The 57,671-nt window shown below is 50.1% G+C and carries 47 protein-coding genes and 1 other annotated feature (2 of these 48 only partly in view); of the genes, 35 read left to right on the top strand and 12 right to left on the bottom strand.

Going from position 1 to position 57,671, the window contains the following annotated elements; translation table 11 throughout:
* The 4 genes from GGC63_RS00910 to yidC all read left to right on the top strand — a co-directional run.
* Positions 1–299 carry the end of an SDR family NAD(P)-dependent oxidoreductase gene (locus GGC63_RS00910; RefSeq protein WP_192701377.1) on the top strand. It extends 469 nt beyond the left edge of the window, so 299 of the gene's 768 nt are visible here — the last part of the coding sequence; the start codon falls outside the window, past its left edge; its stop codon occupies positions 297–299.
* Positions 296–2,317, top strand: coding sequence for a heparinase II/III family protein (locus tag GGC63_RS00905; protein ID WP_192700734.1), 2,022 nt, complete (start codon positions 296–298; stop codon positions 2,315–2,317). The genes GGC63_RS00910 and GGC63_RS00905 overlap by 4 nt, the downstream gene beginning before the upstream one ends.
* 188 nt (positions 2,318–2,505) lie before the next feature.
* Positions 2,506–2,871: a hypothetical protein gene (locus GGC63_RS00900; protein WP_144027984.1), complete on the top strand. Its 366-nt coding sequence runs from the start codon at positions 2,506–2,508 to the stop codon at positions 2,869–2,871.
* Positions 2,808–3,623, top strand: a complete 816-nt coding sequence (gene yidC / locus GGC63_RS00895; protein ID WP_192700733.1) for a membrane protein insertase YidC — start codon at positions 2,808–2,810, stop codon at positions 3,621–3,623. The genes GGC63_RS00900 and yidC overlap by 64 nt, the downstream gene beginning before the upstream one ends.
* Before the next feature lie 132 nt (positions 3,624–3,755).
* On the opposite strand, the gene GGC63_RS00890 is transcribed toward yidC, so the two are convergent.
* The gene (locus tag GGC63_RS00890) at positions 3,756–4,661 is read right to left on the bottom strand and encodes an SDR family oxidoreductase (RefSeq protein ID WP_192700732.1); all 906 of its coding nucleotides are present in this window, start codon (positions 4,659–4,661) and stop codon (positions 3,756–3,758) included.
* 406 nt (positions 4,662–5,067) lie between these two features.
* Between GGC63_RS00890 and GGC63_RS00885 the strand changes: the two genes are divergently transcribed.
* Both GGC63_RS00885 and GGC63_RS00880 read left to right on the top strand, forming a co-directional pair.
* Positions 5,068–5,961 carry a DUF2167 domain-containing protein gene (locus GGC63_RS00885; protein WP_192700731.1) on the top strand — a complete coding sequence of 298 codons (894 nt, stop codon included), beginning with the start codon at positions 5,068–5,070 and terminating at the stop codon, positions 5,959–5,961.
* A 36-nt stretch (positions 5,962–5,997) separates the two neighbouring features.
* Positions 5,998–6,537 (top strand): hypothetical protein, encoded by a 540-nt coding sequence (locus GGC63_RS00880; protein WP_192700730.1) that lies wholly within the window; start codon positions 5,998–6,000, stop codon positions 6,535–6,537.
* Between the two features lie 163 nt (positions 6,538–6,700).
* On the opposite strand, the gene aroC is transcribed toward GGC63_RS00880, so the two are convergent.
* Positions 6,701–7,756, bottom strand: a complete 1,056-nt coding sequence (gene aroC, locus GGC63_RS00875; RefSeq protein WP_192700729.1) for a chorismate synthase — start codon at positions 7,754–7,756, stop codon at positions 6,701–6,703.
* A gap of 412 nt (positions 7,757–8,168) precedes the next feature.
* On the opposite strand from aroC, the gene nirB reads away from it, so the two are divergent.
* The 4 genes from nirB (at position 8,169) to cobA (ending at position 12,674) form a co-directional block, all read left to right on the top strand.
* The gene (nirB, locus tag GGC63_RS00870) at positions 8,169–10,604 is read left to right on the top strand and encodes a nitrite reductase large subunit NirB (RefSeq protein WP_318780958.1); all 2,436 of its coding nucleotides are present in this window, start codon (positions 8,169–8,171) and stop codon (positions 10,602–10,604) included.
* Positions 10,605–10,632: 28 nt separating this feature from the next.
* Positions 10,633–10,968 (top strand): nitrite reductase small subunit NirD, encoded by a 336-nt coding sequence (gene nirD / locus GGC63_RS00865; protein ID WP_192700728.1) that lies wholly within the window; start codon positions 10,633–10,635, stop codon positions 10,966–10,968.
* Between the two features lie 33 nt (positions 10,969–11,001).
* Positions 11,002–11,823, top strand: coding sequence for a formate/nitrite transporter family protein (locus tag GGC63_RS00860; protein WP_192700727.1), 822 nt, complete (start codon positions 11,002–11,004; stop codon positions 11,821–11,823).
* Between the two features lie 89 nt (positions 11,824–11,912).
* Positions 11,913–12,674: a uroporphyrinogen-III C-methyltransferase gene (gene cobA / locus GGC63_RS00855; protein ID WP_192701375.1), complete on the top strand. Its 762-nt coding sequence runs from the start codon at positions 11,913–11,915 to the stop codon at positions 12,672–12,674.
* A gap of 141 nt (positions 12,675–12,815) precedes the next feature.
* Here cobA and GGC63_RS00850 read toward each other — a convergent pair whose 3' ends face one another.
* Together GGC63_RS00850 and GGC63_RS00845 are read right to left on the bottom strand one after the other, a co-directional pair.
* Positions 12,816–14,540, bottom strand: a complete 1,725-nt coding sequence (locus GGC63_RS00850; RefSeq protein WP_192700726.1) for an ATP-binding cassette domain-containing protein — start codon at positions 14,538–14,540, stop codon at positions 12,816–12,818.
* Positions 14,537–15,358, bottom strand: coding sequence for an ATP-binding cassette domain-containing protein (locus GGC63_RS00845; protein ID WP_192700725.1), 822 nt, complete (start codon positions 15,356–15,358; stop codon positions 14,537–14,539). Before GGC63_RS00845 ends, GGC63_RS00850 begins: the two co-directional genes overlap by 4 nt.
* A 96-nt stretch (positions 15,359–15,454) precedes the next feature.
* Between GGC63_RS00845 and GGC63_RS00840 the strand changes: the two genes are divergently transcribed.
* Positions 15,455–16,045 (top strand): biotin transporter BioY, encoded by a 591-nt coding sequence (locus GGC63_RS00840; RefSeq protein ID WP_192700724.1) that lies wholly within the window; start codon positions 15,455–15,457, stop codon positions 16,043–16,045.
* A gap of 112 nt (positions 16,046–16,157) precedes the next feature.
* Here GGC63_RS00840 and GGC63_RS00835 read toward each other — a convergent pair whose 3' ends face one another.
* Positions 16,158–16,919, bottom strand: a complete 762-nt coding sequence (locus GGC63_RS00835) for a DeoR/GlpR family DNA-binding transcription regulator (RefSeq protein WP_192700723.1) — start codon at positions 16,917–16,919, stop codon at positions 16,158–16,160.
* A gap of 424 nt (positions 16,920–17,343) precedes the next feature.
* Between GGC63_RS00835 and GGC63_RS00830 the strand changes: the two genes are divergently transcribed.
* The 6 genes from GGC63_RS00830 to GGC63_RS00805 all read left to right on the top strand — a co-directional run bounded on the left by GGC63_RS00830 (position 17,344) and on the right by GGC63_RS00805 (position 23,892).
* Complete coding sequence (locus tag GGC63_RS00830) at positions 17,344–18,687, top strand: ABC transporter substrate-binding protein (RefSeq protein WP_192700722.1); 1,344 nt, start codon at positions 17,344–17,346, stop codon at positions 18,685–18,687.
* A gap of 329 nt (positions 18,688–19,016) precedes the next feature.
* Positions 19,017–19,652 (top strand): VC0807 family protein, encoded by a 636-nt coding sequence (locus GGC63_RS00825; protein WP_192700721.1) that lies wholly within the window; start codon positions 19,017–19,019, stop codon positions 19,650–19,652.
* A gap of 22 nt (positions 19,653–19,674) precedes the next feature.
* Positions 19,675–20,214, top strand: coding sequence for a GNAT family N-acetyltransferase (locus GGC63_RS00820; protein WP_192700720.1), 540 nt, complete (start codon positions 19,675–19,677; stop codon positions 20,212–20,214).
* A 179-nt stretch (positions 20,215–20,393) separates the two neighbouring features.
* Positions 20,394–21,110 (top strand): DUF2238 domain-containing protein, encoded by a 717-nt coding sequence (locus GGC63_RS00815; protein WP_192700719.1) that lies wholly within the window; start codon positions 20,394–20,396, stop codon positions 21,108–21,110.
* A gap of 173 nt (positions 21,111–21,283) precedes the next feature.
* Positions 21,284–23,491 carry an alpha-galactosidase gene (locus GGC63_RS00810; RefSeq protein WP_192700718.1) on the top strand — a complete coding sequence of 736 codons (2,208 nt, stop codon included), beginning with the start codon at positions 21,284–21,286 and terminating at the stop codon, positions 23,489–23,491.
* 26 nt (positions 23,492–23,517) lie between these two features.
* Complete coding sequence (locus tag GGC63_RS00805; RefSeq protein WP_192700717.1) at positions 23,518–23,892, top strand: cupin domain-containing protein; 375 nt, start codon at positions 23,518–23,520, stop codon at positions 23,890–23,892.
* A gap of 85 nt (positions 23,893–23,977) precedes the next feature.
* Here GGC63_RS00805 and GGC63_RS00800 read toward each other — a convergent pair whose 3' ends face one another.
* Together GGC63_RS00800 and GGC63_RS00795 are read right to left on the bottom strand one after the other, a co-directional pair.
* Positions 23,978–24,445, bottom strand: coding sequence for a DinB family protein (locus GGC63_RS00800; protein WP_192700716.1), 468 nt, complete (start codon positions 24,443–24,445; stop codon positions 23,978–23,980).
* 102 nt (positions 24,446–24,547) lie between these two features.
* Positions 24,548–25,435: an AraC family transcriptional regulator gene (locus GGC63_RS00795; RefSeq protein ID WP_192700715.1), complete on the bottom strand. Its 888-nt coding sequence runs from the start codon at positions 25,433–25,435 to the stop codon at positions 24,548–24,550.
* A gap of 254 nt (positions 25,436–25,689) precedes the next feature.
* On the opposite strand from GGC63_RS00795, the gene GGC63_RS00790 reads away from it, so the two are divergent.
* The 7 genes from GGC63_RS00790 to pckA all read left to right on the top strand — a co-directional run bounded on the left by GGC63_RS00790 (position 25,690) and on the right by pckA (position 33,252).
* On the top strand, positions 25,690–27,486 hold the full coding sequence (locus GGC63_RS00790) for a glycoside hydrolase family 36 protein (protein WP_192700714.1): 1,797 nt from the start codon (positions 25,690–25,692) through the stop codon (positions 27,484–27,486).
* A gap of 80 nt (positions 27,487–27,566) precedes the next feature.
* Positions 27,567–28,346, top strand: a complete 780-nt coding sequence (locus tag GGC63_RS00785) for a sugar phosphate isomerase/epimerase family protein (protein WP_192700713.1) — start codon at positions 27,567–27,569, stop codon at positions 28,344–28,346.
* Positions 28,347–28,496: 150 nt separating this feature from the next.
* Positions 28,497–28,955 (top strand): MarR family winged helix-turn-helix transcriptional regulator, encoded by a 459-nt coding sequence (locus GGC63_RS00780; protein WP_225947848.1) that lies wholly within the window; start codon positions 28,497–28,499, stop codon positions 28,953–28,955.
* Positions 28,956–29,002: 47 nt separating this feature from the next.
* Positions 29,003–30,220, top strand: coding sequence for an MFS transporter (locus GGC63_RS00775; protein WP_192700712.1), 1,218 nt, complete (start codon positions 29,003–29,005; stop codon positions 30,218–30,220).
* A gap of 216 nt (positions 30,221–30,436) precedes the next feature.
* On the top strand, positions 30,437–31,477 hold the full coding sequence (gene gap, locus GGC63_RS00770) for a type I glyceraldehyde-3-phosphate dehydrogenase (RefSeq protein ID WP_192700711.1): 1,041 nt from the start codon (positions 30,437–30,439) through the stop codon (positions 31,475–31,477).
* Complete coding sequence (locus tag GGC63_RS00765; RefSeq protein WP_192700710.1) at positions 31,450–31,635, top strand: GapA-binding peptide SR1P; 186 nt, start codon at positions 31,450–31,452, stop codon at positions 31,633–31,635. Before gap ends, GGC63_RS00765 begins: the two co-directional genes overlap by 28 nt.
* Positions 31,636–31,671: 36 nt before the next feature.
* Positions 31,672–33,252 (top strand): phosphoenolpyruvate carboxykinase (ATP), encoded by a 1,581-nt coding sequence (pckA, locus tag GGC63_RS00760; RefSeq protein ID WP_192700709.1) that lies wholly within the window; start codon positions 31,672–31,674, stop codon positions 33,250–33,252.
* A 119-nt stretch (positions 33,253–33,371) separates the two neighbouring features.
* On the opposite strand, the gene hrpB is transcribed toward pckA, so the two are convergent.
* A complete protein-coding gene (gene hrpB / locus GGC63_RS00755) occupies positions 33,372–35,897 on the bottom strand; it encodes an ATP-dependent helicase HrpB (RefSeq protein WP_192700708.1) in 2,526 nt (841 codons plus the stop codon).
* Positions 35,898–36,083: 186 nt separating this feature from the next.
* Complete coding sequence (locus GGC63_RS00750) at positions 36,084–36,311, bottom strand: 3-dehydroquinate dehydratase (protein ID WP_079912907.1); 228 nt, start codon at positions 36,309–36,311, stop codon at positions 36,084–36,086.
* A 390-nt stretch (positions 36,312–36,701) separates the two neighbouring features.
* On the opposite strand from GGC63_RS00750, the gene GGC63_RS00745 reads away from it, so the two are divergent.
* The 9 genes from GGC63_RS00745 (at position 36,702) to GGC63_RS00705 (ending at position 52,576) form a co-directional block, all read left to right on the top strand.
* Positions 36,702–40,037: a glycosyl hydrolase gene (locus GGC63_RS00745; RefSeq protein WP_192700707.1), complete on the top strand. Its 3,336-nt coding sequence runs from the start codon at positions 36,702–36,704 to the stop codon at positions 40,035–40,037.
* A 677-nt stretch (positions 40,038–40,714) separates the two neighbouring features.
* Positions 40,715–43,042, top strand: coding sequence for a helix-turn-helix domain-containing protein (locus tag GGC63_RS00740; protein ID WP_192700706.1), 2,328 nt, complete (start codon positions 40,715–40,717; stop codon positions 43,040–43,042).
* A gap of 301 nt (positions 43,043–43,343) precedes the next feature.
* Positions 43,344–44,249 carry an ABC transporter permease gene (locus GGC63_RS00735; protein ID WP_225947919.1) on the top strand — a complete coding sequence of 302 codons (906 nt, stop codon included), beginning with the start codon at positions 43,344–43,346 and terminating at the stop codon, positions 44,247–44,249.
* A gap of 18 nt (positions 44,250–44,267) precedes the next feature.
* Positions 44,268–45,152 (top strand): carbohydrate ABC transporter permease, encoded by an 885-nt coding sequence (locus tag GGC63_RS00730; RefSeq protein WP_079912910.1) that lies wholly within the window; start codon positions 44,268–44,270, stop codon positions 45,150–45,152.
* Between the two features lie 155 nt (positions 45,153–45,307).
* Positions 45,308–46,864 (top strand): extracellular solute-binding protein, encoded by a 1,557-nt coding sequence (locus GGC63_RS00725; protein WP_192700705.1) that lies wholly within the window; start codon positions 45,308–45,310, stop codon positions 46,862–46,864.
* 213 nt (positions 46,865–47,077) lie between these two features.
* A complete protein-coding gene (locus GGC63_RS00720) occupies positions 47,078–47,779 on the top strand; it encodes a DUF1961 family protein (RefSeq protein WP_192700704.1) in 702 nt (233 codons plus the stop codon).
* A gap of 3 nt (positions 47,780–47,782) precedes the next feature.
* A complete protein-coding gene (locus GGC63_RS00715) occupies positions 47,783–48,460 on the top strand; it encodes a rhamnogalacturonan acetylesterase (RefSeq protein WP_192700703.1) in 678 nt (225 codons plus the stop codon).
* A 60-nt stretch (positions 48,461–48,520) separates the two neighbouring features.
* Positions 48,521–51,130, top strand: coding sequence for a hypothetical protein (locus tag GGC63_RS00710; RefSeq protein WP_318780957.1), 2,610 nt, complete (start codon positions 48,521–48,523; stop codon positions 51,128–51,130).
* A 117-nt stretch (positions 51,131–51,247) separates the two neighbouring features.
* Entirely contained in the window at positions 51,248–52,576 is a 1,329-nt protein-coding gene (locus tag GGC63_RS00705; protein ID WP_192700702.1) for an ABC transporter substrate-binding protein, read from the top strand.
* Positions 52,577–52,716: 140 nt separating this feature from the next.
* Here the strand turns inward: GGC63_RS00705 and GGC63_RS00700 are convergent, their stop codons facing one another.
* Positions 52,717–53,889, bottom strand: a complete 1,173-nt coding sequence (locus GGC63_RS00700) for an aminotransferase class I/II-fold pyridoxal phosphate-dependent enzyme (RefSeq protein WP_225947847.1) — start codon at positions 53,887–53,889, stop codon at positions 52,717–52,719.
* Between the two features lie 268 nt (positions 53,890–54,157).
* Positions 54,158–54,372, bottom strand: a binding site (T-box leader).
* Positions 54,373–54,548: 176 nt separating this feature from the next.
* Here GGC63_RS00700 and GGC63_RS00695 point away from each other — a divergent pair.
* On the top strand, positions 54,549–55,379 hold the full coding sequence (locus GGC63_RS00695; RefSeq protein WP_192700701.1) for an amidohydrolase family protein: 831 nt from the start codon (positions 54,549–54,551) through the stop codon (positions 55,377–55,379).
* 213 nt (positions 55,380–55,592) lie between these two features.
* On the opposite strand, the gene GGC63_RS00690 is transcribed toward GGC63_RS00695, so the two are convergent.
* The gene (locus GGC63_RS00690) at positions 55,593–56,048 is read right to left on the bottom strand and encodes a MarR family winged helix-turn-helix transcriptional regulator (RefSeq protein ID WP_192700700.1); all 456 of its coding nucleotides are present in this window, start codon (positions 56,046–56,048) and stop codon (positions 55,593–55,595) included.
* A gap of 189 nt (positions 56,049–56,237) precedes the next feature.
* Between GGC63_RS00690 and GGC63_RS00685 the strand changes: the two genes are divergently transcribed.
* Complete coding sequence (locus tag GGC63_RS00685) at positions 56,238–57,011, top strand: type III pantothenate kinase (RefSeq protein WP_192700699.1); 774 nt, start codon at positions 56,238–56,240, stop codon at positions 57,009–57,011.
* 63 nt (positions 57,012–57,074) lie between these two features.
* On the opposite strand, the gene GGC63_RS00680 is transcribed toward GGC63_RS00685, so the two are convergent.
* A protein-coding gene (locus GGC63_RS00680; protein ID WP_192700698.1) for a DUF2642 domain-containing protein crosses the window boundary here: on the bottom strand, positions 57,075–57,671 show its 3' portion. The gene runs 75 nt beyond the window's last position; 597 of the gene's 672 nt are visible here — the last part of the coding sequence; the start codon falls outside the window, past its right edge; the stop codon is at positions 57,075–57,077.

Here is a 57,671-nt window from a genome sequence, read left to right as displayed (position 1 = left end):
CTTCGGTCTATGCGGCCAGCAAAGCGGCGGTCATGGCTTATTCCAAGGGCTTGGCCAAGGAGGTCGCCCCTCACGGCATTCAGGTCAACGTCCTTTCGCCGGGCTTTATCGGGCAGACGGCTTTTCATTCAACGTTTACTTCCGACGCCGCACGCAAGGCGACGGTAAGCGGAATCCCGCTTGGCCGGGAAGGCCTACCGGAGGATGTGGCCAACAGCGCGCTGTTCCTCTCTTCGCCGCTGTCCGATTACTTGACGGGGGAAACCATCGAGATTAACGGTGGCATGTTTATGCGATGAACATTAGCGAGAAGGTTACGAAATATGGCTGGGCGGCTAAAGTGCTGGAACAGCTGCAGAAGGAACTCGACCTGGCTATGGCCTTGCCGCTGGATATTCCGGTCGAGCCTGGAGGCTGGTGGCATCAATATGTCTGCCCGAAGCATCATACGGAGCTGCTGTTCGATCCCATAGAGGCGAATGCCAGGGAATTTCACTGCCCAGAAGGCTGCACGCTGCAAGGGGAGCCTTATCGCGGAGCCTGGCTGGTGATGAAGCATCAATCCTATGCCCGGTATGCGCTTCAGGCAGCCGCCGTTTATGCCGGAACCGGACAGGAGAGTTATGCCCAGTGGAGTAAGGATATTCTTTTGCGATACGCGGCGCAATTTCCAAGCTACCCCGTTCATCCTGAGGCGGAAGGCTGGATGCTCAAAGGCAGGGCATTTCATCAGGCCTTGACGGAGGCCATCTGGGCTACGACATTGCTGCGCGCGTATTTGCTTCTTGGTGACGCTGGAAGAGAATCCGCCGGGAAGAATGAGACTGATCAGCTGGAGCTGTTCTTCTCTATGCTGGAGGAAAGCATGACTCAATCCAGAAAGCTGCTGGTCGAAGTGCAGAAGAAGCCGGAGAGCAATTATACGGCCTGGCTCAACGCTGCGCTTGCCTGCTTATATGCTCGAAGGCAAGATTCGGAGCGGATGAAGGAGCTTCTCGAAGGAGAGGGGGGACTCAGGCATCACTTATCCATCGGGATTCGTCCTGACCAGATGGAATACGAGGGGAGTACCTACTACCATGTATTCGTCCTGCGAGCTTATTTTATTGCAGCGGAGATGGCCGGCCGGCTAGGTATGGATTGGTATTCAACGACAGGAGAGCAGGGGCAATCGTTTGAAGGGATGCTGGACGTCATGGCAGCTTTGGCTAATGATCAAGGCGAGCTTATCGCGCTTCATGACGGCCCATATCAGCGTATACCGTATGCCAGAGAAATCGCCGAAACGGTAGAAGTCGGATTAACTCGGTATAAGAAAGGAAGGTATGTGCCGCTTCTCCGTGAGGCATACCGCCAGATGTACGGGAGGCCGGTGAGAGCCGGACTAGAAGCGCTTGTCTACGGCCAAGGAAGTTTGGAGGACTATCATGAGCCGGATCCTGGTCGGAATACCTCGAAGCTGCTCGAATCATCCGGTTTTGTCATTGGGCGAAGGCCAAGCGGACTGCTCTCGTTCTTTGCCGATTACGGGGAGCATGGAGGATCACACGGCCATTACGATAAGCTGCATTTGACACTGGCATCCAGGGATGGATGGCTCGCGCCTGAGCTCGGAATGGTGCCTTACGGCTCGGTCATGAGAAAGGAATGGTACGCTTGTACCGAGAGTCATAACACGGTTGTAATAGGTCAGCGGTCACAAGCCGCTCATACAGGGAAGCTTGTCCGTTATGAAGATAATCCGGAATGGACCTACGCTTGGCTAAGTTCATCGGAAGCGTATGAAGGCTGCCGAATGGACCGGCATCTGCTGCTAACAGGCAGCTGGCTGTTGGATTGGTTTGAGGTTGAGCTTGAGGAAGAAGCCGCTATAGATTGGTGGATGCACAGCCCTAAGTTATCTCCATTAAATAGCGAGCTATGGAAGCCAAAATCCGGCTTGCTGGATGAGGCGGGATCGTACCGTTATGTCCAACCGGCTTCGGAATGCATCGGGCAATCGGCCGAAGCGGATTGGGTCCAGCTAACCATGAGCGGAAAAAGCGGGGAAGGGATCCGAATGTCGGCTTGGCTGTCCCCGAGCTCCCGTATGGTACTTACAGAAACCCCGGGAACTGCGGAGCGGCCTATCGATAGGATGCATGGCATTCTTCACCGGCAGTTTGGACGGAAGGCTGCTTTTATCACGGTATATGGCGCAACTGGAAGCGGCAGCCTTAGGATGTCCCTTTTACCTAAGGATAGGAAGGCTGTTGAGCTGGGAAAATGGCGCGCTGTCTTAGATCCGGTACGCGGACTTGAACCCGAACGGTTATAAGGTCCGATTCAGCTACAAAATGGTTCTGGACTTCATGAGGAGAACAAAGTAACATTACAAGTGAAATGAAACATCTTCATAAGAAGAACGTAGAAGAAGTATGCCCGAATGGGATAAGCATGTGCGGGTGCAGAGCAATGTACCCTAAAAATCAAATAATGTAAGTATACCAAAAGGAGGTGAATGCATTGTTTGAGGTTCAGGAAATGGTCATCCACGAATGGATTCCCTACTTGATTTCCATAAGCGTCATTTGTACGTTCACGTATGCTTATCTAGCCCATCTTCATGAAGGAACTACAGAAGGGCTGTTCCCGGTCCACCATGACTGGGTCCCTGTATTGCCCATGCCCATGCCTGATGGCCACCGGGTGGAGCAGCATCATTGGCTCACCAGAAAAGTAAAGCGAAAAGAAGCGCCTGATGGTGATTTGGAAGATTGTTATTCTTCGTTGGGAGTTAAGACTTTTATCCAACGAGGAGGACCTTTATGGCCAACAATGCATTCACCTTTTTCAAAAAATACAGCTTATTCGCAGCTCTTGCAGCATTAGTTTTATTAAGCGGGTGCGGCGTCAGCGGTCCTAACGCAACGATCGATGCCAACACTCCGGGATTTTTTAATCATTATATTGTGTTTCCTTTTTCTTATTTAATTCAGCATTTTGCTTCGTTCTTTGACGGAAGCTATGGTATGGCGTTAATCCTGTTAACCTTGCTGGTCAGACTGGTGCTGCTTCCGCTTATGATGAGACAGTACCGCAGTCAGCACATGATGAAGCAGAAAATGAACCTCCTGCAGCCTGAATTGAAGGAGCTTCAGGAGAAATATAAAGATAAGAGCGATGCGGAGTCCAAAGCCAAGCTGCAGCAGGAAACGATGCAGCTTTATCAGAAGCATCAGGTTAATCCGCTTGCCGTAGGCTGCTTGCCGATGTTAATCCAGATTCCTATCCTGTCCGGTTTATATTATGCAATCAAGCTTACACCGGAATTGGCCGACCATTCCTTCCTGTGGTTTCAGCTGGGACGTCCCGATCCGGTTCTGCCGTTCATCGCGGCGATCATTTATTTCTTTCAATTCAAGGTTTCCCAGATGGGAACGGACCCGGCGCAGCAGAAGCAGTTTGCCTTGGTCGGTTATATATCGCCGATTATGATGGCTGTATTCTCATTCAGCGCTCCGGCAGCCGTTCCACTGTATTGGGTAGTGGGCGGAGTCTTCGTTCTGCTGCAGACTTTATGGGCCAAAAAAATCTATCATTCGAAGCCCGGCGAAGCTTTGAGCCTTGAGAAAAATCATTAATGAAGAACCGGCAAGCCCTTAAGGAAAACAGCTCAGGCAGTCGGTATAAAAAAACTAAGCGGCCTTCGTTCCGAATTCATCGGACGGAGGCCGTTTTATTTTTCCTTATACGAGGCTTTTGCCTTGGCTTACTTAAGAAGTAATAAACTGCCCGCCGTTAACATGCAGCGTTTCTCCCGTCACGAATCGGGAATCGTCGCTTGCGAGATAGACATAGGCTGGGGCCAGCTCGAAGGGCTGCCCGGCACGCTTCATAGGGGTATCGGACCCGAAAGTCGATACCTCCTCGGCCGAATAGCTTGAAACGATCAATGGCGTCCAAATTGGGCCAGGAGCTACGGAGTTCACCCGGATATTTTGGTCGACCAGCGACATAGCGAGAGACCGTGTGAAGGTGACGATAGCCCCTTTGGTAGAGGAATAATCGATGAGCTCTTTATTGCCTCTGTAGGCCGTAATGGAAGCGGTGTTGATGATAGAGCTTCCGGGCTTCAAATGCGGCAGCGCAGCCTGAGTCATAAAGAAAAACGAGAAAATATTGGTGGTGAACGTGTTGAGCAGCTGCTCCTCGGTAATATCGAGAATGCTTTGCTGCGGGAATTGAACCCCGATATTATTGACCAGTATATCAAGCTTGCCGAACGCTTGCAGCGTTTGCTCCACGACGGAGGCGCTTTGGGCCTTGTGCCGAAGATCGGCCTGAATAGCCAGACATCTTCCGCCGAGCTGCTCGATCCGACGCTTGGTTTCCTCGGCGTCCGGTACTTCATATAAGTATACGATGACCACATTGGCCCCTTCCTTGGAAAAAGCTATAGCCGCTGCACGTCCGATACCGCTGTCGCCGCCGGTAATTATGGCAACCTTGTTTTTCAATTTGCCGCTTCCGGCATAGGATGGATTTTCGGTAATCGGGCGGGGATTCATTAAGTATTCAAGTCCAGGCTGCTGATCCTGATGCTGAGGGGGGAATGTGATAGGTTGTTCCTTGCACACCGTTTTTTTACTGTAATACGGGTAAACTGGATACGAATTCATGGGTACCTCCAAACAGACTGGGTATTTGTTCGGAGTTAGTGTATTCCTTAGCCTATCTGCAGGTTACTGGGCTTGCAAGATTTCTGCTCTCAGATAGCCTTTTTGGCATGTTCACAAAATGTTCACAATACAAAAGCTAAACAATCAGCCGATTCAAGTCGAAATAATAAAAGTGCCTGAAAGTAAATGAAACCCAAAATTGTTAAAAAATACACAAATCTATATTAAAAAACAAGGATTTCAACAGCATAACCCAGCTCATGCTCTCTATGAAATGGGAATTAGGGCACAAATTTACGAAAGAATGGAGTAGGTCATTGGACAGGGTCGTATGAACACGACAGCTAGAATGAAGCAAGTGAAGCTTAATATCAAACTAGAAAAACAAATGTGGAGGATCAACAACATGAAAAAACGGTTTATCGGAATGACGCTAGCGTTAACTTTGCTGTGGGGATCGGCAGTATCTGCGGCGGAGAACAAATACAATTGGATCGATGGCGGAAAAAAGGTGGATTTGAAGCAAGTGGCGACGATTGATTTGGATCCGTCCTTTGTCTTTCTGGATGCAGCCAATACGATGAAGATGAGCAAGGATAATCACGATTCGCCCTCCGGCAAGGAACTCGGCAGTATTTATCCGAAGGATGAGAATCAGAACTGGGCCGTCATCTTCGAATACGAGGAATCGGGTCACATCAAAGACGATGAGAAAAAGAAGATTGATGCCAAAGCGATTTTGAAAAGCTATCAAAAAGGGACGGAAGAAGCCAATAAGGAAAAGCAGCCTGGTCAAAGGCTATACGTAACTGGCTGGGACGTTGAGCCTTTCTATGACGAAAAAACACATAACCTCACTTGGTCCATGCTGGCGGAGGACGATAACAAGGAGCAGCTGCTGAATTACAATGTGCGTATCTTAACGAGACAAGGGTACGTATCGGCCATTCTGATCTCCGACCCTGAGCATCGTGAAGCGGATAAGAAAGTGCTGACTGAGAAAATTTTGACCAAGCTGGAGATGAAGCAGGGGCAACGGTATGAGGATTTTGACGCATCCAAGGATAAGGTATCGGAATATGGTCTGAGCGCATTGATCCTTGGCGGCGCCGGATTGGCTGTTGCCAAGAAGGTCGGCTTGCTTGCCACAATCGGCCTATTGGGTAAAAAATTCTTTATTGTCATTATCGCAGCGTTCGGCGTGATCATTGGCTTGATTAAGAAATTGTTCAGCAGGAAGAAGAAGGAGCCGGTGCAGGCCTCACCGCAGGATCAGCACGAAAACACGCCACCGGTGTAAGGAGTCCATATTCCAGAATGCAGGAGGGATACGGAAGTGAATCAGGTTTTTTCCAGATTTATTAACAAATACCTGCTGGGCTATGCATTTCAGCCTGCACGAAGAAATCGGCGAGGGGACATGGTGCTTGTCAAAGGGAAGCTGATCAACCGCGGCGTATACATAGGCTTTTTCATAGCGCTATGCGCGTTTGCTTTATTCTATTTGGACGAGGACGATTCCGAGGATTGGATTTATCATCTTATTTATTTGGGAGCGGCCGCGCTTTTTCTTGGTGTGTGCTCCATCATTCTCGCTTGCTCCAAGACAGTGGTTAGCGATCGGTATGTGACGAGATACCAGTGGTACGGGAGGAAAACGATCTATTTTGAGGATATTCACACCGTATCCTTTACCCGATTTTTCGGAGGCTGCTTTGTTCTTAAAGACGCCAGGAGGACGGTATGGGTGCCGATGGAAAATATGGGGAGTGCCGAATTCGTTGAGCTTCTCTGCGAAAAGCTCGGCAAGGAACGCTGCGCTGCCGCGGTACAAGCGATCCATAATAGAAAAAATGAGCTGGCCAAGCTGTTCTAGTGAGTGGCGTAGGAAAGATCGGTTCCTGTTACGGAACCGGTCTTTTTCGATTTACGGCGCCGGCCTCGAAAATTTATTAAGTCTGGCGTGTAAAAAAACAAAAGCACTTCGCTTTGCAAGGAAGTGCTTTCGGGGGCTCATGCAGGGAGATTGACCCGAACGGTCAATCATGCAAGGCGGCTTGCCGCTTGCAGTGGTCTTCTACAACGAGGCAGGCCATTGCCTCGATGACCGGTACGATTCTGGGGCAGATACACGGATCGTGTCTTCCCAAGGTTACGATGGTCTGTTCCTCCCCACGGACATTCACCGTTTGCTGCGGGACGGAGATGGAGGATGTCGGCTTGATGGCAACGCGGAATACGATCTCGTCTCCGGTGCTGATCCCGCCAATGATACCTCCGGAATGATTGCTCAAGAAGCCGGAGGCATCCATCGCGTCGTTATGCTCGCTGCCCAGCATGGCAGCCGCGGCGAAGCCTGCGCCGAATTCGATACCTTTGACCGCGCCGATCGAGAGCATGGCTTTGGCCAGATCCGCGTCCAGCTTGTCGAATACGGGTTCGCCAATCCCGGCCTTCACTCCCCGAATTCTGCATTCCACTATGCCGCCGCAGCTGTCCCCGGCCGCGGCCAGTGCTTCAACCTTCTCTATCATCCGCTTTGCGGCTTCCGGGTCGGCGGCCCGAACCGCATTGCGTTCGATTTCGCTTTCTATGAACTGTGTTCCTGAGATCCCGCCGATCTCTTTGGAATACGCGACCACAGAAATGCCGCGCTTCTCAAGCAATTTGCGAGCTACCGCGCCCGCTGCAACCCTTCCCGCCGTTTCCCTTCCCGAGGCTCTTCCGCTGCCTCGATGATCCCGAATCCCATATTTTTGCAAATAGGTATAGTCGGCATGTCCGGGGCGGAAGGCCAGCTTGATATCGTCGTAAGCAGACGGTCTCATGTCCTTGTTATATAAAATGATGAATAACGGCGTACCGGTTGTTTTTCCTTCGAACATTCCAGACAGTATATGGACCTGATCGTACTCCTTCCGGGGGGTTGTAACGGAAGATTGCCCCGGCTTCCTCCGGTCCATCTGCACTTGTATATAGGCCTCGTCTATCTCTACCCCTGGAGTCACCCCATCGATTATGACTCCCACCGCTTCTCCGTGAGACTCTCCGAATGTGGTGATTTTAAATGTATCCCCGAATGAATTTCCTGCCATCGTTTGCCGCTCCTTTGTAATCGTCTTTTAGTGTGATGTTAAGGGTTATTATAAGGCTTACTTTGAAATAGATGAAATAGCAATAAAGCGAGAAAGAAATAGAGCAGATCTATATCATGTTTAACATATGTAATATAACCTAACACAATAACTAAAGTTTGTTAGGGAAGAATCGCGGTAAACACGAACAATAAACTAAATAATACATAGAAACATACGTGTTATTGAAAAATTTTTTTTAAAAACATGGAATTATCATAAAAAAAGTATTGAAATATCCGGCTTCAGCCGTTAAATTAAATGTATGAGTAATGTTATCTAACATAACATTGACTTGATAATATGGTATTTCGCAGTGAGTAAATCAAACTTGATGTTAATTAACATTACATCAACCGAGGAGCGGATGGGTATGAGAAAGAAACTGGTATTAATCGGCAACGGGATGGCGGGTGTAAATGCCATCGAGCAGCTGCTAAAGCTTGCGCCTCATGATTATGATATCACGGTATTCGGAAGCGAGCCTCATCCGAATTACAATCGTATATTGCTGTCCTCCGTCCTTGCCGGCGATGCAGATATCCAGGATATCGTCATTAACGATTGGGATTGGTATAAGGATAATGGAATCACCCTTCATGCCGGTCAGACCGTAAATCATATCGACACTCAGCGTAAAATCGTAAAAACATCTAGCGGTATGACGGCGGAATATGATGATCTGATTCTGGCAACAGGTTCACTACCTTTTATGCTGCCGCTCCCCGGCGCAGATAAAGAGGGGGTTATCGCCTTCCGGGATATCAAGGATTGTCAAACGATGCTGGAAGCCTCCAAAACCTATAAGAAGGCGGTCGTCATAGGCGGCGGCTTGCTCGGATTGGAAGCGGCCCGGGGCCTGCGCAATTTGAACATGGATGTATCGGTCGTTCATATTTTTAAATATTTGATGGAGCGCCAATTGGATGAGACGGCATCGCGTATGCTGCAATCGGAATTGGAAGCCCAAGGGATGCGGTTTTTGCTTGAGAAAAATACGGACTCCATCCTGGGCAAGAAGCGAGTGACCGGCGTAAGGTTCAAGGACGGCAGCGAAGTGGAAGCCGACCTTGTCGTCATGGCTGTCGGTATTCGACCGAATGTTGACTTGGCCAAGGAAAGCGGGGTTGAAGTCCATCGGGGCATCGTGGTCAATGACTACATGGAAACGAATATACCGAATGTATATGCCGTTGGCGAATGTGCGGAGCATCGCGGGGTAGCTTACGGGCTGGTGGCTCCTCTGTATGAGCAAGGGGCCGAATTGGCCAAAAGGCTGGCGGGAGTCGCTTCCCAGGGATATCAAGGCTCCGTCGTATCGACCAAGCTGAAAGTGTCGGGGGTTAACGTATTCTCCGCAGGGCAATTCTCGGATGAACCGGGTACACGTTCGGTGCGGGTGCAGGATGATTTTGAAGGGATTTATAAGAAAGTCGTCATCAAAGACGGTAAGGTTATCGGCTCCGTTCTATTCGGAGATACCAGCGACGGCTCGAAGCTTTTTGCCATGATCCGTAACGGCGAGGATGTAACAGGAAGAGAGAAGCAGGTACTGCTGGGAGACAGCGCCGGAGGCAGCGGTAAATCAGGGACGGATTATGTCGCATCCCTGCCGGACAGTGAAATTATTTGCGGCTGTAACGGGGTGTCCAAGGGGACGATCATCAATGCCATTCAGGAGAAGGGCTGCAGCAGCGTCAATGAGATCAAGGCCTGCACCAAAGCTTCGGGCTCCTGCGGAGGCTGCAAGCCCCTGGTCGCCGACCTTCTGACTCTTACTTTAGGTGCAGACGGCGTCAAAACAGTCAAGGAAGGCATATGCGGCTGTACGGAGCATTCGCGGGATGAAATCGTGGCAGCTATTCGCAGCATGCATCTGACGACGACCAAAGAGGTTATGAATGTGCTGGAATGGAAAACGGAGGAAGGATGCTCCAAGTGCCGCCCGGCGTTGAACTACTATTTAGGTATGATTTGGCCTGAAGAGCATGAAGATGAAAGAGAATCACGCTTTGTCAATGAGCGGAATCATGCCAATATCCAGAAGGATGGAACCTATTCAGTCGTGCCGAGAATATACGGAGGCGTAACCTCACCGCAGGAACTGAAACGAATCGCCGAGGTGGCTGAGAAGTACGAGGTGCCGATGGTCAAATTTACCGGCGGACAAAGACTCGACCTGCTGGGTGTGAAAAAAGAAGATTTGCCGAAAGTATGGGCCGATCTTGATATGCCGTCCGGTTATGCGTATGGGAAAGCCTTAAGAACCGTGAAAACCTGCGTCGGATCTACCTTCTGCCGGTTTGGAACCCAGGATTCCATAGGAATGGGAATTAAGCTGGAAAAGAAATTCGAGCGCTTGAACACCCCTGCCAAGGTGAAGCTTGCCGTTTCCGGCTGCCCTCGCAACTGCGCCGAGTCTTCTATTAAAGATTTCGGGGTCATAGCGATCGATGGGGGCTGGGAGCTGCATGTCGGGGGCAACGGTGGAGTGAAGGTGAGAGCGACGGATCTGCTCTGCAAAGTGAAGACGGAAGAGGAAGTGCTCGAATGGGCAGGGGCTTTCCTGCAATATTACCGTGAGCAAGCCAAATGGAATGAACGGACCAGCGAATGGGTGGAGCGTGTTGGCGTTGCTTCGATTGCTGCGGCTCTCGAGAAGAAGGAGGATCGCGAAGCCTTGGTGGCACGCATTGAGAAGACACTCAGCTTAACGACGGATCCATGGAAAGAAATCATTGAGAAGGATAAGCTGCGGGCTACTTTCGAAGAGCTCCAAGCAAAAGATATGACCGCGGTTCAACATTAATCAGGATTATCGAATTAGGAGGGGTCTTATGAAAAGAATAGTTGTAGCTAACGAATCGGACATTATGGAACGAAGAGCAAGAGTGATTCATGTGGATGGTGTAGAAATTGCGATTTTCAAACTTTCGGACGGCGGCTTCAGGGCCATTGAGAACCGCTGTCCTCATAAGAACGGGAAGCTGTCCGAAGGGATTGTGTGTGATCACCATGTGTTTTGTCCGCTGCATGATTGGAAAATCGATCTGAATGACGGCATCGTACAGGCGCCTGACGAAGGCTGTGTCAAAGCATATCGCATAGAAATTGACGAGCAGACGAGAGATGTCGTTCTAGTCCTCGATAGCCCTGATAGTATTGCCTCATAATCATCTCGGAGGGTAGAAAAGGAGTTGGAAGGAATGGATTACGTCAAACCGGAGCAGGTTGTGGAACAGATGGTTCAAGCGGGCGTCAATAAGGCCCAGTTATCCATCAAAGATTTGCTGATTCGAGGATTTTTAGGCGGTGCCATATTGGCCTTTGCCACTACGCTCGCTTTTACCGCATCTGCACAAACGAAGCTGGGGCTCGTCGGAGCCCTGGTGTTCCCGGTAGGCTTCGTCATGATCGTTCTGCTTGGCTTGGAGCTTGTAACGGGGAGCTTCGCTTTGATCCCGCTGGCGGTTCTTAATAAACGAGTATCGGTTCGAAGCATGCTGAACAATTTCTTATGGGTAATTATCGGGCATTTGGCAGGCTCGGTCGCGTATGCGGCTCTCTTTTATGCGGCTGTAACGAACTTCGGACATGTTAGCGATAACGCCGTTATCCAAACGATCATCAAGACGGCTGAAACGAAGACGAACGGCTATTCGGGCATAGGGTTCGATGGGATGGTAGCGGTGTTTGCAAAAGCCGTGCTGTGCAACTGGATGGTGACATTAGGTGCGGTTATGGCCATGACAAGTCAATCTACATTAGGAAAAATCGCGGCCATGTGGCTTCCGATTCTCACGTTTTTCGCACAGGGCTTCGAGCATGCTGTCGTCAATATGTTCGTCATTCCGGCCGGCATGATGTATGGCGCCAACGTCACCTTCGGAGGCTGGTGGCTGTGGAATCAAATTCCTGTTCTGCTCGGCAATTTTGTCGGAGGGGTCTTGTTTACCGGGCTGCTGCTCTACTTTACCCATATGCGCAAAGATGCGGGCGTTCCTTCTAAAAATTCCAAGGCAGCTTAACCGCCTAATCATGAAGTGCTTCCGCTATAAAAACGGAGGGCTCTATCATACTTTTTCTATAACATAGCTTAGTTGAGGTGCTGCTTATGATGACGAAGAAGGGGAAAGTATTTTTTGTTGGAGCAGGACCTGGCGATCCGGATTTAATAACAGTTAAAGGATTGCGATGTATTCAAACCTCCGATGTGATCGTGTATGACCGGTTAGCCAATCCGGAGCTGTTGAAATACGCTCAGTCTAACGCGGAGCTTATTTTCTGCGGCAAGCATCCGACCCAGCATACGATGGAGCAGGGACAAATCAATGAGCTTATCGCCAGAAAAGCGCTGGAGGGATATACGGTCACCCGCTTGAAAGGCGGGGATCCCTGCATATTCGGCCGCGTTGCGGAAGAAGCTGAGGTGCTCGCAGATCTCGGGATTGCCTATGAGATTGTCCCTGGTATTACTTCAGGCATAGCAGCTCCGGCTTATGCGGGCATCTCCGTTACGCAGCGCAAAGTAGCGACGACCTTCACGATGGTTACCGGGCATTTATGTCAGGAGGACACCCTGTCCCCGGTGAAATGGCATGCGCTTGCTAACGGAACGGATACGATAGCCTTCTACATGGGGATGGGGAACATTGCCTATCTGTGTGAAGAGCTCATTCATTATGGCCGGAGCGCGGAGACTCCCGCTGCCGTCATCTCGTGGGGAACCCGCGCGGAGCAAAGAACGGTGACCGGGACTTTGGCCACCATTGCTGCAATCGTTCAGCAGCATCAGCTCCCCAACCCAGCTATTATTCTTATTGGCGAAGTCGTCAGGATGAGAGATAAGCTGGCCTGGTTTGAAGAGAAAACAGGATGAAACGGATAAGAATCGGCTGAAACGAATGCTTCGTGCCGGTTCTTTTTCTATTTGTCCGGGCATTTTTTTATGATAATTAAAAGATCGCGAACCCTTTGCGGGTAAGCGATCTTTTTTTCATTCTCACTATAACAGCACAAATCAACCTAACATCCTCTCCAATACAAACAACGCACCAAACAATACAAGCCCAATCCCTACAAGCAGCCAATCCTTCCGTGCAAACTGGATAGGAACCTTAGTGGAGTTATTCAGCCTCCGCAGCTTATACCCTCGGGCCTCCAAAGCCATGGACAGGTCCTCCGCATGCTTCATCATGGCAAGAAGAAGAGGGATCATAAATACCGGAACATCGCGCAGACGAAGCGACCCTTGCTTGGAGGTAGATTTCCCGCGTGCTTTGACGATGAAGGACATGCGTTCAATTTCCTTCCCGATAAGCGGGATGAACCGCAGCAGCAGGGAAGCGGAGAACGTAAATACAGAGACAGGAACCCGTAACCGCTCCAGGAACGATAGCCCCTGCTCCAGGCCGCGCTGCATCATGGTTATACTGGTGCTGGAGGCAAAAGCGACTCCGGTCAACAGCACCAGGAAAAATACCGCTAGCTGACGGATCGTACCGGATGCGGCTGTTATCGAAAAAGAAATGCTCTGGAAGTGCCACCAGGAATCTGAAGCGGAGATCTGTAAACCTGAAATGATACCGGAGATCATGATAAAGATTGCAAAGGCTTTTCCCGCTTTGTATAGAGTCTGCATGGATGCTCTGGCAACCGCAACAATACCCGCCGTTAATAAGCATGAAGCCAGCACGCCGGGCCAATGGCTCTGAATCAAAATTCCTGACGATACCGCAACATAGAACAGCCATTTGGCAATAGGATGAAGCAGATGGACACCGCTAGCGGTTTGTTTGTCCGGTGCCAAATGGGATCGCTGGTGATCCTCCCTTTCCAGAGCTTCGCCAGCCTTTACAGCCGGCTCACCTGCAGGAAGACCTCCCGCAGGCTTAATAGATTGCTCCCGCAAGCTTTCCCATAGGGCATCAGCGGTTTCCTCTGCACTAAATGGTCTTCGATCGCTGATTGAGATCCCCGCGGCCTCCAACTCTACGGCAAGCTGCATTGAGGTTGGCAGCCCGATATGAGCTTTAAGCAGGACGGACGGATCCGTATACAGATCCTTCGGCTCCAATACAGCTTCCAGCATCCCGCAGCGCATGATGACGACCTGATCGACAATGGGGAGGAACGTATCCAGATCATGGCTGACTACGACGGCTCCTCCGAGGCTTTGGTTCCGATGGTTGCGTATAGCTCTCAATAACGGTTCAATACTCGGTGGATCGATCCCTGCGGTCGGTTCATCCAGCAGCAGCCATCGGGGTCTCGCGGCTAAAGTGGCGGCCAAAGCCGCCTTTCGTTTCCAGCCGTCCGATAAGGAGAAGACGGACTCCTTCAGGATGGATTCAGGAAGAGTTAATTGATCTAACACTTCGCTTATTCTGCTATTCTCCTCCTCTTTGGAAAGACGGAGATGCTTCAAAGAGTACGAAAATTCCTTCCTGACACTGTCGGCGAACAGCTGACGCTCCGGATATTGGAATACAAGTCCCGTTTGAAGAAGGGACTCACGGTTCAATCGTTGCCCCCTCCAAAGCGGCTGGTCATCATACGATATGGAGCCGGATGTCAAAGGAATCAGCCCTGCCAGCGCATTCAGCAGGGTTGTTTTCCCCGAACCGGTTTGGCCAATGACAAGAGTGATAGTCCCCGGGAGAAATTGATGATTCATTCTTGAGAGTATCGGATGCCGATCCTCCTTCGGCGACACAACTGTGACATTTTCGAGTCTGATGGTCATAATGCTCTCACCGCATTACTCAGTTCATCTGGAGTTAACGGCTTGGACTTTAACCCACAGCCTCGATTTATCAATCGCTGGGCGACCTGAACGGTGAAAGGAGGAGCAAATCCCAATCGTTCGCAAGGACTCTGACCGCCGTCCGGCAAGCCATAAAAAAATTCGCGGCCAGGGCCGTCATATACGATACTTCCTTCCTCCAGGCCAATAACCCGATCTGAGCCCCTTAGCTCATCCAGCAGCTGCGTAATCCATATTATCGTGCTCCCCTCGGCGTGAAGCTGATGAGCCAGATCTAGAATGGTTTGCCTTGCTAACGGGTCAAGCATAGAAGTAGCCTCATCAAAAATATAGACGGAGGGGCTAACGGCCACGCATCCCGCTATGGCTAGCAGCTGCTTCTGTCCCCCGGACAAGGAGGAAGAGGCTGCATGGGCGAGGGGGGCGAGCCCGACCTTATCAAGAGCCTTCATGGCCAGCTCCTCCAACGAAGGGCCGCTGACTCCAAAATTCGTCAAGCCGAAGCAAACATCTTCAAATACCGTTTCTCCGATGATGGCGGTTTCCGGATTTTGAAAGACGAGCTGCGCCGCCGGGTTGCCAGAAATACATGCGGTGAAGGTGCCGTCGGCAACCGGATAAAGACCCGCCAGCACTTTGGCCAATGTACTTTTGCCGCTGCCGTTTGTGCCGACGATAGTTACCCATTCTTTGGCGCGTATTTGCATATGGATATCCCGAAGGATTGTTTTCTCTGAATCTTGTTGGGAAACCGTACATGAAACTTGCTCAAGAGATAGAATAATGGCTTCTTTCATTCATTTTACTCTTTTCTAACCGAAAGGTTTGTGCTAGAATGCAATTGTCAACTTAATCACTCGTACATAGGTTAACAAATAAAAGGAGCGTTTGCAATGAAAAATGGAATTACAACTAGAGGCATGGCTTTCAGCGCTTTGTTCGGAGCACTGCTGGTCGTATCCAGCTATCTGAACATTCATCTGGGCTTCACACCGATTCCCATTTCCCTGGAGAATCTGGTTGTCATGCTGACCGGGGCTATTCTCGGACCGCTATACGGATTTATAAGCGTTGCGATGGTCGTCGTTTTGACAGCGTTAGGAATCCCTTTGCTGCATGGGAGCGGAGGCTTTGCCCTGCTGCTAGGTCCAACCGGAGGCTTTATCTGGGCGTATCCGTTTGCCGCATTGTTGATCGGCTGGCTGGTGAAGCGGGTGAAAGGACGCGGACCTCTAACCTTTGTCATGACGTTTTTGATTCTGGAGTTGTGCGGTTCGCTGTTTCTATATGTCCTCGGGGTTCCGTGGCTCGCCCATAAAGCGGGAGTCTCCCTGCAAAAGGCAATGATTATGGGATGCTATCCTTATTTGCCCGGAGACGCCGTGAAGGCCGCATTAGCAGCGGTGATTCTCGTTCCGATACGTCAAGTTTTCCCGGCATCACGAATCGTTGGAGTAAGGCCAGGTGCTCATTCAGCGAAATAAAAAGGTTTTTACACCAATGGCAGCATTGTTCGAAGAAAAAAAACCAAGTCAAAAAACGGCCTTCGCAGCATTTGCGAAAGAGCCGTTTCTTTTTTTTGGCTCGCGGATGCTATTAAACGGTAATCAGGTGAACCCCGGAGTCTTTAAACAGCTTCATCTGGGATTCGGAAGCCTCCGACCCGGTTATGAAGGTGTGCACGCTGTTGATCGGGGCTACCGTATGAAGAGAGACCTTGCCGATCTTCGTATCGTCAGCGACAACGATGATTTCCTGAGCCGATTGAATCATGCTCTGCTTGGTAGGAACAAGCTGCGCCTCCGGATGGGTCAAGCCTTGAACCGGATGGATGGCTGGCGTGCCGATGAATGCCTTTTGCACGTGGAGGCTCTTCAACAGCGCGTCCGTGTACATGCCGTTCAGCATGAAGCTGGAATGATAGAGCGTGCCGCCTGTTACGATAACGGTGATCCCTTGGGAGTCCCGGAGCTCGGCAGCCACGTTGATATCGTTGGTCACAACGGTGATGTTGTTTCGGTTAACCAGATGGCGGGCAATATGAATCGTCGTCGTACCGGAATCGATAATCACATGATCCCCGTCTTCAATAAGGGATGCCGCCCTTTTCCCGATACGCGCTTTTTGATCCAATTGATCGCTAACCCGTTCTGAGAAGGAAGGCTCGATATTCGCTCCTTTGTCAACAATGACTCCTCCATGGGTTCTCTTCAGAAGCCCCTCCTGCTCAATCTCTGCCAAATCCCTGCGTATCGTGGCTTCATGCACCTGGAACTCTTTGGCCAGGTCGGATACGGTTGCGACGTGCTGGTGCTTTACAAGCTCAACAATACGCATTTTACGTTCAGCTGCTAACAAGAATGACGCCTCCTTTCGTTCCATTTTCGAAAATGTTCATTTATCGGTCCTATACATCGTTTTAGAATGTTTACATGTTTTTAGATTATGGAGAAAAAGGGGCTGTGTCAAGAAAAACTTAACATTTCCCGCATTGACAATAAAAGAAAAACGTATATAAAATGAATTAAAACGAACACGGTCAAACATATATTGTTTGTATTCGCTCGTTATACGGAAAGGAGGCAGGGTAACCAGTTTTTTTACATAACAGTAATGAAATATTTCGGGGCTCCCCGTAAGGTGCCAGAATCAGCTTCGAGGCCGTGGCATCACTTTGCAGGGGATTTTGGCAAGGCAGCCGGTCCAGACATACAGTTGCAGGATAGAACGAAATAAGTTGAAGCTTGCTTGATAACAACACTATTTTCGTGGAGGCGCTGATATGAGAAAACGAAAAGCTTTTTCACTACTAGCGATAACAGCGGTGGCAGGCGGCGTCCTGCTGACCGGCTGCAGTACCGGTAAAGAGGTCAAGCCGAATTCAGTTACGGCCAATCAGGCCGTAGAAGAGCTGTACAATAATGAACCGGTGACATTGCGATTTTATTCCCATAATGCCGGGATTCTTAGTGATGCCGACCTGGAGGAGCTTATCAGTAAGCCGGTTCGTGCCAAATACCCGAACATTACTCTGGAGCTTATTAAAGGAACCAACCTCGATAAAATGCTAGCCGCAGGCGAGGTACCTGATATTATTGCCACAAGCAATTATTATTTGCACGATGTGCTGCAAATGGGCCTCGGCACGGATTTGAACGATTTCGTAAAAAGCCAGCGCATCGACATGGGCCGTTTTGAACCGGAAGCGGTCAACGTCATGAAAAGCTTCGGCAAAAAAGGCGAGCTATACGGAGTCCCCTATGCCATGAATTACGGTGTGCTTGCATATAACAAGGATATTTTCGATAAATACGGCGTTCCTTATCCCAAGGACGGGATGACTTGGAACCAAATCCTGGAGCTGGCCCGCAAGGTTACTCGTGCCGATCAAGGCAACCAATATATCGGCCTGGATATGGGAGATCCCCAGACCTTAACCCGCGCTTACTCTCTTCCTGTGGTGGACGATAAGCAGGAGAAAGCGGTATTGACCTCTGACGGTTATAAAAAAGTATTCGGCCTATACCAGCAGCTGTACGAGATTCCAGGCATTGTCGATTCCAAGAAAAAGTATACATATGGCATCGATGCCTTCCTGAAGGAGCAGAAGGTGGCGATGTTCCCTTACTGGATTTCCGCATTGACCGCGCGATTGCCGCAGCTGAAGGAGCCGGGCAAGGATTTTAACTGGGATGTTGTGTCGTTCCCTTCCATGGATGACCGGCCTGGTCTAGGAAGAGAGATTGATTTCCACCTGGCGATGGTTCCTCCTAACACCCCGCATCCCAAAGCAGCCTATGCCGTAATCCAAAGCTTGATCAGCGATGCGGCCCAGACGGCCATGAACCGATCGGGCAGCCGATTATCCATATTGAAGGATCCGGCTATCCGTAATCAGTTTGCTGCAGATGCCAAGCTGTATGACGGCAAAAATCTGCTCGGTATTTTCGCTGTGAAGCCTGCGCCATTACCAGAAGCGACGGCTTATGACGTGAAGTCCTACAGCTTCTTAAAGGAAGGGATCAAGTCGATGGTTAACGACGGCAAGGATATCAATACTGCATTAAGAGAAGCCAATGACAAGGCGGACAAATACATACAAGAAATGAAAGCCGCTGCCAAATAGCCATTCGTAACAGAGGACATCTCCTAAGTTGATTTACAGGGGAGGTCCTTTTTTCATTGTGCGGTTTAGCGATAATCATTGACATAATATTTTGCTAAACTCAGGAAAAACCCATTGACATACCGACGGTAGGTATTTTATTATTAGTTTATAAACAAACCGACGGTCGGTAATATAAAAGCCGTTAGTACGATGAATACAATAGCGATGGTGTACAGCAGAAGTAGGAGGACAGATTTACAAGAAGGAATGAAAGCTAGCATAGAATGTGTTATGCCAAAGCGAATACGTTGAATGAATAGACGATTAGTATGGGAGGAAATGATCTTATGTCACGAGTTTTGAGAGGAATCTTAGTTACGCTGCTCATTAATGGTGCAGTTCCTTACGTATTGTATATTTGGCTGTCCAATACCATGTCGAGCTTCGCGGCATTATCCATTGCTACCGTAGTGCCGATGGCAGATAACCTGTTTCATTTGGCTAAGCATAAGAAGCTGGATGTGTTCGGCGGCATGATGCTGTTCACATTTTTGCTGGGGATCGGACTTATTGCGCTGGGCGGCGACGAGAAGCTGCTGCTCATTCGGGAATCCTTCATTACCGCTTCTGTAGGGCTGCTGTTCCTGGTATCCCTGTTGTTCAGAAAACCGTTAATCTATCACTTGGCAATGAAGTTCACCGTTCAAGACAGCACGCATGAGAAGTCGGCCTTTGCCGCGAATTGGGATTACTCGTACTTTCGCTTTGTCGTTCGGTTAATGACGGCTGTGTGGGGCGGCATGCTGCTTGTTGAGGCAGGAGTGCGGATCCTTCTTGTGTATGAACTGACAACGGCTCAATTTTTGGCGGTATCGAATCTCGTCTTCTACGGCTTTATCGGAATCACAATCTTATGGACCGCTCTGTACCGGAAGCATTCCAAGGTTCGATTGCATGCGATCAAAGCTGGCAAAGCAGTTTAATCCATTGAAGGGGGAGAGAGGAATGAGGAACGGGCAAGATATGCAAATTGAGCAAATCGGAGATAACGAGCTGGATTCCATAACGGAATTATATAATGATGTAACCCGCCATATGCGGAAGCAAGGCATCGATCAGTGGGACCAATATTACCCGACCAAGCCGGTGTTCCAGAACGATCTGCTCAACGGACATTTATATGGAATCCGGAAGGATTGGCAGTGGATTGGAGCTGTAGCGGTGAATGAGGAGCAGGACACGGCATTCGAGGGACTGCCTTGGCAGGATCCGTCCGGCAGTTGGATGGTGATTCACCGATTGGCGGTTCATCCGGATTATCAAGGGAGAGGCATCGGCAAGAAGCTGCTCCTGTTTGCGGAAGCAGAAGCGGTGAAGAAGGGCTATACAAGCATTCGTCTGGACGCGTACTCGGCCAATCCGTCAGCCGTAGGAATGTATGAGAAGGCAGGCTATAACCGAATTGGAGAGGTGCGGTACCCGTTCCGGAAGTATCCGTTTCATGTGTATGAGAAAATGATATCCCCAGAGCTTCGTCCTTCCTAAGGCGGGGCGCTTTTTATTTAAAAGCATCGTAGATGCTTTTCACGTGGATAATAACTTGCCCGCGTGTCGTCGGGCCGAGCGGATCGATTTGATTATTCCTCATTGGCATAAATAGGAACTCAGCCGGACAATCTAAGGGTAACAAAACAAACCAGCTGATGCCGGGAAGGAGCTCTTAGATGCCGCGTTCTTCTGAAGTATTGCCAAGATCGTCGATTTGGAAGAGTCATCAGATCCCGTTTGCCCAAAATTGGCCGCTGCATTTATTTATCATAGTATTTGTTCTGTACTGGATTTGGATGGCGGTTCATCCGGTCGATATGACAGACTTTCTGCTTGAAAGCGCGCTTCCTCTTATAGTAACGGTGGTAATTGCCTTTATGTATAAGCACTTTACGTTTAACAATATTTCGCACCTTCTTATAACGGTTTACCTGATGCTGCATCTGACAGGAGCCCATTACGCTTATAAATATGCTCCCCTTGATTTCTGGTACAAGAACACCTTTCACTCCGAGCACGGGGTCTCCGATTGGATCGTTCACTTTTCCTTCGGGCTTCTGATGGTCTATCCTTTGCAGGATATCCTGATTCGATTAGCTAAAACACGTTTGATCTGGATCCATGCTATTGCTTTTACTGTCATCATGGCAGTCAGTGCGATATTCGAGATCATGGAGATGGTGGTAGGTTTTGTTGCCAATCCTCAGCTGGGGCAGCAGTACCTGGGGCTGCAGGGAGATGTGCTGGATACACAGAAGGATATGTTGATGGCGCTCATCGGATCCTTGATCGGCATCGGTTGGGTGGTTTGTTACCGTTTCTTTCAACGTGAGGATGATAAGCTGGCGGATGATGGAGAACGGCACTCAGGAATGAGAGTAAAAGCAAGGTGACTGATATAGAAGGATTAGCGGGGATGATCCGGGCTTTATATAAGCCCGGTTTTTTGTCGTGCCGGAGTAAATATAAATAAACGAAATTTCTCCATATGAAAGTGGGTTTTGTCCATATTCCGGCTCATAGGCAAGTACTATAATGTTGGGTATATCTATCATTGGAGGTAGCCATGAGCATAAGCTTTGACACAACAACGCAAACCTTTCATCTACAAGCCTGTAATGCAAGCTATCTAATACAGATCATCAAATCGAAATATATTGCACACGTACATTGGGGCAGCAGGGTAAGAGGCACCAACATTGGCGGATTGCTGGCCAACCGCAAGCGCTGTTCCTTCTCCCCCTCTACGGACCCTAATGATCTTAGTCTGTCCCTCGATACTTTGCCGCAGGAGCTGCCAGGTTATGGAGGAAGCGATTTTCGGGTTCCGGCCTACCAGGTTCAGCTGGACAACGGGACGACAGTAAGCGAGCTCGTCTATGAATCCCATCGGATTTATCCGGGCAAGCCGCAGCTGCAAGGGCTTCCCGCGACTTACGTCGAACAGGACGATGAGGCGGAAAGTCTGGATATCGTATTGACGGACAAGCTGATCGGGCTGAAAGCAGTCCTTAGCTATACGGTTTTTCGTGATTGTAACGCCGTTGCCCGTTCTGTCCGCTTTTACAATGAAGGCAGCGGTCAGCTCAGACTTCTCCGGGCGTTAAGCATGGGAATCGACCTGCCCCATCCGAATTTTGATATGCTCCATTTATCGGGCTCCTGGGCTAGAGAGAGACATATAGAGCGGCGTCCTCTGACGACTGGAGGGGCATCCATTGAAAGCCGCCGGGGAGCAAGCAGCCACTCGCTCAATCCGTTTATAGCCCTGCTCTCAAAGGATGCGACGGAGGATCACGGGGAAGCTTACGGCTTCAGTCTTGTGTACAGCGGCAGCTTCCTTGCCCAAGCGGAAATCGATCCCTATAGTACAACCCGGGTAGTGATGGGGATTAATCCGTTCGACTTTTCATGGCTGCTGGAGCCGGGAGAATCATTCCAGACACCGGAAGCTGTGCTTGTCTACTCCGCCGACGGACTTGGGGGTATGTCGAGAACCTACCATAAGCTGTATCGTACTCGCCTGTGCCGGGGAGAATTCCGCGACAAGTCGAGACCCGTGCTCGTCAACAATTGGGAGGCTACCTATTTTAACTTCAATGCGGACAAAATCGAAGAAATCGCCAAGGCAGGACAAGAGCTGGGGTTGGAGCTGTTCGTGCTGGACGATGGATGGTTCGGCAAGCGGGATAACGACAAAAGCTCGCTCGGGGACTGGTTCGTCGACCTGAACAAGCTTCCTCAGGGACTTGAAGATCTGGCCGCCCGGGTCAACAAGCTCGGTTTGCAGTTCGGGCTCTGGTTCGAACCCGAGATGGTATCTCCGGACAGCGAGCTGTACCGCGCCCATCCGGACTGGTGTCTGCACGTTCCGGGACGCAGACGTACGGAGGCCCGCCAGCAGCTGATCCTAGATTTCTCACGCAAGGATGTGCGCGAGTACATTATCAAGGTCGTATCCGACATTTTGGCCAGCTGTCCGATTCATTATGTCAAGTGGGACATGAACCGCAACATGACGGAGATTGGCTCCGCCTTGCTGCCGGCCGAGCGGCAAAGAGAAACTGCCCACCGCTATATGCTGGGACTGTATGAAGTGCTGGAGCGAATCACTTCCGCCTTCCCGTACATTTTGTTCGAAAGCTGCTCCGGCGGCGGCGGCCGATTTGATCCGGGGATGCTGTTCTACATGCCCCAGACCTGGACGAGCGATAACACGGATGCCGTGGAGCGTCTGAAGATCCAGTACGGAACGAGCATCGTCTATCCGATCAGTTCCATGGGCTCCCATGTATCGGCGGTACCGAATCATCAGGTTCACCGGGTAACTCCGATTGAAATGCGCGGCCATGTAGCCATGTCAGGTAACTTCGGTTATGAGCTGGATCTGACCAAGTTCACCGAGCAGGACAAAGAGATGGTGAAGCAGCAGATTGCCTTGTACAAGGAGCTGCGGCCATTAATCCAGTTTGGCGATTTTTATCGGCTGTTAAATCCTTTTGAAGGAAACGAGACGGCGTGGATGTTTGTATCCGAGGATCAAGCTTCCGCTCTGGTCGCCTTCTTCCAGGTATTATCGAAGCCGAATGCGCCGCTAACGAAGCTGCGATTGAAGGGTCTTAATCCGAACTTGGACTACCTCGTCCAGGAGGACGGAACGCAGGAAGCGGATGGACTTCTGTTCGGCGGGGACGAGTTGATGCATGTAGGGCTTAATCTGCCCCAGTGGAAAGGGGACTTCCGCAGTCGCCTGTATCGCTTGACGGCCAAATAAACCATTTATTCTCGGGAGGAATCGATATGAAAAAGTACCGTTTGACGGATCTGCAGGATACGAGGGAGGGACATTTTCTCCAAGGGATTTTACCGGGAGAATATTTATGTACGGGGGGCCTGGCCTTCGAGAAGCCCGGCCATCGCACGCATACGAATGATGGTCCCGAAGGAAGAGACTATCATGTGCACAAGGATTGTGAAGTATTCATCATCGCACAGGGCAAGGGGCAGATGGAAGTCGATAAAGTGATGTACCCGGTGGTTACCGGTGACATTATTGTCATCGAACCCGGCGAGGATCATCATCTGATTTCCAGCACGGAAGACCCTGTCGTGACCCTATGGGTTCATGCGGGGCCGACGCGGCATAAAAATCAATTGGAAGAACAACAGGCATAAACTAACCAGAGTAAAAAGTCCTCATCTCACATAGGAGAAAGAGGACTTTTTGCGATCACGGGTTGTATCCGTTTGATCCAACAGGCTATGGCTTACGATTCAATGCCTTCAGCAGCCCGCTTACCATGCCGGAATGAGTGCTTTCATGCATGACATGGAAGGCAAGGAGCTCGCCGATAGTTTCGGCCTTCATAAAGTTTTCCTTCGCAATGCCTTGGGACAGCTTGCCGGATAGAACAGCCTGGACGCGGTTTGGCTGCGCTTTCAACTGTTCCAGGATCGTATCCCAGGCAGGCGGCGCTTCCGTCCAATCCGCGGGCTTCGTCCCGTTGCCGAAGAACGAGCGGTAAGTCGTCGGGCATTCGATGGGATGTCCCGACATACCGAATACCAAGGCATCCGTTACGGTAAGGACATGACCCATCTGCCACAAAATACTGTTATTGAAGCCTTCGGGGATCGTCGAGCGCAGCTGCTCCGGACATTGCTCCGCCTGCTTTAGAAGCTTGTCTCTGGTACGGGTAATCAATGAAAAGACGAATTCTTCTCTCATGCTCAACCTCCAGTGGGATTTCTAATTCCTCCCTATTATACTATGTCCGAAGCGCCATGGTACAACCATGCGGATCATTATAGCCGGCAAAGTGCAAGACATTTATTCAAACCCTCGAAACCGCTGACGGTATTGGGTAGCTGATTCCTGTGCGTATTTGCTGAATTGTCTCGCAAAATAATGAATGGAAGAGAAACCGAGCAGGCTTGCAATTTCAGTAACCGGCATATTGGTCTCCCGCAAATACGCTTTAGCTTTGTCCAGCTTGCATTGGAGCAGGTAGCTCTGCGGACTGGTTCCGGTCTGCTTATGGAACAGCTCATACAAGTAAGCCGTGCTGATCCCAAGCCGCCGGGCCCACTCTCCGACGTTCGCACTGGTGGCGTCGGTTTCCCCGAGCCATTCGATCATTCTGGCAACCCTCGGATCGTAGAACGTGTTATGCGGCTTCAAAGTGTGCTGAATATAACGGACAAGAAAAGACTCAAAGCAGGAACGCAGCAGCAGATCGCTGCCGACGGCCGCGTCGAAATAGGATTCGATAACGGTAAAAAAAGGCTCCATCCACGCAGGACGGTTAGATAGACGTGTGTGAACCGGCAAAGTAAAGCCTTCACTAAATTCCACTCTGTCGGCGCATAAGGAGAGGTCATACAGAGAGGCATTGTGCTCGTTAAGTTTTTTGTCTCCTTTTTGTTTGGGGGTGGAAGGAGAAAGAAGATCCACATAGACGGATGCATGAACCATCGGATCGTCTTGCTCCGCGATGAACAAATGAGCTTCACCGGGAGCGACATAGTACAAGTCTCCCGGTTCAGCCTGCCATGTTCTATCCCCGATCCGGACGCTTCCCCTGCCTGCCGTAATGCAGATGAAGATGTGGACGTACGGCAGTCGGGGGCCTACGATTTGTCCCGGCTTGAACGGGAAAAAGTTGGCGCTGAGAATGCGCGAGCGGATTTCAGTCAATGCAGCGGTGCTGGTTTTCAATGGAGGCGCCTCCCGGATCCGATTGCAGCAGTATGGTTATCGATTACCATCCGTTGTTAGGCTTAGGCTATCACGAGACCGCCCATTTGACAATATTTTATCCTACAATCGTGCAAATCATGGACTCCAGGATAAATATTATTTTTGCCTCTATTGCTATAATGTTTTCGATATCATTCCTGCCACGCAGGGGAGGTTCGTATCGTTCGAAAGTAGAAAATAAAACAAACTAAAGCAATGGAGTGTTCATAGGTATGATTTCTGCTCAGACTACTGATTTTATTCAAAAAGCTTCCTCGTTCGTAAGAGAGGCGGACGGTCGTATTAGCGAGCAAACCCGCATCTTAACCGAATGGGACGGCCATGCCGCTAAGTTTCGTCTTGTCAATGAAGGTCTAACTCCCGTATCCGTAAAAGAAATGGTTTTATTTAAGGGTGGATGGCCATATACAGGCGACACCAAGTTTTACGGTGAAGGCTACAGCATGCTGTCGCAGTACGGAGGGACGATCGCGCAACCGGGGCTCATAGGCAAGTTTGACGACCGAAAGCATTATAAGCTTCCGGCGACAGAAGGGTTCTTTACCGCCTACAACTTTGTACTGCTGTCACCATCCGCCTCAAGCCATGTGCTGATGGGCTTTACTTCCTGCAGCTGCTATACAGGTGAAATCCGGTTGGCAGACGGTCATTTCGAGGTGGTGCTGGACGGCGAGCAGCTGATTATTGAGCCGGGTCAAAGCTGGGAGCTTGAAAGCTTCGCCATCTTCGAAGGAACGGACAGGGAAACGCTTCTGGAACAATTCGGCCGGGAGCTGGAGGCCAATCATCCAAGATTGGAAACTCCGGGTGCTCCTAACGGATGGTGCTCCTGGTACTGCTTCGGCCCGCAGGTGACCGAACAAAATATATTTGATAACCTGCATGCAATAAGTGAGCAGGCACCTCAATTGAAGTACATTCAAATCGATGACGGTTATCAAGCCTACATGGGAGATTGGCTTGTTCCCGGAAAATCGTTCAGCGATATGGAGAAGCTGTGCAAACAAATTAAGGCCGAAGGCTTTGAGCCTGCCATCTGGGTCGCTCCGTTCATCGCTCAACAGGAATCGGCATTGTTTCAGAAGCATCCGGATTGGTTTATACAGGACGAGGTCGGACAGCCGCTCGCTTCCAACAAGATTTCATTCGGAGGCTGGCGTCATGGCCCTTGGTACATGCTTGACGGTACACATCCCGAGGCGCGGGAGTATTTGCGGCACGTATTCCGGACGATGCGCGAGGAGTGGGGCTGCCATTACTTTAAGCTGGACGCGAACATGTGGGGTGCGCTCCCCGGCGGCCGCCGTTATATTCCTGAAGCGACGAAAGTGGAAGCGTACCGCATGGGGATGGAGGCTGTCCTGGAAGGGGCGGGACACGACAGCTTCCTGCTGGGCTGCAACGCTCCGATGTGGCCATCTCTTGGAACCGTTCACGGAATGCGCGTAACCGGAGATATTGCCCGAAAGTGGCATGTCTTTGCACTGCTCGCCGCCGAGGGCTTTTCCCGGAACTGGCAGCATAACCGCCTGTGGGTCAATGATCCGGATTGTCTGGTGCTTGAGAACCGCAATATCAAGCTTGTTGATCCCGATGGTACTGTACGCCATGGGCTATCTGCGATTACACCGGATGAGTTTAGTTTTCATGCGGCATACATTATTGCGTCTGGCGGTATGGTGCTGTCCGGGGATGATATGTCTACGATGTCCGCAAGCAATATGGATATCGTGAAAAAGGCACTGACCACACGCAACATTGCGGCCCGGTTCGATGATGACAGCTTCCGGATAGGCAGAGTTTACGAGCCGGACCGGCAGCTGCTCTGTCTGTTTAACTGGAGCGAAACGGCGACAACGCTGACGATCCGTCTTGATCAAGCAGGCAGGCTGGAGGATTTCTGGACAGGAGAGGAGCTCGGCTTGCACAGGGATCAGCTCACCTTAACCGACATGCCGGGTCATTCCGGGCGCGTACTTGTATTCTATCCTTCGAAAGCATCCGTTTAGGGAAGTTATGGTAGAACAATGTAAGCGGTTGTGGTAAATTGAAGTTGAACTAAAATGCCCTCATTATATAATGAATGGAGATGTCCCGATTGAGAATTGCAGCGCAGCTCTATACGTTAAGAGAGTTTCTGAAAACACCGGAAGATATCGCTTCAACCCTGAAGAAAGTAAAAGAGATCGGCTACAATGCCGTACAGGTTTCCGGAGTAGGACCCATCGATAATGAGGCCTTGAAGGAACTGGCGGACCGCGAGCAGCTGGCCATTTGCGCTACGCATATCGGTTATCAGGACTTGGCGAACAATCTGGACAGCGTCATCCAGAAGCATAAGCTGTGGGGCTGCCAATATGTTGGCTTGGGCGGCTTGCCGCAGGAATACCGGACAAGCGCTCAAGGCTATGCGGAATTTGCAAAAATAGCCTCTGAAATCGGCAGAAAGCTCAAGGCGGCTGGGTTAACCTTCATCTATCATAATCATAGCTTTGAATTTGCCAAATTCGACGGGCGGACCGGCATGGACATTTTGTTTGAAGAGTCGGACCCTTCAGCATTTGATTTCGAATTGGATGTCTATTGGGTACAAGCAGGCGGAGCGGATCCGGTAGAGTGGATTCGCAAGGTCAATGGCCGAATGAAGGTTGTTCATTTGAAGGATATGGCCGTTATGGGCGACCGCGAACAGCGCTTTGCCGAGGTTGGCGAAGGCAATATGAATTTCAAAAGCATTTTGACCGCTTGCAATGAAATTGGAGTCGAATGGGGCGCTGTAGAGCAGGATCAGTGCTACGGCCGCAATCCGCTCGAGAGCCTGGCCATCAGCTTTAACAATTTGCAAAAGACAGGTCTTATCAACGTGTAATAGATTGTACCAAAAACCCCCGTGCGCTTCATTGAAGCAGGCGGGGGTTTGATTTTGCCTCGGGTTAACAATAATCCAATTGCGGAGATTAGTTGTTTTTGATATTATTGTTATAACAATTAAAATATAGGGAAGAAAGGAGGAACCGAGTTGCCATTTTATGATTTGGACGCGTCGTTCGGATTTTTGCTTGGCAAAGCCTACCGGAGAATGTCTCAGCTGCTGCTGCTGAGATTCAAGCCCTATAACATAACGCCGGAGCAATGGACCATCCTGTGCCGGCTGCAGGGCAATGACGGAATCAGTCAGAAGGAGCTTGCTGCCCGGGCTGATAAAGATCCGCCTACAACAACCCGGATTCTCGATGTTTTGGAGCGAAAAGGATATGTTCGCAGAGAGATGAATGCCGAAGACCGTAGATCCTTTTGCGTCTATTCGACCCCTCTTGGCAAAGAGCTTGCGGAGAAGCTCGTTCCTATTGAGATACAGGCGCTTCAAGACGCTGCGGGAGACATTCCGTACGCCCAGCTGGAGCTGTTAAAGCAGCTGCTCCTTCAGATCGGCAGGACTGCTGAACAGCTTCATGACTCACAAGTTCAAGACAAATAATCAGCACGATACAACAATGGAACGACAGGAAGGGAACATACAACTACATGAACACAACACAATCATCGTCGTCCAGACTTTGGACGATGAATTTTATTTTTCTGACATTATGTAACTTATGCGTTTATCTAAATATCCAGATGATTACCCCATCACTTCCGGCTCATGTATCAAGCAAATTCGGGAGCAGCGGGACCACGATCAGCTTTGTGATCAGCCTGTTCGCCATATCGGCGATCGTTATGCGGTTGTTTGCAGCTAAATTGTTTGCGATGTTTGGAGAAAAGCGTCTGATGTTTATCGGACTTATCATATTTGCAGTTTCTACTGCAGGGTATGCCTTTATGCATGTTTTGGGTGCGCTGCTGGTTCTCCGCGTCATATACGGCATCGGTTTTGCTCTTGCGGGTACAGCCTTCGGGACATTAGTATCGGAGATTATTCCTAAACATCGGATGGGAGAGGGCATGGGCTATTTCGGCTTATCGACAAGCTTATCAATGTCCATAGCTCCGGTTATCGGCTTATGGCTGCTGAATGCGTACGGCTTCAATACGCTAATCAGCGTAACCTCCGTACTAGCTCTGGTCGTTTTTCCGCTGGCGGCTTTTATCCGGTTTCCGGCGAAGCAGACAGACAGAGGTCAAGCCTCTGCAGGAAATACATCTTCAGGACAAGCTCAAACAAAGAACGGGGTTTGGGAAAGCGGCGCCTTGTTCCCCTGCGGCTTGAATCTTCTATTATCCGTCACGTACGGGGGACTTATCACCTTTCTGGCTCTGTTCGGGAAAGAGGTCTCCCTGGGAAATGTCGGCTGGTTTTTCCTGTTTAACGCGTTAATGGTTCTTGTTGTCCGTCCTTTTTCAGGCAAGCTGTTCGACCGGAAAGGTCATGCTGCCGTCCTGCCTCCCGGAGCGTTATTTACGGCAATCGGCCTACTCTTGTTATCTTATACTTCCGGTATGACGCTTTTGGTTATTTCGGCGTTTTGCTATGGGATCGGCTATGGCATGCTGCAGCCGTCGCTGCAAGCGTGGACTATTCAGCGCAGTGCACCGGAAAGACGCGCGACGGCAACCGGTATGTTCTATAATTCTATCGATCTGGGCATTGCCATCGGCTCGGTCTGCCTGGGCTTTGTCGCTGCCGGAACAGGGTATGCCGGGATGTATCGAGTCTCAGCGGTCAGTATGCTTCTGTTCCTGATTTTTTATGCCGCGCATGTGATTGGCTCCAAGAGGAGACAGACTGTTTCCAAGCTATAACCAAGCTATAAAATATAGAAGCAATTGCAGCAGCACCCTGACTTTCCTTTGACAAAAGCAGATGGAAAGAATTAGGGTGTTTTTTTGTTGCTATTATGACGCTATAAATAAATTTTATCGTGATTATAATACAATTTATCGATTATATATTGCGTCATAATTCCAAATGTGATATACCATATATAGAAGTAATGCTCATTAACAAGGAGGCAGAACATGGCAGCAGGTGTAGGCATTAGCGGCATGGGAAGAATCGGCAGACTATTGGTGAGAAGAATTTGCTCCAGCCCCGTACCATCCATCGAACTGAAAGCGATTAACAGCATTTATCCGGTGGAAACGGTTGCACATCTATTGAAGTACGACACGGTCCATGGAACATGGGAGGCGCAAATTTCGATTCAAAACGGAGCTTTGGTGATCAGCGGGCATACGATTCAGGTAGTGTATGAACGGGATCCGGAGCAAATTCCATGGGCAAAGCTAGGCGTTCAGCTTGTTGTCGATGCTACCGGTAAATTCAATGATCGCGAAGGCGCTCACAAGCATTTGAGAGCAGGTGCCTCTTCCGTGGTCATTACGGCGCCCGGCAAGCAAATGGATCTGACGGTTGTTATGGGAGTCAACGATCATTTATATGATCCTGCCAAGCATACTGTTGTATCCGCTGCATCCTGCACGACCAATTGTGTGGCACCGGTACTGGCCATACTCGATAAGGCATTCCAAGTGAAGAGCGGGTGGCTGACAACGATTCACTCTTCCACATCCGATCAGAACCATTTGGATAATCCACACAAGGATTTAAGAAGAGCCAGGGCATGCACCCAGTCGATCGTTCCGACGACAACAGGCGTTGGGAAAGCGCTGGTCGACGTACTTCCGCATTTGGCACCTCATATCGAAGGGCTATCCGTTCGCGTTCCTACGCAGGATGTATCCTTAATCGATCTCACGGTGCAAGTAACCCATCCCGCTGAGCTGGAAAAGGTAAGAGAGGTGCTGCGTACTGCTGCAAACGGCGATTTTGCCCATTATGTCGGGTATTCGGAAGAGCCTCTTGTATCGGTCGACTTTGTCGGATGCTCTAAATCCGCAGTCATCGACGGCCTGTCTGTCATGGCATCCGGGGATCAAATCAAAGTGTTGGCATGGTATGACAATGAGTGGGCTTATGCCTGCCGTGTTATAGAATTAACTCAAACTGTAGGCGAAAGGGTGGAAGAAGCATGCGAAACATCTATGGCCGTTCTTTAGAGTTGGGAGTTATTATTTGCAAGCATTGCGGAGAAATTATTGATACCGTCGATACCGAAAACGTCGTGACTTATTATAGCCAATGCGATCATTCACAATGCAAGGAAAAGGAAAAGCTGCCGGTCGGAATACCGCCTGAGAAAGCCGCTTCCCTATAAACGATCATATTCACCTAAGAGAGGATCCATGACCCTATGAAAATAAATGAACTTATTCCAGAATCGGCCCCTTTGACCAAGGGAACTATGCATAGAAATGCTTCAGCCGATGCGTTGATTGAACACGCGCTTCTTCGCAAGGAAGGTCAGCTTGCCTCAACCGGGGCATTCGCAGTAACAACGGGCAAATATACCGGACGTTCTCCCAAAGATAAATTCATTGTGGAAGAACCGTCGGTTATGGAGCATATTGCGTGGGGAGCCGTCAATCAGCCAATGTCACAGGTTCATTTTGAGAAGCTGTACGCCAAGGCAATGGATTATATGAAAGCTCGCGAGCTATTCGTCTTTGACGGCTTCGCAGGGGCAGACGAAGAGTATCGTCTTCCGATCCGGGTGATTAACGAACGTGCTTGGCACAATCTGTTTGTCCGTCAGCTGTTCATTCGTCCGACGGAGGAGGAGCTGGCAGCCCATAAGCCTGAATTTACGGTTATCGCTATGCCGGGACTCAAGGCAGAGCCGGAGTTGGATGGAACGAATTCGGAGACATTCATCGTCGTATCCTTCGAGCGCCGGGTCGTCCTGATCGGTGGAACCGAGTATGCGGGAGAAATGAAGAAATCGATCTTCAGCGTATTGAATTATTTGCTTCCCTTCCAAGGCGTCTTCCCTATGCATTGCTCCGCCAATGTTGGGGAAAAAGGGGATGTTGCTCTGTTCTTCGGGCTCTCAGGCACCGGTAAAACGACCTTGTCCGCTGACCCTGACCGCCGCTTGATCGGCGACGACGAGCACGGCTGGTCCAATCGCGGAGTGTTCAACTTCGAAGGAGGCTGCTATGCTAAATGTATCGGTCTTACCAAGGAAAAAGAGCCGCAAATTTGGGCAGCTATCAAAAAAGGAACGGTGCTTGAGAATGTAGTTCTGGATGCTGAGACCGGCGAAGCCGATTACTCGGACAATTCGTTAACGGAAAACACGCGGGCCGCATATCCAATTGACTTCATCGAAAATGCCCTAATACCTGGAACAGCAGGCCATCCCGGGGTCATTATCTTCTTGACCGCAGATGCGTTCGGAGTGCTGCCTCCGATCTCCAAGCTGACGAAGGAGCAGGCGATGTATCATTTCCTGTCCGGATATACTTCGAAGCTTGCAGGTACGGAAAGGGGAGTCACCGAACCGGAGGCCACGTTCTCCTCATGCTTCGGTGCGCCGTTCTTGCCGCTTCGTCCAAGCGCTTATGCAGAGATGCTCGGCAATAAAATCGATGAGCATCAAGCGAAGGTTTATCTTGTCAATACAGGATGGTCCGGAGGAAGCTATGGCGTTGGTCAAAGAATGAAGCTGAGCTATACGAGAGCCATGGTAACGGCCGCTTTAAACGGAAGCCTGGAGCAGGCTCAGTTTACACCGGATCCGATCTTCGGAGTCGGTATTCCTGACCGTGTTGAGGGAGTGCCAAGCGAAGTGCTGCAGCCGCGTACAACCTGGGCCGATACTGAGGCCTATGATGCCAAGGCACGCGAGCTTGCATCCCGTTTCATCCGCAACTTCGAGAAGTTTGCCGATGCCTCGGAAGCGATTCGCGGCGCAGGTCCTAAGCCGGAGTGATCACATTACATGAATATTCGTTAGGCATTCTTTTCAGCTAGTAAGCCGTAATGCTTTAATAACCAAAAAAACCGGTCTATGCGTTCATTTCGCATACCGGTTTTTTGCATATCCTCGGATTAACCGCGCGGACGGGTCCGATTCGTAGGCATAGCCTCAAGAGGATTATCAGGCCAATAATGCTTGGGGTAACGCCCTTTCAAATCCTTCCTCACTTCGAAATAGGCGTCGGACCAGAAGCTGGCCAAATCCCTCGTTACTTGCACGGGTCTATGGGCGGGAGACAGCAAGTGCAGAGTAAGCGGAACTTTGCCCCGTCCTATGCAGGGTGTCTCCGTCAGCCCGAACATTTCCTGAAGCCTGACTGCGAGCAATGGAGCTGCCGGATCGGTGTAGTCTATTGGAATTCGTGAACCGCTAGGGACGACCATATGAGTCGGAGCATAAGTATCCAGCTCCCGTCTCTGCTCCCAGGTAAGCCACGATTCCAGTGTATCGGCCAAATGGAGCCGTTCCAGGTCACCCCGGTTCTTCAGTCCGTACAGGTGCGGCCCCAGCCATTCATCAAGCTTTGACAGCAAGGCTTCATCCGAAGCATCGGGCCATGCAGGATCTACCGAGTGCATGAAGCACATTCGCTGCTGCAGCTGCCTCGCAGCCTTGGTCCATGTAAGCAGGGACAAGCCTTCCTGGAGGATGCCTTCGAGCAAGGCCGTGAGCATGGCATCGGGATCAGGCTGAGGAATTGGAGCTTCCTTGAGGACAAGCGCCCCGATACGAAGCCGCTTACGCGCACGTACGGCCTGGGTGGAGGAATCCCAGCTTACGGTGGATTCCTGTTCGATCATCTCACTCAGATATTGCTCCATATCGCTTAGCTCCAGCGGGGCCGCCAGATGGATCCGGCTCTCTAACCCTTGATCGTCCAGCTCCGCCGCGACCAGATAGGAAGAGGAAGCCAAAGGCTGCATATCTTGAAATGCAGCCCCGCGCCCATTTTGCAGCAAGTAGCGGCCATTCGGTCTGCGCTGGCCGATCCGGTCCGGGTAAGCCAGCGCCAGCAGCAGGCCGCATGCCTCGATGTCACCTTGTGATGCGGCTTGCGGCAGCTTCATCATCCGTTTCCATTGATTCGCTTCCGCGTTCGCCCGCTTGGACGCCGCGAGATCGATTCGGAACCCTTCGTGGTAGGGTTCCATGGTTCTGTCAGCGGAGGCTGCCTTGCGAAGCGCCTCCAGGCGCAGCCTTATGTCGGCATTTTTTCCGGCTCCGCCTTCATTTCTCAGGATGTCGCGCTCGTTCAGCAGCGCAGCCAGCTCGCAAGCGAGTACGCCTAGCCGCATAGGAATGGCTTTGAGCAGCATATGGGCGAGGCGCGGGTGGAGGCCCAGCTCCGCCATGGCTTTGCCGTGCTCCGTGATGCCTCCCTTCGCATCGAGCGCGCCAAGGTCTTGGAGCAGAGCGCGGGCATGGGAGAACGCGGCGGAAGGGGGCGGGTCCAGCCAACTGAGCTCGGCCGGATCGGCTACGCCCCATTGCGCCAGCTCCAGAGCGAGCGGCGTGAGGTCCGCCTCGGCAATCTCAGGTGCGCTATGCTCCCTGAGATTGCGATCTTCCTGCTCCGTCCACAGCCGGTAGCATACGCCTGGCGCGGTTCTCCCCGCACGTCCCCTGCGCTGATCTGCGGAAGCTCGCGAGACGGGGATCGTCTCCAGGCGCGTCATTCCGGTGCGCGGGGAGAAGCGGGGAACACGCATAAGGCCAGCATCGATAACGATGCGCACGCCTTCCACCGTCAAGCTCGATTCCGCAATCGAGGTGGCTAGAACAACCTTGCTTTCATCAGGCCGGGACGGCGAAATCGCCGCATCCTGGGCTTCCTGCGGCAAGCTTCCGTAGAGCGGAGCAATCCTCACCGCTTGGCGTGATGCCGATACTTGCTCGCGGAGCAGAGCTTCTACGCGCCGTATCTCACCCTCCCCCGGGAGGAAGACGAGCAGATCGCCGGGATCATGCTCCAATGCGCTTAGAATGCAGCGGACGACCGACGGTTCGATCCTCCCCTCCGTGCTGCGATTCCAGAACCGTGTTTCCACAGGGAAGCTGCGACCTTCACTGACGAGAATCGGCGCATCGTTCAACAGCTTGGCGACGGGCTCCGCATTCAATGTCGCGGACATGACCAATATTCGCAAATCGTCACGCAGCAGCGATTGCGATTGAAGGCACAGGGCGAGGCCGGTATCGGCGTACAGACTGCGCTCATGAAATTCATCGAAAATAACGATGCCGACATCCTCCAATGCAGGGTCGGCTTGAAGCATGCGGGTTAGCACGCCTTCCGTTACAACCTCGATACGGGTTTCGGAGCTAACCTGGCTATCGAGCCGTACCCGGTAACCTACGGTGCCGCCGACCTTGTCCCCGAGTTTGGCGGCCATGTACCGTGCTGCTGATTTGGCTGCGAGCCTGCGGGGCTCGAGCATCAGTATGCGGCGATCGGCAAGCCAAGGCTCGTCCAATAGAGCAAGCGGAATCCGGGTTGTTTTCCCTGCGCCCGGCGCGGCTACCAGCACTGCGTTAGGACCGGAACGGAGCGTTTCTTGTAGTTTAGGTAATATGGATTCAATAGGTAACCGATTCATAGATTCACTTCTTCCCTTAGACAACAGCAAATAGGATTATTCTATTGTATACGATAAGGGAAAAGGGGAACAAGTGAAGAGCGGGGGAGAGTAGAGAGGAGCAGAAAGAAAGGGCCCCTTAGAGGCCCTTCATAGACAGAGGCAATATGGATGAAAAGATCAATAAAGCTTCTGTACGCCAATCCCTTAATAGAGAGATAATGCCAGCGAGTCCCGTTCGTTGAGGGAATGAAGAATAGCTTCACAGCCAACGATTTCGATACTGATAAGGGAGTCGAGACATTTTTTTATCGCTTTTCTTCCTTTGGTTACCTTGGATTCCAAAGCGGATTTCAATAAGTTAAACTTTTTATTTGTTTTCTCATCGGTGTACACAGGTACGGTTTTGTTTTGGACAGTTATAAATAGTTTCATCAATAATCACCAACCTAATATTGGATATGTAAATAGGATATATTACGATTATTAAAATAACATTAAAAAAGTTTTACAATTTTACTACAGAAGCTATTATTTTTTTTCTTTCTGTCTATTAAGACGGATGATAGCTGGAAAAGGTTACACATCTAATGAAAAAAACTCGCCTCAGCGATGAAGCCGCATTCCTCCCAAGTCCGCTGATAGAAAGCAATGCAGTTTACGAAGTGACAAGATTGGCCGCACGCATTTTGGCAAGGAAGTCTCATGACTACAAAATAGTGCAAGTATTTTTCATAGAATAAGCAAAAATGTGTAATTGTGTTCTAGAACCTTATCCTATAAGGTTATCTATGGAAAAGGGATTACGAGACTGGAGGGATTCTCATGTTGGATCTGAAACGATTTGAGCAACCGCCGTCAGCGTTCCGCATTCAACCTTTTTGGTTCTGGAACGGTGATATGTTAGACGAGGAAATCCGTCATCAAATCCGTGAAATGGCGGATAAAGGCGTCGGCGGTTTTTTTATATGCGCAAGGCAAGGTTTGCAAATCCCTTACTTATCCGATGCCTGGTTCGGCAAGGTTCGCGTTGCCGTAGAAGAGGCCGAGAAGAACGGGATGGAGGTCTGGTTATATGACGAGTACCCCTATCCGAGCGGAATAGCCGGGGGAGAAGTCATATTGGAGCATCCTGACGCGAAGCACTACACGCTGGCACACCATTCGGAACGCGTCTCCGCCGGCCAGCATGTGACGCTTGAGCTGCCTTGGGCCAAAATTTTGTTCGCCAAGGCGGTACCCGTATCGGCATCAGGCAAGCTGAATTGGGATCAGGCCATCGATGTCCGTTCAAGCATCGGCAACTATCAAGCCGACCCGATATTTCAGAAGGCGGGCTTGACTGCCTATAATCAGAAGCGGTTCTTTACATACCGTACGGTGCAAAAGATGGATTGGACCGCTCCATCGGGCCCGAACCTGGAAGAAGCATGGGAAGTCATTATCGTTCAGGAACAGGAAATTGAAGACTTCAAATATTACGGAACCTTCGTCGATCCCTGCAACCGGGAAGCTATGGCCGCGTTTATTAGGCTGACGCACGATAAGTACGCACAGCATCTCGGGGACTATTTCGGCAAGACGATAAAAGGAATGTTTACCGACGAGATCGGTCTCTTAGGAAGTATTCCTTGGTCTCCGCGGTTAGCGGACGAATTTCTGCAGCGGAACGGCTACGATCTGCGGGAGCATCTGCACGCACTGCTGTATTCGGATGCGGAGGATGCGGCCCGTATACGGTATGACTATTATCAAACGGTTCATTTGCTCCTAAGAGAGTCCTATCACAAGCAAGTGCACGATTGGTGCGAACGGCACGGACTTCAATATGTTGCCGAGGTGCCTTCGGTACGAATGACGACCCAGCTGTACAGTCATGTGCCGGGAGGCGATTCGGCGCACGAGAAGCTGGGCCGGTCATTAGAATGGATTTTGAACCAGTATGCGGACAATATGCGAAGCAATCCCAAGATGGTCAGCTCGCTTGCGCGTCAGCTCGGCCGGGAGCGCAACCTGATCGAATGCTTCCACAGCGTAGGCTGGTCTATGACGCTGCAGGATGCAAGATGGATGATAGACCGTATGGCTGCGATGGGCACGAACTTTTTTAATTTCCATGCCTTCTTTTATACGCTGGACGGCCTGACCAAGCATGATGCCCCTCCATCCCAATTTTTGCAAAATCCGTATTGGGAGCATTTTCGTCAGCTGGGCGATTATACGGGAAGAATCAGCTATGCTATGAGCTGCGGAGACGCGGATATCTCGATAGCCGTGCTGCAGCCGACAACCTCCCTGTGGACGTATATGGGGAACCCGTTTCACGGGTTCGGCTATGGCGGCCGTGAGACGCAGGAGAAGGAAAGGCTAAACAGCTTGAAGCAGTGGTGGGTTCGGATATGCAACCAATTGACGCTTAGCGGAAGAGATTTCGATCATCTGGACGCGGAGCTTTTGGCGGAGGCCAATGTTCAGGAGGGAGTTATATTAATAGGAAGAGCCCGGTATACACTGCTGATCCTGCCCCCTATGACGAACCTCGAAAGTGCTGCCTGGAAGAAAATTCAAGACTTTCTTCATCAAGGCGGTAAGGTCGTTAGTCTCGGACAGCTGCCTTACGAGGCTATCGAGCCGAAGCAGTGGAATGAAGAAGAGCTTCTGGCCGCTTTCGGCTTGACGCAATCGGAGAAAGGCCGCTTCTGGACCGGGCATGAGGAAGCGTCTGTTGCCGGAGATCATCCATGGTCATCGGGAGCCGGGAACGCCTACTATTTGCCTTTCCATGCAGGGACGGAAGCCTCCGTCATTCTTGATAAATTGGACGAGCTTTTGGAAAAGCTTCAACCTCAAGCCGTCCGGCTGCAGCCAGGCTGCGGTGAACTAGGTCTGTTGCTGCAAACCAGACATTTGGATGATCGCACGGCATTAGTGTTCATCAGCAACCAAGAGCAAGCCGTCCGCGAGGTTACGCTGAGTATAGCGGATAGCTACTGGAGCTTGGCCGATAGCCCGGCCTCGGGATCGGCAGCTGTTCACTTCGAGGAGCTTTCGCTGGACCATGGAAGCGTGAGCTGCTTGCAAGGGAACCCGTCGGAAGCGGCTTGGCAGCTTCCTATTGCACTGGCTCCATTTGAATCTCGCTTACTGAGGGTTAGCCTGGTTGAAGAAGCCCGGATGCCCGAAGCGGAGGGAAGCCGTGAGAGCCAAGCACAGCCATGGGTATGGCAGATCGGTGCAACGGCTTCGTGGGAGATGCAGGCGGAGCAGCCTAACTCGGTTCGCTTCGATACCTTCCGGATGATTCTGCATTCGGGGGAAAGCAGCCCTGGCGTGAAGACGCAATCCGACCGAGCCTCCGGTGGGGTAACCGTACCGGTCAAAACCTTTATCGATCAATGCGAGGACCTTACGGATCAGCTTCCGTTTCCGGTATCGATGCGGCAGCTGTTCGGAACGCCGATGAAGCTAAGCATGGCTTATCCGCTTCGCGTTAGTTATACATCGCAATTCGTCGTTGAAGAGCCGCTGGAAAGCGTCCGGCTTGTTATGGATCGCGGTGCCATATCGGGGCAAGGGGTTATCCGAATTAATGGGCATGTGATTCAGCCTGAAAGGATGGAACCATATTTCCTGTATGACCATTCCAACGTTGCCTATGATGTAACGGCCTTTTTGGCCGAGGGAGTTAATGAGCTGTCGGTGGATGTCCGGATTGCCCATGATTGGGATGGGGTTGTCGATGCCCTCTACCTGAACGGATCGTTTCTCGTCCATTTCGATGGGCAGCAACGGCCTGTGCTGAGTGCGAAATCGCATCTGTCTATGCCATTGTCTGCCGGGCCTTACCGGGGCTATCCGTACTATGCAGGGACCTTTACCTTTGCCAGAATGATTGATCTGCCAAGCCTGCCCGAAGCGGATTCGTTCGAGCTAAGCTTTATAGGCTGGGATTCGAACCTGCATGATAGTGTAGAAGTAATCGTCAACGGTCAATCCGTCGGAGTCCGCCCTTGGTCGCCTTATCGGTGGACAGGCCCGTCGAAGTTGCTGCGCAAAGGCGCTAACCGGGTCGAGGTCAAGGTCACCAATTCCTTAATAGGCCTGCTCGAAGGCAAATATTTTGATTACCCGAGCCATACGTTACAGCCTGTTAACTCATAGCCAATAGATAATAAGAGGGGAAAATAGATACCCCAGCTCCATATCTTCAATTTGACGAGCCAACGATCAGATATGGAAACTTCCGCATCACCAACCTGCATGTAGTTGCAGGTTTTTTTATTTTCGCGGCTGTCTTGGAAGTTTCCCAAGCTCCTAATTTCAGTCCCCGTTTTGCCGCCTCAATGGGATGGAGAGATTTCCGGGGATATTAAAAATGGCAGGATACTACATTGTGCTGATATGATTACCGGGTTATAATAAAATCCACATCATGAGAGTGATATTAAGGGAACAAATCCTTATTTTAGATTAAGGAATGGCGTTGGACCGTATCTTGTCCCCGATGGTGAGACAGGTCACGGTCTATTTTATTTGGAGATGCAGCCTCTGTGTCGCATTCCAATCCATCCGGCAAACGGAGCCCGGAAGGAGCAGCCTAAAGGGCAAGCGAATTCAAGCCGGTCGACCCGGTTTTATGAGGTTGTCTTCGGCTTCATAGTTTTCCGAGAAATTCCAAATAAATAACCAATTATATTATAAAATTTCAAAATAAAACGGTTGAAAACAAAAACAAATAAAGGTATGGTAGTAATATAATGTTTAATATCGGGAGTACTTCCTTTCGAAAAGTGACTAACATTAATACCTCTTGGTGGTGAATTGGATTGCTCGTTACAATGAAGAAGCGCTTGAGTCACTGGGGCTCCAGCTTTTATGGAGGAAAAGGAACACATTATCGGAAGATGCTCGTCTTGATTCTGATCATTGCCAGTATTCCCGGATTAATAACCGGAGCGTTGATCTACTGGTTTGTCGGAGGACGGATAGAGAATGAGCTGCTTCAGCTGCACAAAAATCAAATTATCAAGAGAGCGGAAAATATTGACGGGCAGTTCGAGAATATGGAGCTATCCATGTCTCACGGTGCTTTAGATACCAAATTCGATTACTCGCTGAAGGATACCGATTTTTATCGTCAATTTTCATTATCGAGAGATATATCCAAGACCTTAGTATTGATGCAAGGGGCCATGCCTCTCGCCAAACGGCTGGATTTGTATATAGACGGGCTGCTGCCGGTCCATTTTAACCCTGAGATTAGTGTCAGCGATCCGAATACGGATGAGTGGAAGCAGTTCAAGCAGGCCAGCGGGAAGGGGCCGAATGTATATTGGACAACCTTGCCTACACTGAACAAATACCAGACCGGATATGATCTGGCCCTAGTCCACAAAATTCCCGGAGGCACATCAGAGCCCTTCGGACTTATGGTGGCACGCCTGGACCGCGATAATGTCGTCTCGCTCTTGAAAACGGTTGCTCCTTATGATGAAGGGGAAGCGTTTATGATGCAGGAGGATGGCAATGTACTTATCTCAACCGAGGGGAACAGCCAAGCCTCTTCTCTAATTGAGGGGGTCAAAAAGGAAGTTTTAAGCCGTAACGCGGATCAGACCTCGTTCCTGTTCAAATGGGATAAAAATACGTATTCGGTTTCTGCCGGGGTACTGGAAAGAATCGGGGAAAAGTGGATCTATGTGTCCATAGCGCCGACCAGTGCGATTAAGAAGCCGATAGTGTTCCTGTCGCAGGTGATCGTTCTTATCAGCTGTGCTGGACTGCTCCTTGCCGCCGTATTATCGTGGCTCGCATCCCGTAAAATATATTCCCCGTTAAATCAGCTGGTAGGTTTGCTGGGCAATGGGAATCAAACGCAGGGGAACGAATTTGAGCTGATAGAGAAGCATTGGCAGCACCTGAACCGGGAAAGTTTGGAGCTGCAGACCAAGCTGGAGAAGCAGATGCCGCAGATGAAGGAGGGCTTCGTGCTGCAGCTGATTCAAGGTTATTTGTCGGCGTATTCGGAGAGCGATCTCAGGGACCGGATGAATCATTATGGCTGGAATACCGAACACCGCCAATATATCGTGCTGTATCTGCAGCTGGTAGGAATGACGGAGCTGGATACGGGCGGCAGGTTTTCCCATGGAGATGAAGGGCTTATCACCTTTGCCGCGGCCAATATGATTGAAGAGCTGGCCAATGAACGGTTCGAGCATTGCCATGTCATAAATTTTCATAACTTAACTGTCGGTCTATTGCTGAATATTCCGGAAGTGCAGCCATTCAAGAACGAGCTGTACCAGCTGAGCGAAACATTAATGAAGACCATCAATCAAATTCTTAAGATGCAGGTTACTATTACCTTGGGGAAAGCTACGGAGCAGCTGAGAGAAATCCCGTTCTTATTCGAAGAGGCGAAGCTTGCTTTAAGCTACCGCAATTTCAGCAAGGAGAATCAGATCATTGACCTGGAGGCTCTTAGCAAGCTGGAGGAGCATCAGCCGTTCCAGTATCCTTTTTCCTTGGAGAGGGAGATTATCCAGGCGATGCGGATGGGGCAAGCGGACGAGGCGAGGCAGCATGTTCATGCCTTCATGAATGCGGTAGCCGCAGACGGAGTTAAGGAGATGGATGTGCAGCAGGGGATGATGAATCTGCTTGGTTCCCTCGAGCATGCTATCATGCAATCGGGTCTGAATCCGAACCAGCTGTTCAAATCCGCCAACTTGTTCGAGCAGCTCTCCGCGCTGAGGGAGCCGGAGCAAATCGAAGCCTGGTTCATGAATAAGGTCATTGCCCCGTTCATCGAGGCGATGGAGAACCGGGCGGATTTCCAGCTTAAGAAAATGATTGAGCAGGCGATGCTGTATATCCAGGCGAACTACATGAACGATATCTCACTCGATAGCTGCGCGGAGCACTGCGGTACGAATGCCTTCGTGATGAGCCGGACGTTCAAGCAGGTGTCAGGCAAAAACTTCATTGACTATTTGACGGATCTTCGCATGGAGAAAGCGAAGGAGATGCTGCGCAATTCGGAGCTGAAGATTAACGAGGTATCGGAAAAAGTCGGGTATCAGCATAGCTATTTCAACCGTATTTTCAAAAAATATGAAGGGGTCACCCCGAGTCAATATCGGGAAATGAGCCGCCAAGCATAAACCGGAAAACCCGCTCGTGGAGCGGGTTTTTTCGTTGTTAACAAGAAAAGAGTAGGTTTGCAAAAGATGTCCAACCGGCAAAACCCGGGCAAATCAAGAATGTCTAATTGCAAACAAATGCCCCATCCAACACAATGTGACTATGACTTAACCGAATGACGAAACGAGTCTCAAAGAATCGTTAAAGGTCGAAACTTGTCGGAGAAACACTGTGAATTTGAATTCAATAAGGAGTGAAACTATGGGGCACACAACAACGACTGACAGCCTCCCAGTGAAGGTACGAAAAAAACAAAGTACCATGGACCTATTTTTAAAACGGCTGAAACGGGATAAATGGATGTATCTTCTTCTATTGCCGGGTATTTTGTACTTCCTCATCTTTAAATACGTTCCGATGTGGGGCGTAATGCTCGCATTCAAAAACTATCAGCCTTTCACAGGCTTTATGAACAGCGAATGGGTCGGTCTCGATCATTTCCGCGACTTCTTTCAGAATCCGGATTTTGGCCGTCTGCTGAGAAATACGCTGCTGCTTTCTTTATATAATCTGGTATTTTTCTTCCCGGCGCCTATTATTATCGCACTAATGCTGAATGAGGTTCGCAAAGAATTTTACAAACGGACCATTCAAACGCTCATTTATGTACCGCATTTTATCTCCATGGTTATCGTGGCCAGTATCTCCTATGTCTTTCTGACGACGGAAGGCGGCATCGTTAACAGTATGCTGGAGCAGGCTACTGGTCATAAGATTGATTTTCTGTCCAGTCCGGACTGGTTCCGTCCGCTTATCATATTGCAAACCATGTGGAAGGAATGCGGCTGGGGAACGATTATTTTCCTTGCAGCATTAGCCGGAGTCGATACGGAGCAGTATGAAGCGGCCATCGTAGACGGAGCTAACCGCTGGCGCCAAATGTGGCACATTACGCTGCCTTCGATTCGCAGCACCATCATAATTTTGTTGATTCTTAAAGTCGGTGATGTTCTGGAAAACGGTTTCGAGCAAATCTATCTGATGACGAACGCACTGAACAGGGACGTTGCCGACGTATTCGATACGTATGTCTATATGATGGGGATTACGCAGGGGGCATTCAGCTATAGTACGGCGGTCGGTTTGTTCAAGTCGATTGTCGGTGTCATCCTCGTATTCACCAGCAACTATCTGGCCAAGCGATTCGGTCAATCAGGGATTTATTAATAATGGAGGTTCGATACGATGGGGAGACATCACAGAAGCTTACTGGATAATGTGTTCGACGGGCTTAACTATACGGTTCTCGGGATCCTCGGGATCTTGACGATATTGCCTTTCCTTTATGTCATTGCAGGCTCCTTCGCTACGGAGGCGGAGCTGACCGGAAGAGCGTTCTTCCTTATTCCCAAGACGTTCTCGCTTTCCGGATATCAATTCATATTCTCTTCCGATACCTTGTTCCGAAGCATTCTGGTTTCGATCTATGTTACGGTGATGGGAACCGCGGTAAACCTTATTTTTACCGTGACGATGGCCTACGCTTTGGCCAGGAAAGACTTGATGGGGCGCAATACCATATTGAACCTGGTGCTGTTCTCCATGCTGTTCTCCGGCGGGATGATTCCGACCTACCTGGTTGTGAAAAACCTTGGATTGCTTGATTCCTACTGGGCATTAATGCTGCCGGGAGCCATCAGCGCATTCAACCTGATTGTCGTGAAAAACTTTTTCCAGGAGATGCCTCCAGGACTTGAGGAAGCAGCGAGAATCGACGGCTGTACCGAGCTCGGCGTTCTATGGCGTATCGTGCTTCCATTGTCCAAGCCGGTGCTTGCCACCTTCGGCCTTTTCTACGCCGTAGGTCATTGGAACAACTTCTTTACCGCGCTCTTGTATATCAACGACCCGGATAAATGGCCGCTTCAGGTCATGCTGAGACAGCTCGTTATGCTCTCCCAAGGCAACATCGGAGATATGAGTCAGCTGGATCCAACCTTCGTTCAGCCGCCAGAGCAAACGATCAAAATGGCTGTTATCGTTGTCGGTACGATTCCGATCCTGCTTGTGTATCCGTTCCTGCAAAAGCACTTCGCCAAAGGGGTATTGATAGGATCGATTAAAGGCTAAACAATGCTTACGATCATCACCATTTTCAGAACTAGTTCTTCGCATTGCTGCAAAGGGGGGATAAGGAACGGTAATGCGAACTATTATAAATTTTAAGCCAATTTTTTTGTAAAACTTGTTATACTCTATGAAGATAAAAAGGGAGGCAATGATTCATGAAATCCAGAAAGAAATCAATGAAACGTCTAGTAAGCGGGGTTATGATCTCTACGATCGCTGTTACTGCGGTTGGCTGTGGTGCCGGTGGAGATAAGGCTCCGGCAGCAGGGAAGGACTCGGGAGGCTCCTCATCGTCCGCGCCGCTTGAGCTGAGCATTATGCTACCTGCGTTCAAGCCTACGTTCCCTAAGGACGGAAGCCCGGTAGTCGCTGAATTGGATAAATTTACCAATAGCAAAATACATTTGGAATGGGTGCCGGATTCCTCTTATGCGGATAAAATGAACATCACTCTTGCATCCGGTAAATTGCCTACCGTAATGGTCATCAAGGATAAAACAGCCAGCTTTATCAATGCTGCACGCTCCGGTGCTTTCTGGGAAGTAGGCCCTTATTTGAAGGACTATCCGAACCTGAGCAAGGCCAACCCGATCGTTAATAACAACATCTCCGTTGACGGCAAAATATACGGTGTTTACCGCGCCAGACCGCTCGGAAGAAACGGTATCGTGTACCGCAAGGAGTGGCTGGATAATCTTGGAATGCAAGAGCCTAAGACCATTGACGACTTTTACAACATGCTGAAAGCCTTTACAACCAAGGATCCGGACAAGAACGGCAAGAACGATACGTACGGTATGGTTATCTCCAAATACACAGGTCCTTTTGATATTATGCAAACCTGGTTCGGTGTTCCTAACAAATGGGGTGAGGACTCCAGCGGCAAGCTCATTCCTGCACACTATACGCCGGAGTACATGGATGCTCTCAAATTCTTCAAGAAGCTGTACGATGAAAAGCTGATCAATGCTGATTTTGCGGTGATGGACTCCAATAAATGGACCGATCCGATCGTCAATGGACAAGCAGGCGTTATGGTTGACGTAACCGATAATGCGGCACGCATCGATGATAAAATTCACGCCGCTCTGCAGCAAGCAGGCAAGGATGACAAGAACAAATACTTCATGGATATTCTGGGATCGGTAGCGGGTCCTAAAGGAAACCGCGCTCTGCCTACATCCGGTTATGCCGGAATGGTGGTTATTTCCAAATCGGCGGTAAAAACCGAGAAAGATCTGCGTCAAGTATTGGCATTCCTGGATAAGCTGAATGAAACAGAAGCACAAAATCTCGGCTTCAACGGCATCGAAGGCAAGCACTATAAGAAGGTGGAAGGCGGCATTGAGCCTGTTAAGGATACGGCCTTGATAGATCAGGAGGTCAGCGGCTTGAACCAAATGTTCATGGGCATTCCTGAGAACAGATATCTGGAAGTTGTTCAAACACCGGTCCGCAAAAAATCCAACGAAGTGCAAAAAGCTAACGAAGCCATCGTCGTGCCTAACCCGGCCGAGCCTCTTGTTTCCAACGTATACGCACAAAAAGGGCCTCAACTGGATAACATCATCAATGATGCCAGAACCAAGTTCATCGTAGGCCAAATTGACGAAGCAGGCTTCAAGGCAGCTGTAGAGCTTTGGAAAAAGAGCGGCGGCGAAGACTATGTAAAAGAAATCAACGATCTGTACCAAGCTTCGAAGAAAAAATAAGCGGAGTATAGCTCAAAGAAAACCTAAGGTATCCCCAATCCCTTTGGCTGTGCCCTGTGGCACAGCCCGTTTTCTTGCCCTATAGACAACGTGTGCAAGGAAGTGTAAAGCACTGCAACAAAGTCTAAACGGTCTCCACCTGTATCACAAAAATATCCAATGGTTGTCAAATTCAATGTAAGCTACAGTAAGACTAAATTAAGGAGGAGAGACATGACTGCGATTAGTGAAGCATTACCATATCGGCTAGGCGAGCTCATCTATCACAATCCTTTAACCAGTGAAGAAGATGTTCAGCACTTTATTATGGAAGGACAAGCGGCCATTACCTTTCCGCAGAAGCGGATGCGGATGGAGAATATGCTGGATCCGCAGCTTGGACAACAGGCGAATTTTGTATTCTGGTGTCCGGTTGATTTTCCGGATTCCATTGCCGTCAGCTGGGATTTTTGGCCGATCCGGGAGCCCGGTCTTTGCATGACCTTCTTCTCGGCAACCGGAGCGAACGGGGAAGATTTGTTCGACCCAAGCCTTGCGCCGCGTACCGGTATTTATCCGCAATATCATAACAGCGATATCCATGCCTACCATGTATCTTATTTCAGACGCAAGGAAGCCGATGAGCGCTGCTTCCATACGTGCAACCTGCGCAAGAGCCGCGGCTTGCATTTGGTGGCTCAAGGGGGGGATCCGATTCCTTCCGTCCAAGACGCTTCCGGGCCATACAGGATCAAGGTTCTTAAATGGAAAGATGAAATCGTATTCATGATCAATGACATGGTTGTATTCCAATGGAGGGATGATGGAGTCACCTTCGGAAAGCGGCTGGAAGGCGGAAAAATCGGCTTTCGTCAGTTGGCCCCAATGATTGGGGAATACGCGAATTTACAAGTCCATGCATTAGAGAGAGGGTAGCCAATGACTCGTATCTATATTGCCGGAGATTCTACATCGGCCAGCTATCCGGCTGACCAATCGCCAATGGCCGGCTGGGGACAAATGCTCGGCGAACTATTGATTCAGGATGTAGAGGTACGCAATGAAGCGTCATGCGGTAGAAGTTCCAAAAGCTTCATGGATGAGGGCCGGCTTCAGCCGATTGCCGACACCATTCAGCCTGGCGATTATTTGTTCATTCAGTTCGGGCACAACGATCAGAAGGCGGATGCTGAACGGCACACAGAGCCGTTCACCACGTATTTGGATCATTTGCTCCAATATATAGCGGCAGCCCGTAAAAAGGGAGCGACACCGATTCTGTTCACCTCGGTCGCCCGCAGAAACTTCAACGATGAAGGCGTTCTGGTGCCGACACATGGCGATTATCCGAAGGCCATGAAAAAGCTGGCATCGGAGCAGAAGGTGCTATTGGTGGATATGGAAGCGGGAACGGAGGAGCTTTACCGTTCTCTAGGACCTGAGGCTTCCAAAGACCTATTCGTATGGCTTGAGCCTGGCGAGCACCCGAACTATCCGGATGGAGCACGGGACAATACCCATTTTAACGAGCGCGGGGCCAGAGAGGTCGCTAAAATCGCCGTGTCCCGGCTGATCGAGGTATGTCCGGAATGGGTACGGCTGGTAAAGCCAGCCTAAGAACGCACTTTAGAACCAACAACATGATAGAATCACCGAATAAAAGGAGTGGGTAGTACGGTGGGTACACAAGCAGAACGAATTCAACTGCAATGGCTGGGACAAAGCGGACATGTTGCTGACGGATTAGGTGTGACATGGGGAATTCCATGGGCGGAAGGTGAGCTGCAGCGTAACGAATCCCTTGAATTGACGGATTCCAATGGCTACTCTGTCCCTGTTCAAAGCTGGCCGACAGCTTATTGGCCTGACGGCAGTGTCAAATGGTCGGCGCATGCCGCATCGATTCACGGGGATCGTTCCGAGCGGTATTTCCTCGGCAAGGGGGCGGCAGCAGCTCCCGAAGCATCCATAACGGTAACGGAAACAGAAGAAGTGATCGCCGTAGATACCGGAGTCATACTTTGCCGGTTCAACCGGGAAGGACAATCCATCCTCCGTTCCATCCATCGGGACGGCTCCCTGGTTTGCTCGGACGGCAAGCTTCAATGCGTACGCGAGGAACGCCACATGACAAGCGGAAGCAAGACCGTCAAGGAGCATAATTTCACAAGCCGCATCGCGAAGGTAGTCGTAGAGCAAGATGGGCCTGTACGTGCGGTGGTTCGGGTGGAAGGCAAGCATAAGCTGAACAACGGTGTCAGAGAATGGATGCCTTTTACCGTCCGCTTCTATTTCTATGCAGGACAGCAAGCCATTAAAGCCATTCATACGTTCGCTTATGACGGCAATCCCCATATGGATTTCGTCAAGGGGATCGGCATGACGTTCAAGGTTCCTATGCAAGGGCCTTTATACAACCGTCACGTGCGCTTTACAGGTGATACAGGGATATTCAGCGAATCTCCTAAGCATCTGATGACCTATCGGACTACAGGCAAATACGAAGAGATCTTCAAGCGTCAAACCGCAGGCGAATATGTCAGCTTCGACCCGGTGGAGGATGAGCGGTTTATCGGTCTTATCGAAGAGTCCGCCGTATGGGATAGCTTCAAGCTAGTTCAAGGGTCGGCAGATTCCTATACGATTACGAAGCGGACACAGGAAGGATGTGCCTGGATTCGCGCCGCATTCGGGCAGCGGTCGTCAGGCACTGTATATGCCGGAGGAGAGAACGGCGGACTGGCCGTCGGAGTACGCAACTTTTGGAAAAAGTACCCGTCGTCCATGGAGCTTCATCATACTTCGAAGGATGAGGCGGAGATGACCGTTTGGTTCTGGTCGCCGGATGCCGAAGCGATGGATTTGCGCCATTACGATACGACGACGCATGTTCAGTCTTCCTATGAAGGCTTTGATGAAATGAGAAGCACGCCATTCGGTGTGGCCAATACGAGTGAGCTGGCTATCTGGTGCTTTGAGAAGACGCCAAGCCACGAGACCCTGCATGCGGTATCGCAGGAATGCCAATCTCCGTCCTTGCTGGTGTGCAAGCCGGAATATTACCATGACGCCAAAGCATTCGGCATCTGGAGTCTCCCTAACCGGAGCACCCCGGTCCATTCCAAGATTGAAGATCAATTGGATGCGGCTATTGATTTCTATAAAGAGGAAATCGAGCAGCGCAGATGGTACGGTTTCTGGGATTACGGCGATGTCATGCACGGTTATGACCCTACCCGTCATACGTGGCGTTACGATATCGGAGGATGCGCTTGGCAAAATACAGAGCTGGTGCCGAATATGTGGCTCTGGTACATGTTCCTCCGCTCCGGACGAGAAGATATATTCCGTATTGCTGAAGCCATGACCCGGCACACCAGTGAGGTGGACCTGTACCATTTCGGAGAATATTCCGGTCTGGGTTCGCGGCACAATGTCATCCATTGGGGCTGCGGCTGCAAGGAAGCCCGAATCGGGATGGCGGGCTTGCATCGCTTCTATTATTACTTAATTGCGGATGAGCGAATCGGCGACATCATGGATGAGGTGACCGATTCCGACTATACGACCGCTCATCTGGATCCGATGCGCTATTATTTCCCGAAAGACCAATATCCGACCCATGCCCGCGTAGGTCCGGACTGGGCGGCCTTCAGCTCCAACTGGATGACCCGATGGGAGCGCTATGAGGATACTGCCTACAGGGATAAACTGCTGGTAGGCATTGAAAGCTTGAAAAATATGCCGAACCGGATGAAAAACCTGGCTGTACATGGTTATGATCCGAAAACCGGCAAACTGTACGATATGGGGAACAATGCCGGCGGACATTTGGCCATCTGTATGGGCGGCCCTCAAGTCTGGATGGAATTGGCCATGATGCTTAAGGATGCCGAGTGGGAAAGCATGCTAGTGGAAATCGGAGCATTCTACAATCTTCCGCGGGAAGAAAAGCGCGCCCAGCTGGTCGGTGAACTCGCCAACGGCGGATTTGCATGGCCGATGTTCTCTACCGGTATCGCCGCCTATGCTTCGGTTCACAACAAGGACGAAGCTTTGGCTGAGCTTGCCTGGAGCATCCTGCTTAAGGATGAAGTCGGGCAGGTTCTATTGACGGATATTACGAAGCCGGTCGAAACCTTGGAATACATCAGACCTATCCGGGAAATTCCGTGGATTGCCACTAACACCATCTCTCAATGGTCTCTTAATGCCATCGTATGCATGGAGTTAATCAGCGGCTCTTTGGAAAAAGCCGCGGCGGCTCATACGGCTGCAGCACACTGAACGATTACACCATAGATCAAACACAAAGGCTCGTTCGCTTATTTGGGCGAGCTTTTGTGCACATATCGATTTACATATTTTTCACTTTATGGGACGAAAATGAAAGGGGAGCATGAAATGAAAAAGAAAATGGCAGGTACTTTGGCGGCATTGACCGCAGTAAGTATGATGGCAACGGCTTGCGGAGGTGGAAGCGATAGCGCCAATGCACCGGAAGGCAAGGATTCTGCAGTAAAAGAGAACAAGGATCCCGTAGAGCTGGTATTCTACTCCATGAGCCGCGACTCTGAAGCCAGCTTCAATGACCGCTATGGCGACGCGATTCGCAAGAAGTTTCCGAATTATACGATCAAGTACATCCAGAGGGCGACAGGCAGCGATCTGCAGGATTTGATCAATGCGGGTCAAAGAATCGACATTCAGTGGGACTCCATTGGTTCCTTCCCTGGGAGCAATATGGTGTATGAGATGAGCTATGATATGACAGAGCTTATGAAGAAGCATCAGGTGGATGTGAGCCGGTTCGAGCCTTCCTTGATTGACGCTATGAAGCAGCTGGGAAACGGAGCGATTTACGGTCTTCCCGTGTACAATGAACGTATGGCCTTATTTTATAACAAGGACATTTTCGACAAGCTCAATGTGCCTTATCCGAAGGACGGCATGACCTGGGCTGAACTGAACGAGATCGCCAAGAAGCTGAACGTCGAAAAAGACGGCATCACGTATACGGGCTTTTCGCCTTCGGTCAATCACTTGTTCCTGGTGAACCAGTATTCATTGCCGCTTCTTACCAAGGATTTGAGAGCCAACATCACCAACGAGAAATGGAAGCAAATTCTTGACTTGCAGCTGATTCAGCCGACTCAAAATCCCGTCTACCAAAAGGCGATGGCCAACAATAAAGGGAAAATTCTGGACCTGAACCAGTTCGCCAAAGATCAGTCTTTGGCCATGTTCATCTCATCTCCTATTTTGCCGCAAGTGATGAAGGATGAATTGTCCAAATTCAATTGGGATATCGTCTCCGAGCCTACCATGCCGGATGCTCCAGGTGTAGGACCGCAATCGTATCCGGGTTATTTTGCCATTACGAAGATGGCGAAGGATAAAGACGCCGCAATGGAAGTCATTAAGTTCTTGACCTCGGACGAATACCAGATGGAATACTCCAAGAAAGGGATCATGACGACCTTGAAGAATGAATCGATCCAAAAAGCGCTCGGACAAGAAAGCGCTTTTAAAGACAAAAACTTCGGAGCGTTCTTCTACAACAAATTCCCTGCTATTGCTGACAAAACAATTCAGGAGAGCCAAGTGGCGATTCTCGGGACATATACCAAAAACCTGAACAAGCTATCTTCCGGAGACATGGATATTAACACCTACATGCGTACGGCGGAAGAGGAAGCCAACAAACTATTGGATAGCCTGAAGAAAAAATAATATAGCCCCCGCCTGGGAAAGCAATCGCTCCTTAGGGTATCGCAGCCTCGCAGCAGGCCGCAATACCCGGGGGCGATTTGTTTTTGTGGAAACATGAATAGCTCCGAACAGTTCAGGTTGAACCATGAACTTTAACCGGTTCAGGAAAAGTTTTTCATAAAGGTTCCCATCCGCTCGATAGCCTCCGTAATATTTTGGACCGACGAAGCATAGGAGCATCGGATGTGGCCTTCCCCGCATGAGCCCAGCACATTGCCCGGGACGACCGCCACCTTCATTTCCGTAAGCAGCCGGTCCGCAAATTGCTCGGAGGTTAGCCCGGTATGCTCAATGGACGGGAAGGCATAGAAGGCTCCCTTGGGCTCGAAGCAGGGCAGGCCGATTTCTTCGAAGCCCTTCAAGATCAGACGTCTTCGCTGATCGTAGGATGCAACCATTTCGCTCACCTCATGGGAACCGTTGCGCAAAGCCTCTATAGCTGCGCGCTGCGTCGTTATAGGAGCGCATATCATCGTGTATTGATGAATCTTGGTCATAGCGGCAATGACCTCGGGGTGGCCGCATGCATAGCCGAGCCTCCAGCCTGTCATGGCATAGGCTTTGGAGAAGCCGTTCAGCAGAATCGTACGGTCTCTCATACCGGGCAATTCGGCAAAGCAGGTATGCTTTCCGACGTAAGTCAGCTTCTCGTACACTTCATCGGAAATGACGATCAGATCGTATTTTTCCACCACTTTTGCGATCTTTTCCAGCTCTTCTCTTGGCATGGTCGCCCCGGACGGATTATTCGGGTAATTGATCAGTAAAGCTTTGGTACGAGGGGTAATGGCAGCCTCGACCTGCTCGGCTGTAATTCTGAACTCGTTGTCTGCCGAGGTGCTCAACGGAACAGGCACGCCTCCGGCCATGATCGTGCAGGGCGAATAAGACACGTAACAGGGCTCGGCAATCAGGACCTCGTCTCCGGGATGCAGGATGGCCCTCAAAGCCAAATCTACAGCTTCGCTGACACCGACCGTAACAAGAACTTCGTTACGTGGCTCATAGGTAACCCCATGATTGTCATGCAGGTGCCGGGCGATTTCCTCTCTTAGCTCGAGCAAGCCAGCGTTGGAGGTGTACATTGTATACCCTTTACGCAGAGAGTCGATGCCGTTTTCCCTAATGTTCCACGGCGTTACGAAATCGGGCTCACCGACGCCCAACGAAATGACGCCTTTCATCTCAGCTACCAAATCAAAAAAACGACGAATTCCTGAGGGAGGGAGATCCCTCACCGTAGGAGAAATACGATCAGACCATTGAATATTCATTACGTTCACCGGCTTTCTTTAGAATGGGAAACCTCTTCAGATGAGAGAATCGTCGCATTCGACGACATAAGAATTGTAAAAATAAAAAAGCCCCCGCCCCCATAAAGGGACGAGAGCTTATGCTCACGCGTTACCACCCTAATTGACATCCTATTGGCAATCTCTCTAACCTGTCAGACGGCTGGATCCGAGCCGTACAACGGGTTAAAGGCAGGGGGGGCTCCGGCTAGAAGGTGCATTTGGACAACAAAAAAAGCCCCCATCCCCGGAAAGGGACGAGAGCTTATGCCCACGCGGTACCACCCTAATTGACAATATTATGTCCACTCTTTCCGATAACGGCGGAAGACCGGCCTACTCCTACTATGAAGTTCAGAGGGCGACTCCGGGGCGGCTTTCCATCAGGCTTCACTCCCGGGCTCTCACCATCCCCGGGTCTCTTTAAGGTTCACCACAATGTACTTTCCCCATCTGTGTCTTTGCAGCACTAAATTATTGAAAAATATAACACGGACTTTTGACGTCTGTCAATTGGTTATTTACAAAAATAGAATGTCCCCCGCAGCTTGCTGTTGTGCAATGGATTCACTTGTATTATGATCAGACAAGTAAGGAGAATCATTCGGCATGTACATAGGGAGTATAGGGAGGAATCGACCATGAAAATTGATGCTCACCAACATTACTGGAAGCTGGATCGCGGGGATTACGGCTGGCTGACACCGGATTCGGGCGTATTATACCGGGATTATTTGCCGGAACAGCTGAATGATCATTTGAAGGCGAACGGGATCAGCAAGACGGTTGTCGTGCAAGCGGCGCCCACCTTGGCCGAGACGGAGTTTATGCTGAGCCTGGCAGAGCAGTCGGAGACGATTGCCGGTGTTGTAGGCTGGCTTGATCTGGAGGACAGCTCCTACAAGGAGCATTATGCGAGACTCAAGCAGAACCCTTATTTTAAAGGCATTCGGGTCATGCTGCAGGATATCGATATGGAGTATGCGTTTCGTCCGGCGGTTTTGGAAGCGCTGCGATTTTTCGAGCGGGAGCAGTTTCCAATTGATCTTCTGATCAAAATGCATCAGTTGGAGGATACCGTAAAGCTTTTGAAGCAGCTGCCCGATCTACGCGGAGTTATCGACCATATTGCCAAGCCCTTTATCTCCGAACAGCAGCTGGAGCCTTGGAGCACGTACATGGCACAAATAGCTTCAGATTATCCGAACATATACTGCAAGCTGTCCGGCATGGTAACGGAGGCAGATCATCAGAATTGGCGGGAAGAGCACTTTGTTCCTTATGTCCAGCACGTGGTATCCCGGTTCGGACCGCAGAGAATTATGTACGGCAGCGACTGGCCTGTCTGTCTGCTAGCCGCGGAATACGACGACGTATATAAGCTTCTGGAGAGCACGCTGCCGGATTCGCTGACGCCTTCCGACCTGGAAGATGTCTTCGGCCATAATGCCGCCCGTTTCTATAGACTCTAAGCTAACCCATTCCTGATGTAAAAACCGCTTGTGCCCTGGACATCCTCACCCCCATGCATGGCAGCTTGACAGGGGAGGGTTGTTCAGGAACCCCAAGCGGTTTTACCCATTTTTACAGTTGAATAGCCCGGATTTTGAATAGGAGCCAGTCTGTTGCAAAGTTGGTTTGTTAGCGTTTACAACAAAGGCTGAGCATAGCTTTAGGATGGACGATTACGTCGTTTTGCATACATTCTCATTGTAAGCGGAAAGCAATGCTTCCAGACTCTGGGCTGTATGAATATAGCTCTGCAAATCTTCATTGGAAACTTCGTTAAATATGGACCGTACTTCACTAAGAATATGGTTGCGCAAGGATTGGATCTTATCTTTGCCTGTACTTGTGAGCTGCACGAAAATAATCCGCCGGTCCTCAACGGAGCGAACCCTTTCAACCAAATGCTGACGTTCCAATTTATCGACAAGGCTGGTTGCCGCACCTAGCGTAATGCATAAGTAATCGGCAATATCGTTCATCTTCATGGAGTGATGCTCCAATTGAAACATCACAGATATCGTTGAATTGTTAAGGTTAGGATCGATATTCATAACCTGCAGCGAGCGTTTGAGTTGCCGGCTCACGCAAAGTAACTTATTCAACAGTAAAGTCGTATTCTGTTCTTTGCTCATCTAACCTATCCCCTATCTAAAATGACATCTAGTGTTATTTTACTACATTACGACAAAAATTAATATGAAGGTTGTCGAATTTATCTTACTTTATATCTTTCCCGGTCGATTGGCGCACCTAGGCAGATTGTATATAATAGCATTAAAAACAATCGGTAATCGGTTAAAGAAGCGGCTGGAGGGTATGTCATGCAATCGGGACTTTTAGTGATAGATGTCGGCAATACCAATACAAAAATAGCGGTATACAAAGAGCAGCAAATGGTGTATTTCTGGAGAGTGACGACACAGAGGGAAATGACGGTCGAAGAGATCTGGGTCGTATGGAGCCAGCTGTTTAAACAAAGCGGTTTCGCTTATGAGCGGCTAAGCGGAATCATAATCAGCTCAGTTGTACCTCCGTTAATGACGGCAGTAAGAGAAGTGTGCCGGACAAAGCTGGGTATTGCGCCGCTCGAGCTTGGCCCCGGGTTGAAAACAGGCCTGAGAATCGTGACGGACCAACCAGCCCAAGTAGGTGCGGATCGAATCGCAAGCGCCATTGCCGCCATCCACTTATACGGAGCGCCTGTTATCGTCATAGGCTTGGGGACAGCTACTACGATCAGCGTTGTCAATGAGCATAACGAATTTATCGGCGGGGCCATCCTTCCGGGAGGCGTTATTTCAGCGGAAGCATTGTATGAGCGTACCGCTCAGCTGCCTTCGGTCAACATCACCAGCCCTCAGCGGTTTCTCACTCACGACACAGCCTCCAGCATGACGTACGGGATCGTGAACGGAATAGCCGGACAAGTCGATGGTATTGTTACTCGCATTATTGAGGAAATGGCTTTGCCGTTCACCGTGGTGGCGTCGGGGGGATTATCCGAATTGATCTCCCCCGAGTCCAGCACGATCCAGCACACGCACCCGGATTTAGTCCTTGAAGGATTACGGATCACCTGGGAGCTTAATCGTTAATATGCGTTAGAACAGAAGAAAGGTCCTTCGCTTCTAGGCAGCGGAGGACCTTTTGGGATTAGATTATGGCAGATGAACCGTTTTGACATGCTCCATATGAAGGAATAGCGTCTCTCCTCCGGCTGCGACCATCTCGATCAGATTATTTTGCAGCGATTTAAGCTGACCGATTTTGTTCGGGTTTTCCCCGATATCGAGGACGACAAATTGACCTTCCAGCTTTTTCAGCTGCTGATCGAATGTTCTAGCCAGCGTTATCGTGGATGGACTTAGAGGGAAACGCTCCTGGTTCAGCGAATAAGGCGTCACATTGGGATCATAAGGCTTAAGATATTTCATGTGCTGCATCGGGATATAGACTACGTGATATACGGGTGAATAGAAGACGAAATAGTCATTCATTATGCTGGTTACATAACCATGAAGGGACTGGTTTCCGCTTGTATAAATTTCGGTGAACATCCCCTTGGCATTCATTAATATTTTGCGGAAGGAAATATCCTTTTGATCCTCGAACGGCATCTCGGCGGGAACTACAATAACGGCTTCGTCCTTGCTTTCTTCATATTGTGTCAGCTGCTGCAAATGCAGGAGAGGGATATACAGAAACTGTTGTCCATTATAAATCACCATGATGTCACTGCCCAGATTGATCAGTTT

Origin of the sequence: Paenibacillus sp. OAS669 (assembly GCF_014873645.1) — a bacterium.
GTDB lineage: Bacteria > Bacillota > Bacilli > Paenibacillales > NBRC-103111 > Paenibacillus_S > Paenibacillus_S vulneris.
This window is presented reverse-complemented; position numbering and strand designations above follow the sequence as displayed.

Coding starts and splice junctions, on each gene's coding strand:
- GGC63_RS00905 (WP_192700734.1), top strand. CDS start 296: ATGAACATTAGCGAGAAGGTTACGAAATATGGCTGGGCGGCTAAAGTG.
- yidC (WP_192700733.1), top strand. CDS start 2,808: ATGGCCAACAATGCATTCACCTTTTTCAAAAAATACAGCTTATTCGCA.
- GGC63_RS00890 (WP_192700732.1), bottom strand. CDS start 4,661: ATGAATTCGTATCCAGTTTACCCGTATTACAGTAAAAAAACGGTGTGC.
- GGC63_RS00885 (WP_192700731.1), top strand. CDS start 5,068: ATGAAAAAACGGTTTATCGGAATGACGCTAGCGTTAACTTTGCTGTGG.
- aroC (WP_192700729.1), bottom strand. CDS start 7,756: ATGGCAGGAAATTCATTCGGGGATACATTTAAAATCACCACATTCGGA.
- nirB (WP_318780958.1), top strand. CDS start 8,169: ATGAGAAAGAAACTGGTATTAATCGGCAACGGGATGGCGGGTGTAAAT.
- nirD (WP_192700728.1), top strand. CDS start 10,633: ATGAAAAGAATAGTTGTAGCTAACGAATCGGACATTATGGAACGAAGA.
- GGC63_RS00860 (WP_192700727.1), top strand. CDS start 11,002: ATGGATTACGTCAAACCGGAGCAGGTTGTGGAACAGATGGTTCAAGCG.
- cobA (WP_192701375.1), top strand. CDS start 11,913: ATGACGAAGAAGGGGAAAGTATTTTTTGTTGGAGCAGGACCTGGCGAT.
- GGC63_RS00850 (WP_192700726.1), bottom strand. CDS start 14,540: ATGACCATCAGACTCGAAAATGTCACAGTTGTGTCGCCGAAGGAGGAT.
- GGC63_RS00845 (WP_192700725.1), bottom strand. CDS start 15,358: ATGAAAGAAGCCATTATTCTATCTCTTGAGCAAGTTTCATGTACGGTT.
- GGC63_RS00840 (WP_192700724.1), top strand. CDS start 15,455: ATGAAAAATGGAATTACAACTAGAGGCATGGCTTTCAGCGCTTTGTTC.
- GGC63_RS00830 (WP_192700722.1), top strand. CDS start 17,344: ATGAGAAAACGAAAAGCTTTTTCACTACTAGCGATAACAGCGGTGGCA.
- GGC63_RS00825 (WP_192700721.1), top strand. CDS start 19,017: ATGTCACGAGTTTTGAGAGGAATCTTAGTTACGCTGCTCATTAATGGT.
- GGC63_RS00820 (WP_192700720.1), top strand. CDS start 19,675: ATGAGGAACGGGCAAGATATGCAAATTGAGCAAATCGGAGATAACGAG.
- GGC63_RS00815 (WP_192700719.1), top strand. CDS start 20,394: ATGCCGCGTTCTTCTGAAGTATTGCCAAGATCGTCGATTTGGAAGAGT.
- GGC63_RS00810 (WP_192700718.1), top strand. CDS start 21,284: ATGAGCATAAGCTTTGACACAACAACGCAAACCTTTCATCTACAAGCC.
- GGC63_RS00805 (WP_192700717.1), top strand. CDS start 23,518: ATGAAAAAGTACCGTTTGACGGATCTGCAGGATACGAGGGAGGGACAT.
- GGC63_RS00800 (WP_192700716.1), bottom strand. CDS start 24,445: ATGAGAGAAGAATTCGTCTTTTCATTGATTACCCGTACCAGAGACAAG.
- GGC63_RS00790 (WP_192700714.1), top strand. CDS start 25,690: ATGATTTCTGCTCAGACTACTGATTTTATTCAAAAAGCTTCCTCGTTC.
- GGC63_RS00785 (WP_192700713.1), top strand. CDS start 27,567: ATGTCCCGATTGAGAATTGCAGCGCAGCTCTATACGTTAAGAGAGTTT.
- GGC63_RS00775 (WP_192700712.1), top strand. CDS start 29,003: ATGAACACAACACAATCATCGTCGTCCAGACTTTGGACGATGAATTTT.
- gap (WP_192700711.1), top strand. CDS start 30,437: ATGGCAGCAGGTGTAGGCATTAGCGGCATGGGAAGAATCGGCAGACTA.
- GGC63_RS00765 (WP_192700710.1), top strand. CDS start 31,450: ATGCGAAACATCTATGGCCGTTCTTTAGAGTTGGGAGTTATTATTTGC.
- pckA (WP_192700709.1), top strand. CDS start 31,672: ATGAAAATAAATGAACTTATTCCAGAATCGGCCCCTTTGACCAAGGGA.
- hrpB (WP_192700708.1), bottom strand. CDS start 35,897: ATGAATCGGTTACCTATTGAATCCATATTACCTAAACTACAAGAAACG.
- GGC63_RS00750 (WP_079912907.1), bottom strand. CDS start 36,311: ATGAAACTATTTATAACTGTCCAAAACAAAACCGTACCTGTGTACACC.
- GGC63_RS00745 (WP_192700707.1), top strand. CDS start 36,702: ATGTTGGATCTGAAACGATTTGAGCAACCGCCGTCAGCGTTCCGCATT.
- GGC63_RS00740 (WP_192700706.1), top strand. CDS start 40,715: ATGAAGAAGCGCTTGAGTCACTGGGGCTCCAGCTTTTATGGAGGAAAA.
- GGC63_RS00735 (WP_225947919.1), top strand. CDS start 43,344: ATGGACCTATTTTTAAAACGGCTGAAACGGGATAAATGGATGTATCTT.
- GGC63_RS00730 (WP_079912910.1), top strand. CDS start 44,268: ATGGGGAGACATCACAGAAGCTTACTGGATAATGTGTTCGACGGGCTT.
- GGC63_RS00725 (WP_192700705.1), top strand. CDS start 45,308: ATGAAATCCAGAAAGAAATCAATGAAACGTCTAGTAAGCGGGGTTATG.
- GGC63_RS00720 (WP_192700704.1), top strand. CDS start 47,078: ATGACTGCGATTAGTGAAGCATTACCATATCGGCTAGGCGAGCTCATC.
- GGC63_RS00715 (WP_192700703.1), top strand. CDS start 47,783: ATGACTCGTATCTATATTGCCGGAGATTCTACATCGGCCAGCTATCCG.
- GGC63_RS00705 (WP_192700702.1), top strand. CDS start 51,248: ATGAAAAAGAAAATGGCAGGTACTTTGGCGGCATTGACCGCAGTAAGT.
- GGC63_RS00700 (WP_225947847.1), bottom strand. CDS start 53,889: ATGAATATTCAATGGTCTGATCGTATTTCTCCTACGGTGAGGGATCTC.
- GGC63_RS00695 (WP_192700701.1), top strand. CDS start 54,549: ATGAAAATTGATGCTCACCAACATTACTGGAAGCTGGATCGCGGGGAT.
- GGC63_RS00690 (WP_192700700.1), bottom strand. CDS start 56,048: ATGAGCAAAGAACAGAATACGACTTTACTGTTGAATAAGTTACTTTGC.
- GGC63_RS00685 (WP_192700699.1), top strand. CDS start 56,238: ATGCAATCGGGACTTTTAGTGATAGATGTCGGCAATACCAATACAAAA.